At 59.8% G+C, this 57,671-nt stretch carries 52 protein-coding genes (2 of these 52 only partly in view); 21 read left to right on the plus strand and 31 right to left on the minus strand.

The genetic code is table 11. The features are described from left to right. The 4 genes from JNB91_RS13840 to JNB91_RS13855 all read right to left on the minus strand — a co-directional run. Positions 1–1,160, minus strand: the 5' portion of a protein-coding gene (locus tag JNB91_RS13840) for an ABC transporter ATP-binding protein (protein WP_220326103.1). It extends 553 nt beyond the left edge of the window; 1,160 of the gene's 1,713 nt are visible here — the first part of the coding sequence; the start codon lies at positions 1,158–1,160; its stop codon lies off the left edge, out of view. Continuing rightward, positions 1,157–2,032 carry an ABC transporter permease gene (locus JNB91_RS13845; protein ID WP_220326104.1) on the minus strand — a complete coding sequence of 292 codons (876 nt, stop codon included), beginning with the start codon at positions 2,030–2,032 and terminating at the stop codon, positions 1,157–1,159. The genes JNB91_RS13840 and JNB91_RS13845 overlap by 4 nt, the downstream gene beginning before the upstream one ends. Beyond that, entirely contained in the window at positions 2,032–3,003 is a 972-nt protein-coding gene (locus JNB91_RS13850) for an ABC transporter permease (protein WP_220326105.1), read from the minus strand. The genes JNB91_RS13845 and JNB91_RS13850 overlap by 1 nt, the downstream gene beginning before the upstream one ends. 70 nt (positions 3,004–3,073) lie before the next feature. Continuing rightward, entirely contained in the window at positions 3,074–3,775 is a 702-nt protein-coding gene (locus tag JNB91_RS13855; RefSeq protein WP_220326106.1) for a creatininase family protein, read from the minus strand. Positions 3,776–3,820: 45 nt separating this feature from the next. Here JNB91_RS13855 and JNB91_RS13860 point away from each other — a divergent pair, with 45 nt between their 5' ends. From JNB91_RS13860 to JNB91_RS13870, 3 genes are all read left to right on the plus strand, one after another. Beyond that, complete coding sequence (locus tag JNB91_RS13860) at positions 3,821–4,543, plus strand: MarR family winged helix-turn-helix transcriptional regulator (RefSeq protein WP_223218173.1); 723 nt, start codon at positions 3,821–3,823, stop codon at positions 4,541–4,543. Next, positions 4,540–6,132 (plus strand): ABC transporter substrate-binding protein, encoded by a 1,593-nt coding sequence (locus tag JNB91_RS13865; protein ID WP_220326107.1) that lies wholly within the window; start codon positions 4,540–4,542, stop codon positions 6,130–6,132. The genes JNB91_RS13860 and JNB91_RS13865 overlap by 4 nt, the downstream gene beginning before the upstream one ends. A 155-nt stretch (positions 6,133–6,287) precedes the next feature. After that, positions 6,288–6,533 (plus strand): DUF982 domain-containing protein, encoded by a 246-nt coding sequence (locus tag JNB91_RS13870; RefSeq protein WP_220326108.1) that lies wholly within the window; start codon positions 6,288–6,290, stop codon positions 6,531–6,533. Positions 6,534–6,569: 36 nt separating this feature from the next. On the opposite strand, the gene JNB91_RS13875 is transcribed toward JNB91_RS13870, so the two are convergent. From JNB91_RS13875 to JNB91_RS13895, 5 genes are all read right to left on the minus strand, one after another. Next, positions 6,570–7,853, minus strand: coding sequence for a cystathionine gamma-synthase family protein (locus JNB91_RS13875; protein WP_220326109.1), 1,284 nt, complete (start codon positions 7,851–7,853; stop codon positions 6,570–6,572). Between the two features lie 218 nt (positions 7,854–8,071). Further along, positions 8,072–9,235, minus strand: a complete 1,164-nt coding sequence (locus JNB91_RS13880; RefSeq protein ID WP_220326110.1) for a sugar ABC transporter permease — start codon at positions 9,233–9,235, stop codon at positions 8,072–8,074. Positions 9,236–9,270: 35 nt separating this feature from the next. Continuing rightward, entirely contained in the window at positions 9,271–10,803 is a 1,533-nt protein-coding gene (locus JNB91_RS13885) for a xylose ABC transporter ATP-binding protein (protein ID WP_220326111.1), read from the minus strand. A 63-nt stretch (positions 10,804–10,866) separates the two neighbouring features. Then, positions 10,867–11,883, minus strand: a complete 1,017-nt coding sequence (xylF, locus tag JNB91_RS13890; protein ID WP_223218174.1) for a D-xylose ABC transporter substrate-binding protein — start codon at positions 11,881–11,883, stop codon at positions 10,867–10,869. 328 nt (positions 11,884–12,211) lie between these two features. Then, positions 12,212–13,396: an AraC family transcriptional regulator gene (locus JNB91_RS13895; RefSeq protein WP_220326112.1), complete on the minus strand. Its 1,185-nt coding sequence runs from the start codon at positions 13,394–13,396 to the stop codon at positions 12,212–12,214. A gap of 203 nt (positions 13,397–13,599) precedes the next feature. Here JNB91_RS13895 and JNB91_RS13900 point away from each other — a divergent pair, with 203 nt between their 5' ends. From JNB91_RS13900 to JNB91_RS13920, 5 genes are all read left to right on the plus strand, one after another. Next, a complete protein-coding gene (locus JNB91_RS13900; protein WP_220326113.1) occupies positions 13,600–14,853 on the plus strand; it encodes an ABC transporter substrate-binding protein in 1,254 nt (417 codons plus the stop codon). An 80-nt stretch (positions 14,854–14,933) separates the two neighbouring features. After that, positions 14,934–15,857: a carbohydrate ABC transporter permease gene (locus JNB91_RS13905; RefSeq protein WP_220326244.1), complete on the plus strand. Its 924-nt coding sequence runs from the start codon at positions 14,934–14,936 to the stop codon at positions 15,855–15,857. Beyond that, positions 15,854–16,684, plus strand: coding sequence for a carbohydrate ABC transporter permease (locus JNB91_RS13910; RefSeq protein WP_112456262.1), 831 nt, complete (start codon positions 15,854–15,856; stop codon positions 16,682–16,684). The genes JNB91_RS13905 and JNB91_RS13910 overlap by 4 nt, the downstream gene beginning before the upstream one ends. Before the next feature lie 4 nt (positions 16,685–16,688). After that, positions 16,689–18,323 (plus strand): glycoside hydrolase family 43 protein, encoded by a 1,635-nt coding sequence (locus JNB91_RS13915; protein ID WP_220326114.1) that lies wholly within the window; start codon positions 16,689–16,691, stop codon positions 18,321–18,323. Positions 18,324–18,327: 4 nt separating this feature from the next. Next, the gene (locus JNB91_RS13920) at positions 18,328–19,326 is read left to right on the plus strand and encodes an ABC transporter ATP-binding protein (protein WP_220326115.1); all 999 of its coding nucleotides are present in this window, start codon (positions 18,328–18,330) and stop codon (positions 19,324–19,326) included. Positions 19,327–19,348: 22 nt separating this feature from the next. Here the strand turns inward: JNB91_RS13920 and JNB91_RS13925 are convergent, their stop codons facing one another. The 8 genes from JNB91_RS13925 to JNB91_RS13960 all read right to left on the minus strand — a co-directional run bounded on the left by JNB91_RS13925 (position 19,349) and on the right by JNB91_RS13960 (position 29,345). Next, positions 19,349–20,761 carry an ABC transporter permease gene (locus JNB91_RS13925; RefSeq protein ID WP_220326116.1) on the minus strand — a complete coding sequence of 471 codons (1,413 nt, stop codon included), beginning with the start codon at positions 20,759–20,761 and terminating at the stop codon, positions 19,349–19,351. Continuing rightward, complete coding sequence (locus JNB91_RS13930) at positions 20,758–21,447, minus strand: ABC transporter ATP-binding protein (RefSeq protein ID WP_220326117.1); 690 nt, start codon at positions 21,445–21,447, stop codon at positions 20,758–20,760. The genes JNB91_RS13925 and JNB91_RS13930 overlap by 4 nt, the downstream gene beginning before the upstream one ends. Positions 21,448–21,451: 4 nt before the next feature. Beyond that, on the minus strand, positions 21,452–21,928 hold the full coding sequence (locus tag JNB91_RS13935; protein ID WP_430736278.1) for a hypothetical protein: 477 nt from the start codon (positions 21,926–21,928) through the stop codon (positions 21,452–21,454). 142 nt (positions 21,929–22,070) lie between these two features. Further along, entirely contained in the window at positions 22,071–23,825 is a 1,755-nt protein-coding gene (locus JNB91_RS13940; RefSeq protein WP_220326118.1) for an alkaline phosphatase, read from the minus strand. Positions 23,826–23,979: 154 nt separating this feature from the next. Then, positions 23,980–24,738, minus strand: coding sequence for an IclR family transcriptional regulator (locus JNB91_RS13945; RefSeq protein WP_220326119.1), 759 nt, complete (start codon positions 24,736–24,738; stop codon positions 23,980–23,982). 175 nt (positions 24,739–24,913) lie between these two features. Further along, entirely contained in the window at positions 24,914–26,263 is a 1,350-nt protein-coding gene (locus JNB91_RS13950) for a gluconate:H+ symporter (protein ID WP_220326120.1), read from the minus strand. 142 nt (positions 26,264–26,405) lie between these two features. Continuing rightward, entirely contained in the window at positions 26,406–28,388 is a 1,983-nt protein-coding gene (locus JNB91_RS13955; RefSeq protein WP_220326121.1) for a YjhG/YagF family D-xylonate dehydratase, read from the minus strand. 39 nt (positions 28,389–28,427) lie between these two features. Next, positions 28,428–29,345 carry a dihydrodipicolinate synthase family protein gene (locus JNB91_RS13960; protein WP_220326122.1) on the minus strand — a complete coding sequence of 306 codons (918 nt, stop codon included), beginning with the start codon at positions 29,343–29,345 and terminating at the stop codon, positions 28,428–28,430. Positions 29,346–29,706: 361 nt separating this feature from the next. On the opposite strand from JNB91_RS13960, the gene JNB91_RS13965 reads away from it, so the two are divergent. Further along, complete coding sequence (locus JNB91_RS13965) at positions 29,707–30,573, plus strand: alpha/beta hydrolase (RefSeq protein ID WP_220326123.1); 867 nt, start codon at positions 29,707–29,709, stop codon at positions 30,571–30,573. A 156-nt stretch (positions 30,574–30,729) separates the two neighbouring features. Here the strand turns inward: JNB91_RS13965 and JNB91_RS13970 are convergent, their stop codons facing one another. Genes JNB91_RS13970 through JNB91_RS13990 form a run of 5 tightly spaced genes read right to left on the minus strand, consistent with a single transcriptional unit; the run spans position 30,730 to position 35,496 of the window. Beyond that, a complete protein-coding gene (locus JNB91_RS13970) occupies positions 30,730–31,674 on the minus strand; it encodes a GDP-L-fucose synthase family protein (protein ID WP_220326124.1) in 945 nt (314 codons plus the stop codon). Positions 31,675–31,677: 3 nt separating this feature from the next. Next, on the minus strand, positions 31,678–32,754 hold the full coding sequence (gene gmd / locus JNB91_RS13975) for a GDP-mannose 4,6-dehydratase (protein ID WP_220326125.1): 1,077 nt from the start codon (positions 32,752–32,754) through the stop codon (positions 31,678–31,680). Positions 32,755–32,766: 12 nt separating this feature from the next. After that, positions 32,767–33,933 carry a DegT/DnrJ/EryC1/StrS family aminotransferase gene (locus JNB91_RS13980; protein ID WP_220326126.1) on the minus strand — a complete coding sequence of 389 codons (1,167 nt, stop codon included), beginning with the start codon at positions 33,931–33,933 and terminating at the stop codon, positions 32,767–32,769. After that, positions 33,933–34,712 carry a glycosyltransferase family 2 protein gene (locus JNB91_RS13985; RefSeq protein WP_220326127.1) on the minus strand — a complete coding sequence of 260 codons (780 nt, stop codon included), beginning with the start codon at positions 34,710–34,712 and terminating at the stop codon, positions 33,933–33,935. Before JNB91_RS13985 ends, JNB91_RS13980 begins: the two co-directional genes overlap by 1 nt. After that, entirely contained in the window at positions 34,705–35,496 is a 792-nt protein-coding gene (locus tag JNB91_RS13990) for an NAD-dependent epimerase/dehydratase family protein (protein WP_220326128.1), read from the minus strand. Before JNB91_RS13990 ends, JNB91_RS13985 begins: the two co-directional genes overlap by 8 nt. 291 nt (positions 35,497–35,787) lie before the next feature. Between JNB91_RS13990 and JNB91_RS13995 the strand changes: the two genes are divergently transcribed. Continuing rightward, complete coding sequence (locus tag JNB91_RS13995; protein ID WP_220326129.1) at positions 35,788–36,600, plus strand: glycosyltransferase family 2 protein; 813 nt, start codon at positions 35,788–35,790, stop codon at positions 36,598–36,600. Between the two features lie 179 nt (positions 36,601–36,779). Here the strand turns inward: JNB91_RS13995 and JNB91_RS14000 are convergent, their stop codons facing one another. The 5 genes from JNB91_RS14000 to JNB91_RS14020 form a co-directional block, all read right to left on the minus strand. Next, the gene (locus tag JNB91_RS14000; RefSeq protein WP_220326130.1) at positions 36,780–37,616 is read right to left on the minus strand and encodes a fumarylacetoacetate hydrolase family protein; all 837 of its coding nucleotides are present in this window, start codon (positions 37,614–37,616) and stop codon (positions 36,780–36,782) included. A 76-nt stretch (positions 37,617–37,692) separates the two neighbouring features. After that, positions 37,693–38,505, minus strand: a complete 813-nt coding sequence (locus tag JNB91_RS14005) for a transporter substrate-binding domain-containing protein (protein ID WP_220326131.1) — start codon at positions 38,503–38,505, stop codon at positions 37,693–37,695. 56 nt (positions 38,506–38,561) lie between these two features. Continuing rightward, positions 38,562–39,329, minus strand: coding sequence for an amino acid ABC transporter ATP-binding protein (locus tag JNB91_RS14010; RefSeq protein WP_220326246.1), 768 nt, complete (start codon positions 39,327–39,329; stop codon positions 38,562–38,564). Positions 39,330–39,340: 11 nt separating this feature from the next. Next, a complete protein-coding gene (locus JNB91_RS14015; protein ID WP_220326132.1) occupies positions 39,341–39,991 on the minus strand; it encodes an amino acid ABC transporter permease in 651 nt (216 codons plus the stop codon). 46 nt (positions 39,992–40,037) lie between these two features. Beyond that, positions 40,038–40,712, minus strand: coding sequence for an amino acid ABC transporter permease (locus tag JNB91_RS14020; RefSeq protein ID WP_346269335.1), 675 nt, complete (start codon positions 40,710–40,712; stop codon positions 40,038–40,040). Positions 40,713–40,887: 175 nt separating this feature from the next. Here JNB91_RS14020 and JNB91_RS14025 point away from each other — a divergent pair, with 175 nt between their 5' ends. Then, entirely contained in the window at positions 40,888–42,438 is a 1,551-nt protein-coding gene (locus JNB91_RS14025; protein WP_220326134.1) for a UxaA family hydrolase, read from the plus strand. Between the two features lie 26 nt (positions 42,439–42,464). Continuing rightward, a complete protein-coding gene (locus JNB91_RS14030) occupies positions 42,465–43,427 on the plus strand; it encodes a GntR family transcriptional regulator (protein WP_220326135.1) in 963 nt (320 codons plus the stop codon). Positions 43,428–43,557: 130 nt separating this feature from the next. On the opposite strand, the gene JNB91_RS14035 is transcribed toward JNB91_RS14030, so the two are convergent. The 3 genes from JNB91_RS14035 to JNB91_RS14045 are packed head-to-tail and all read right to left on the minus strand — an operon-like array spanning position 43,558 to position 46,840. Further along, positions 43,558–44,679 carry an iron-containing alcohol dehydrogenase gene (locus JNB91_RS14035; protein WP_220326136.1) on the minus strand — a complete coding sequence of 374 codons (1,122 nt, stop codon included), beginning with the start codon at positions 44,677–44,679 and terminating at the stop codon, positions 43,558–43,560. Next, a complete protein-coding gene (pdxA, locus tag JNB91_RS14040) occupies positions 44,676–45,635 on the minus strand; it encodes a 4-hydroxythreonine-4-phosphate dehydrogenase PdxA (protein WP_220326137.1) in 960 nt (319 codons plus the stop codon). Before pdxA ends, JNB91_RS14035 begins: the two co-directional genes overlap by 4 nt. A gap of 2 nt (positions 45,636–45,637) precedes the next feature. Then, complete coding sequence (locus JNB91_RS14045) at positions 45,638–46,840, minus strand: sialidase family protein (RefSeq protein ID WP_220326138.1); 1,203 nt, start codon at positions 46,838–46,840, stop codon at positions 45,638–45,640. Positions 46,841–47,189: 349 nt separating this feature from the next. On the opposite strand from JNB91_RS14045, the gene JNB91_RS14050 reads away from it, so the two are divergent. From JNB91_RS14050 to JNB91_RS14090, 9 genes are all read left to right on the plus strand, one after another. After that, on the plus strand, positions 47,190–48,707 hold the full coding sequence (locus JNB91_RS14050; RefSeq protein ID WP_220326139.1) for an ABC transporter substrate-binding protein: 1,518 nt from the start codon (positions 47,190–47,192) through the stop codon (positions 48,705–48,707). 108 nt (positions 48,708–48,815) lie between these two features. Further along, positions 48,816–49,730 carry an ABC transporter permease gene (locus JNB91_RS14055; protein WP_220326140.1) on the plus strand — a complete coding sequence of 305 codons (915 nt, stop codon included), beginning with the start codon at positions 48,816–48,818 and terminating at the stop codon, positions 49,728–49,730. Positions 49,731–49,744: 14 nt separating this feature from the next. After that, positions 49,745–50,677, plus strand: coding sequence for an ABC transporter permease (locus tag JNB91_RS14060; RefSeq protein ID WP_220326247.1), 933 nt, complete (start codon positions 49,745–49,747; stop codon positions 50,675–50,677). Further along, positions 50,670–52,289, plus strand: a complete 1,620-nt coding sequence (locus JNB91_RS14065; protein ID WP_220326141.1) for an ABC transporter ATP-binding protein — start codon at positions 50,670–50,672, stop codon at positions 52,287–52,289. Before JNB91_RS14060 ends, JNB91_RS14065 begins: the two co-directional genes overlap by 8 nt. 19 nt (positions 52,290–52,308) lie before the next feature. Continuing rightward, a complete protein-coding gene (locus JNB91_RS14070; RefSeq protein WP_220326142.1) occupies positions 52,309–53,190 on the plus strand; it encodes a dihydrodipicolinate synthase family protein in 882 nt (293 codons plus the stop codon). 11 nt (positions 53,191–53,201) lie between these two features. Then, positions 53,202–54,170, plus strand: coding sequence for a phosphoglycerate dehydrogenase (locus JNB91_RS14075; RefSeq protein WP_220326143.1), 969 nt, complete (start codon positions 53,202–53,204; stop codon positions 54,168–54,170). After that, positions 54,167–55,216: an Ldh family oxidoreductase gene (locus JNB91_RS14080; protein WP_220326144.1), complete on the plus strand. Its 1,050-nt coding sequence runs from the start codon at positions 54,167–54,169 to the stop codon at positions 55,214–55,216. The genes JNB91_RS14075 and JNB91_RS14080 overlap by 4 nt, the downstream gene beginning before the upstream one ends. 74 nt (positions 55,217–55,290) lie before the next feature. Then, positions 55,291–56,058: a fumarylacetoacetate hydrolase family protein gene (locus JNB91_RS14085; protein ID WP_220326145.1), complete on the plus strand. Its 768-nt coding sequence runs from the start codon at positions 55,291–55,293 to the stop codon at positions 56,056–56,058. A 194-nt stretch (positions 56,059–56,252) separates the two neighbouring features. Continuing rightward, a complete protein-coding gene (locus JNB91_RS14090) occupies positions 56,253–57,401 on the plus strand; it encodes an iron-containing alcohol dehydrogenase (protein WP_220326146.1) in 1,149 nt (382 codons plus the stop codon). Positions 57,402–57,497: 96 nt separating this feature from the next. Here JNB91_RS14090 and JNB91_RS14095 read toward each other — a convergent pair whose 3' ends face one another. After that, positions 57,498–57,671: the 3' portion of a helix-turn-helix domain-containing protein gene (locus JNB91_RS14095; RefSeq protein WP_220326147.1), read on the minus strand. It continues 669 nt past the right edge of the window; only the last 174 of its 843 coding nucleotides appear in the window; the start codon falls outside the window, past its right edge; it ends in the stop codon at positions 57,498–57,500.

Here is a 57,671-nt window from a genome sequence, read left to right on the forward strand (position 1 = left end):
CTCATCACCGGCTTGCCGGCGAGATGAACGGTGCCGGATGTCGGCACGGTGATGCCGGCCGCCATGCGCCCGAGCGTCGATTTACCTGAACCGGATTCTCCGACAAGGCCAAGCACCTCGCCTCGTTTCAGGGTGATCGAGACACCATCCACGGCCCGCACGACGGTCTGTGGCTGAGCAATGCCGGAGCGGATTGCAAGGTTCCTGAACAACCCTGCCGGTTTTTCGAAGCGTTTGACCGCGGCATCTATCACCAGATACGGACTGCCGAGCGGCGGAAGGTCGCTTGTGGCGTTCTTGCGGTGTGGCGGTGCCGCATCCGCGATACCGCTGCCGCGCAGCAGAAGCTCACCCGGCTTTGCCCGGGATGGCAGGGCGTCGAGCAGGGCCTTGGTGTAGTCGTGCTGCGGTCTGGTCAGTACTCCGAGAGCAGGGCCGATCTCGACGATCTTGCCGAAGCGCATGACGGCCACCCGGTCGGCAATCGATGATACGGTCGCCAGATCGTGGCTGATCCAGATCAGCGCCGTGCCGAGTTCGGCCACCAGTTCCTTCATTTCCGCGAGAATTTCCGCCTGGATCGACACGTCGAGCGCGGTCGTCGGTTCGTCGCAGATGATGAGTTTCGGGCGGTGGAGAAGCGCGATCGCGATCGCTACGCGCTGGCGCATGCCGCCTGAAAACTGATGCGGGAAGAAATCGATCTTGCGCTCAGGCTCAGTGATGCGAACTTGTGCCAGCGCCTTGATCGCCCTTTCGCGCGCTTCCGCCGCGCTGATCCTTTCATGGGCTTCGAGCGCAAGCTTAATCTGGGTTCCTATGCTGAGCACTGGGTTCAGCGTCATCATCGGATCCTGAAAAACCATGGAAATGGTTTTGCCGCGGATGGCCCGCAGTTCATGCGGGGCAAGACCGATCAGTTCGCGGCCCTCAAGCCTGATCGAACCCTCGACGATCCTTCCCGGTTCATCGATGAGGCCGATGATGGAAAAACCCGTGATCGACTTTCCCGAGCCGGATTCACCGACCAGACCCAAAACTTCGCCGGGTGCCAGCGAGAAGGAGACGCCGTCGACGGCCTTGACCTCGCCCTTGCCACTTGGGAACCAGGTGCGGAGATTGGAGACTTCGAGAAGAGGTGCTGTGGTTTCTGCGGTCATCGGCGAAGCCTCGGGTTAAGCTGGTCGCGGATCTGGTCACCGACGAGATTGAGCGAAACGATGAACAGGATCAGCGCCACGCCGGGATAGATCGAGATCCAGTAACGGCCGGAGAGGAGGTACTGGAAGCCGTTGGCAATCAGCATGCCGAGTGACGGTTCGGTGGGCGGCAGTCCGACACCGAGGAAGGAGAGCGTCGCTTCCAGAGAAATTGCGCTTGCGACCTGAACGGTAGCCACGACGATCAATGGCGGCAGGGAGTTTGGCAGGATGTGTCGCAGCACCACCCGCAATGGAGAAAGCGGTATGGAGAGCGCAGCCTCGACATAGTCCTTCTGCCGTTCGGCCGATGCCGCGCCATGGGCTGTGCGGGCGAAATAGGCGTATTGGGCGAAGATCAATGCGAGGATCAGTTGGTAGCGTCCCTGTCCGAGAACGGCGGCGATGACGAAGGCCAGCAGGATGGCCGGAAACGAAAGCTGCAGATCGACGATCCGCATGACGAGGCTTTCGAAACGCCCGCCGATATAGGCGGCAGCGCAGCCGACGACCGCGCCGATAACCAAGGCGACGCCGCCGGCTATCACGCCCATCTGCAGCGAGATGCGCAGGCCGTAGATGATGGCTGAGAGCAGGTCGCGCCCCTGCGAATCCGTGCCGAGCCAATGGGTGTATCCGCCCGTGCCGACATAACCCGGCGGCCTTCTCGCATCACGCAGCACGAGATGGGCAAGATCGTAAGGGTTCTGCGGGGTCACCAGCGGGGCGATGAGCGCGATGACGACGATCAGGCCGACAACGATGGCCGCGCCGGCGGCGACCTTGTTGCGTCTGAATTCTTCGAGGAACCGGAAAAATGGCGTGTCGCGCATCAGGCTCTTCCCTTCCGCAGGCGCGGGTCGAGCAGCGCATAGGTGAGGTCGACCACGAGATTGATGACGATGAACAGCATGGCGACCAGCATCAGATAGGCGACCATGACGGGGCGATCGAGCGAGGTGATGCTGTCGATGATGAGCTTGCCGAGGCCGGGCCAGGAGAAGATCGTTTCGGTGACAACCGCGAAGGCGAGCGTCGAGCCGAGTTCCAGGCCGAAGACGGTGACGAGCGGAATGGAAATCAATCTCAGCACATGCCGGCTAAGGATGGTGAATTCCGAAATGCCGGCCGCGCGGGCGAATTTGACCGTGTCGCTCAGCATCAGTTCGCGCGTGCCGGCGCGTGCCAGGCGGATCATCAGCGAAAACTTGAAAAGCGCGAGGTTGAGCGCCGGCAGGATCATGTGCGACAGGCCGTCTGCCGTTAGGAAGCTGAAGTCGACGCCGAACAGGCTTACCGTATCACCGCGCCCGCCGGCCGGCATGCAGCCGCATTGCACGGCAAACAGCATGATCAGCATCAAGCCGAACCAGAAGGTTGGCACGGAAAAGCCGAGAATGGAGAGCGCCATGATGGCGCGCGACACCTGGCTGTGCGGTCGATAACCTGCATACATGCCGATCGGAATGCCGACGAGGCTGGCGAACAGGACGGCTGCCAGCGTCAGTTCCAGCGTCGCCGGCAGGCGCGACAGGATCAACTCGCTGACCGGCATGTTGTAAACGAAGGACCGGCCGAAATCGCCTTCGAGCACCCGGCCGAGGAAGCCGAAATATTGCTGCCAGAGCGGCAGGTCCAAGCCGTATTGCGCGATGACGGCGGCGCGGATGTCCTGTGTCGCGTCTGGCGAAATCAGCACGTCGATCGGATTGCCGACGGCATAAACGCCGCAGAAAACCAGCGCCGACATGGCCAGTACGACGACTGCCGCCTGCCAGAGCCTTTGCAAGATGAAGCCCAACATCTGTTCCCGTTCTCCCGTCTTCTGCGGGTTCAAAATGCGGCGCGCATTCGCGCGCCGTTGATGGTGGCGTTCAGTGCCAGTCGTTTTCCAGAAGCTCGCGGGTCTCTGCGACCGCGACTTCCCAGATCGCCAGCATGTCCTCGTCCGGGCGCTGGTAGAGGCCGTGATAGTTGCCGTCGCCGAGAAGCGTGCGCTTGCGGGCGGTATCGACCCGCGAAAGCGCTGCAAAATCGATCCGCGGTTTCTGTGTCGATGGCTGGCGCGGATCGTCGGTGCGCGTCCATGGGAAATTCTCCATCCAGGATGCATGAGAGGCGGCCGGATCGGTTTCGAGGACTTTCGCCATCGTTTTGGGTGCGCGCCACCAGTCATGGAATTTCACCGATGCGTCGGGGTGATCGTTCAGCCATTCGGAGATCACCGTCATTGCCGGCGTATTGCCGCCATGGCCGTTGACGACGAGGATGCGGCGAAAACCGGAGCGATACATGCTGTCGAGAAGATCGCGAATGACGCCGATATAGGTTGCGAGCGACAGGGTAAGCGTGCCGGGAAAGCTCGCGAAGGACGAAGCGAGGCCGTAGGGCAGGGCCGGAAAGACAGGAACGCCCAGAGGTTCGGCCGCGTCGACGGACACTTTCTCCGCGAGGATCATGTCAGTTGCGAGGCTGAGATAGGCGTGCTGCTCGACGCTGCCGATCGGCAAAATGCAACGATCGTCATCGGCGGTTCGCGTCTCCACCTGCATCCAGTTCATATCCGCGATCTTCACTTAATCCATCTCCATTCTCCGTTTCGGCCCGCATGAGCAAAGAAATTGCAAGGTGAGGCCGAAACGCACAAAAAATATGCTTTCGCGCGCATTGTTGCGCCAAATGCAAAGTTCCATACGGGACTAAAAAAAGAAATTGACAGCCAATTAATGCAGCGTCAAGTTCCATACGGGACTAAATTGGAAATGGATGGAAATCGACGCGTGCGTGAAACGGATGAAAAGGCGCTGGATAATCTGTTGCGGGAAGGCGGCCTCGCTGCAGCCGGCCATCGCCATGTGGAAGATCTCGTTGCCGTCAAACTCTGGCAAAATCCATGCTGGCTGTCGTTCCGTATCAACTTCCTGGCGTTGCAGTTCAACGAGCCGATCTATCGGCGGATCGAGAAGGAGCACGGGCTCCCGCGTCCTGAATTTGTCGTGCTCTATTCGCTCGGCCTATCGGACGGGTTGACGGCAAGTGCCATCTGCAGCTCCTCGGGTTTTCCCAAGAATACGATCAGCCGCGCGATCCAGAAGCTGATCGACAAGACGATCATTCGCCGCGAAGTCGATCAGGCGGATTTGAGAAGCTTCGTTCTTTACATCACGGACGAAGGCAGACGCATCGTCGATCAGGCCATGCAGCCAATGGTGGAGCGGGAAAAGGCCATGGCCTCCGCACTGACGCCAGCCGAACAGCTGATGCTGTCGGAACTGCTCGCCAAGATCGTCGTGGATTCACCGAACTGGCCATTAATCACAAATATTGAGGAGAACGAAGAATGACGATTTCCAAGACATTTCGGACAGTTGCACTTGCAACGATGCTGCTCGGCGGCGTTTCGGGTGCGGCTCTGGCGGCCGATCTCACGATTGGCGTGCGTGCCGGCCCACTGTCCATCGATCCGGATTTCACCGCTGCCGGCACCCATGCCGAAGCGATGAAGCATATCTACGATTCACTCATCAAGTCGGGCAATAATCTCGAATTGGAACCGGGCCTCGCCACCTCCTGGACGGCGATCGACGATACGACCTGGGAGTTCAAGCTGCGCCAGGGCGTGAAATTCCATGATGGCTCCGATTTCACGGCGGAAGACGTGAAATTCTCCATCGAGCGTATTCCGAAGGTCGCTGGCCCCAACCCGACCACCATCTATGTCCGCCGCGTTGCCGGCATCGAGATCGTTGATCCCTACACGATCCGGGTGAAGACCGATGGCCCGGCGCCGAACCTGCCGAACGATTTCATCCGCCTCTTCGTCGTGTCGCATGTCGCGGCCAAGGATTATTCCGATAGCGCGGAAAAGGCGGCGGAAGGTTTCAATTCCGGCAAGGCCGCGATCGGTACCGGCCCTTACAAGTTCGTTTCCTGGACGCCGAAGGAGCAGCTTGTTCTTGAGAGCTTCGATGGTTACTGGGGCGGCAAGGAGCCGTGGGACAAGGTCATCCGCAAGGAAATCCCGAATGACGCGGCCCGTGTCGCACAGCTGAAGGCCGGTCAGGTCGATCTGATTGCCCGCATCCCGGCATCGGATGTGCCGACGCTTGAAACCGACAGCAAGCTCAGCATCGTGCGCCAGGACAGCGTTTATCTGTTCAACATCGCCTTCGATTTCCGCGAAAAGCCCCCGCAGGTCACGGCCAATGACGGTTCGCCGTTGCCGAAGAACCCCTTCCTTGATCCGAAGGTCCGCGAAGCTTTCGATCTTGCCATCGATCGCGAAACGATCACCGAAGTCGCCATGGAAGGCATGGGCACGGTGCAGTCGCAGCTCGTGACGCCGAATATTTTCGGTTACAATCCGGATGTGAAGGCACCGGCATCGGATGTCGAAAAGGCGAAGGCGCTGCTGGCCGAAGCCGGCTATCCGGATGGTTTCAAGGTCGTCTTCACCTTCACCAACGACCGCCTGCCGGGGGACAAGGATACCGGTACGACGATCGCCCAGATGCTGACGGCGATCGGCATTGACGTCGAGGCAAACGCGCAACCGGGGGCCGTCTATTTCCCGGCCAATACGCGCGGCGATTATTCGCTGACCATGTCGGGCTGGGGTACGCTGACGGGTGAAGCGAACTACACGCTGTCATCGCTCGTTCACACCAACGATCCGGCGAAGAAGCTCGGCGCTTTCAACATTCGCGGCTATTCCAACCCCGCGATGGACAAGCTGATTGAAGATGCTGCCGTGGAGATGGATGCCAAGAAGCGCGAGCAGCTGCTGAAAGATGCCAATGCGCTCGTGTCGACGGATCGCCCCAATCTTTCGATCGCCTCGATCATCTCCGCCTGGGGCATGAAAAAGACGATCACGATCACGCCGCGCTCGGACGAAGACACGCTTGCGATGAACATTCGCCCGGCGCAGTAAAAGTCTGGATGCAAGAACACGAGGCCGGGCAAAAAATGCCCGGCCTTTTTCGTAGGGCAAACTGCGGAAAGATGATGAGCAGGGTTGCGCTGCGCCTCGCCAGCGGCATTGAATCGGGCTAAGAGGCCTGCGGCTGCAGCAATGGAACGAGGTTCATGAACACGCCCTGGAAAAAACCGGTTGTCGTATCCGTTGGAGAACCACCGGAAGAGACCGTGATCGAGACGACGCAGGCCGCCGCCTGGGCGATGATCGAGGACTGGCCGACCGAGGATGGCACGTTTCTGGACAAGGCGCTGGAAGTCTGCGCCGCGGTCGATGCCGGCAAGAAGAAACCTGAAGACGCTCGGCAGGCTTTCGTCGATGCGGCCCGCGAGGCAGGCGCCCTCATCCGGGCGTAATTCGAGCGGTTTGCTGTGATGAATGGGCGCCTAGCGTCAGGCCTGGTCGAGCGCCTGTGTGAGATCCGCAATCAGGTCGTCGGGATGTTCGATGCCGATTGACAGTCGGATTGTCGATTCCAGTACCCCGATACGCTGCCGCACATCTGCGGGGACACCCGAATGGGTCATCGTGGCTGGGTGGGAGCCGAGAGATTCCGTACCACCAAGGCTGACCGCGAGCTTGATGATCTGCAGGGCGTTCAGGAAACGGAATGCGGCAGGCTGGCCACCTTTGATGTCGAACGAAAACGTGGAGCCGGCACCGCTGCATTGCGAGGCGAATACGCGTCCGACGGCCGATGCCGGGTCGGCAAAGCCGAGATAATGAAGCTTCGCCACCTTGGGGTGTTCCTTCAGGAAATCGGCGACCGCCTTGGCGTTGCTGTTTGCGCGTTCCATTCGGATCTGCAGCGTCTCCAGCGAGCGGCCGAGCATCCAGCATGAATGCGGATCGAGTTGTGTTCCTATCGATCCTCTCAGGGACCGTATCTGCGTGATGAGTGCCTTGCTGCCCAGCGCTGCCCCCGCGATCAGGTCCGAATGACCGCCCACATATTTCGTCAGGGAATAGAGCGAGATATCGGCGCCATACTGCAATGGACGCTGGAAGACTGGTCCGAGCAAGGTGTTGTCGCAGGCAACGATCGGCTGGTGTCCCTGTCGCTCGCCAATCCTGTCGGCGATTCGCCTGACCAGAACGACATCAACAAGGCCGTTGGTCGGATTGGCCGGCGTCTCGATCAGGATCACCGAAACACGCCCTTTCTTCATCGCCTCCTCGGCCGCGGCCGCAATCGAGCCTTCATCGACCCCATCGGCAAACCCGACAGCCGTAACGCCGAGACTGGAGAATGTCCTGGAGAGCAAGGTTTCTGTCCCGCCGTAAAGCGGTTGGGAATGGAGGATCACATCGCCCGGGCGGACAAAGGCAAGAAGGGTCGTCGAGATCGCGGCCATGCCCGAGGAAAAGACCGCGCCGCTTTCCGCACGTTCATAGACAGCAAGACGATCCTCGACGATCTCGCTATTGGGATGGTTGAAGCGCGAGTAGACCAATCCCGCGCCGCGGCCTTCCGGCGGCACCTTGCGGCCGGATACGTAGTCGAAGAAATCGCGGCCGTCTTCCGCCGACTTGAAGACGAAGGTGGAGGTCAGGAATACCGGCGGTTTCACCGCGCCTTCGGAAAGTTCCGGATCATAGCCGTAATTCAGCATCTGCGTTTCCGGATGCAGTTCGTGGTTGCCGATAGTCGTCTTCGATGGATGCGGCGAGGTCATGCTGGTCTCCTGACGCGACTTGATTGCGGCCAATGTGGCTCGACTGTCCCACTACATCTGGTGCAATTCGAAGCGGTTGGAAGATGATGCCGTTTGGATCTTTTTCCAGAGGCTACGACACCGAGGCTGCGTCCCAAACAGAAACCCCTGCCGAACCAATTCGGTTTCGGCAGGGGCTGCGCCGCATCCTGTTTCTTCGTTTGCGGGATGAAGCACCTTCAAAGACGCTTCACACCGGAAGAAATGATGTCGAGATAGACGGCGATGACAAGGATGATGCCCTTGATGATCTGCTGCCAGAACGTATCGACGCCGAGCATGGACATGCCGTTGTCGAGGCTTGCCATGATCAGTGCGCCGACCAGCGCACCGATGACGGAGCCGACGCCGCCGCGCATCGACGTGCCGCCGATGAAGCATGAGGCGATTGCATCCAGTTCACCGCCGAAACCGGCGGATGGTGTGCCGGCGGCCAATCTGGCGGTTGTGGTCAGTCCGGCCAATGCCGCCATCAGGCCCATCAGGCCGAACACGACCATCTTCACCAGATTGGTGTTGACGCCGGAGAGACGGGTGGCTTCCGCATTCGAGCCGACGGCATAGATGTAGCGCCCGAAGACCGTTCCCTTGGCGATGATGGTGAAGATGCCGAGCACGAAGAGAAGGACCAGAACGGGGACCGGAATGCCTTGATAGGAATTCAGGACCAGAACGAAGCCCAGGATCAGGACACCGATACCGACGAGCTTCATCACTTCCATGACCGGTGTCGGCACGCGGAGACTGTGCTGCAGACGTTTGCGGCGTGTTCTGAACGCCATGAATGCCAAGAGAAGAAAAAGCGCGATGGCACATCCATTGCCGAACCAGCCGGGGAGATAACCCTGTCCGATGTAACGCAAGCTGGGCGAGACGGGCGCGATGGTGATACCGCCGGTCAGCCCCAGCACCGCTCCTCGAAACGCCAGCTGTCCACCGAGTGTGACGATGAATGAAGGAATGCCGAGATAGGCGGTGAGCCAGCCGTTCATAAGCCCGAGGGCCGCCCCGGCCAGCAGGACAAAGGATATCGTACCTGCCAATGGCCAGCCATAGACCACGTCCAGAATGGCGGCGATGCCGCCCAGTAGCCCAAGCAGTGAGCCGACCGAAAGATCGATTTCCCCCGCCACGATGACGAAAACCATTGCGGCCGCCAGTATCCCCGTGATTGCCATCTGGCGAAGCAGGTTGGAGAAGTTGCGGGCCGTCAGGAAGCCGGAGACACCGGTATCGGCATTATAGGTGAGATATCCGAACAGTGCCCAGATCAGGCCGACGACGATCAGCAGGGCGACAATCTTGTTTTCGGAAAGAAATTTTCGAAGATTCATATTCGTCATGTTTAAAGCGCCTTCTACAGCGGTGACCGCAAAGTTCAGGCCATCTGTGTGGTCTGGCCCAAAGCCGCGGCCAACACATGTTCCTGGGTCAGGTTGTCATTGACGAAATCGCCGCGCAGCCGGCCTTCCCCGATCACGAGGACCCGGTCGGATATCCCGAGAACTTCGGTCAGTTCCGATGACACCATCAGAACCGCCACACCGGCCTTGGCGAGCGCGAAAATCAGTTTGTAGATCTCATATTTCGCACCGACATCGACACCGCGCGTCGGCTCGTCGAGGATGAGGATGCGTGGGTCCGGCAGCATCATCTTGGAAAGCACCGCCTTCTGCTGGTTCCCGCCGGAAAGCGAGGCAATGGGCAGCATCGGATCGGCCGTCTTGATCTTCAGACGCAGGATTTCCGCCTGTATCTGCGCAAGCTCCTCATGTTCGTCGATCAGGCCGAAAGCGGCAAAACGGTTGAGCACCGAGATCGTCATGTTATGTCCGACGCCGATGATCGGCAAAATGCCGCTTCGCTTCCGATCTTCCGGCACCATGCAGATCCCTGCCTTGACGGCATCGCGCGGCGAGCGGATCGTGATCTCGCGACCGTCGAGATGAACGCTTCCCCTGTGACTGCCGGGATAAGCGCCGAAAAGCGTCGAGACCAGTTCGGTTCGACCGGCGCCGACCAGGCCCGCGATCCCCAGAATCTCGCCCTTGCGGATCTGGAAGGAAACGTCATCGACCACTTTTCGCTCGGGATTGGTGACATCCCAGCAGGAGACATTGCGGGCCTCAAGAACGACCCCGCCGATCGCATGATCCTCCTTGGGATAGAGGTTCTTCATCTCGCGGCCGACCATCATCGTCACGATGCCGGCAGTCGTCAGCTCGCCGATCGGGCGTGTGCCGATATGAGTTCCGTCACGGATAACTGTCACGGTATCCGAGATTTCAGCCACTTCTTCGAGCTTGTGGGAGATGTAGACGCAGGCAAGACCTTCCGCCTTCAAGTTCTTGATGAGGTCGAGAAGGGTTCGGATTTCGGTGGCGGTCAATGCCGATGTCGGCTCATCCAGGATCAGCAGCTTGGCGTCCTTGTTGAGCGCCTTGGCGATCTCGATAAGCTGCTGCTTGCCACCGGAATAATTGAGAGCCGGCAGTGCCGGATTGATGTCATGGACATTCAGCTTAGCAAGCAGATCCTGTGCCCGCGCGTTCATGGCATCATAGTCGAGGAAACCGCGATTGCTGATCTCTGAACCGAGGAAGATGTTTTCCGCCACGGACAGATGCGGAACCATCATCAGTTCCTGGTGGATGATAGCGATGCCGGCCTTTTCCGTTTCGCGGATGGAAGAGGCCTTCAGTTCCCGCCCCTCCCACAGGATCTCGCCCTCCCAGCTGCCATAGGGATAGACTGCCGACAGGACCTTCATCAGGGTCGATTTGCCGGCTCCGTTTTCACCGCAGAGGCCAACACATTCCCCACGGCGAACCTTAAGATGAATTCCATCCAGAGCCTTTACACCGGAAAAGCTCTTGGAGATGTTCTTCATTTCGAGAAGAAATTCACTCATTATGCCCTCGTAATGATTGAAGGCCCCGGAACCGCTGTCGGGTCCCAGGGCCGTTCGCCTCGTTTACTTCAGGCCGATCTGTTCCTTGGTATAGAACTCATCCTTCACATAGACGTCGATATTTTCCTTGGTGACGGCGGTCGGCGTCAGCAACAGGGTATCCACGTCCTTGGTCCCGTTGTTGATCTTGGAATTGAACGCCGGCTTTTCGCCTTTCACCATCTGGACCGTCAGCTTTGCTGCTTCGGATGCGATCAGTTTCAGCGGTTTATAGACCGTAACGGTCTGCGTTCCGTCGAGCAGGCGCTTGACGGCGGCGAGGTCGGAATCCTGTCCGGAAACCGCGGTCTTGCCGGCAAGGCCCTGGGCGGCAAGCGCCTGGATCGCACCACCGGCGGTGCCGTCATTGGAGGCGACCACGGCGTCGATCTTGTTATCGGCAGCCGTCAGCGCATTTTCCATGATCGAGAGCGCTTCGGTCGGGCTCCATTCCTTGACCCATTGGGAGCCGACGATCTTGACCTTGCCTGCATCCACGGCGGCTTTCAGAGCCTTTTCCTGGCCGGCGCGCAGATACTTGGCGTTGTTGTCGGTCGGTGAGCCGCCGAGAAGGTAATAATTGCCCTCGGGCTTAACCTTCAGGACATTCTCGGCTTGCATGTAGCCGACCCGTTCATTGTCGAAGGAGATATAGGCATCGACATCCGCATTCAGGATCAGACGGTCATAGGAGAGAACCTTGATGCCGGACGCTTTTGCATCTGCAACAACCGCATCGAAAACTTTCGAATTCATCGGTACGATGACGATTGCGTCGACCCCCTGGGCGATGAGATTCTCAACCTGCTTGACCTGCTTTTCCTCATTGCCGTCAGCAGACTGGACGCTAACCTTGGCCCCGAGGCCCTCGGCTGCGGCAACGAAATAGTCGCGGTCACGAACCCAGCGCTCGACGCGCAGGTCATCGATCGAGAAGCCGATCACGGGCTTGTCGGGGGATGCGTTTGCCACGCCGGTGGTGGCATACAAACCGGCTGCGATCCCGAACGCTGCAGTCGTGAACAAAAGAAATTTCTTCATAACCTAACCTCCTCTGTGATGGCGGCCGTAACCGGCGCGCTTTCCAACACCCATGCTCGCCGAGCACGGGTCCGCAGGCCGGGGGATGCCCAGCCGCGGTCGTTGCCTCTTCTTATGGCGTGAAGCCACCTCCGTAACTTTTCCGCGAAGGCGCGGCAGTTACCTCCTCAAGATGCATTTGATACGAGGCTTTCAGCGGGTTGCAAGGCAGATATGATGCACGTACCTCAATTGCGACAATCTATCGCAATCATTAGCCGCGGCATGTTCAGGAGTTACTTGTAGAGGGGCCGAAAAACAGAACGCTGTCCGGCTTTGCATCCCCGCCTCAGTGCGCGCCCGTATTGCGCTGGTATTCGCGTGGGCTGCATCCGAGTTCGCGTTTGAATACGGTGTGCATGTATTGATTGCTGGTGAAGCCGCTCAACTCTGCCACTCTTTCCAGAGGAAGAGTGGTATCTGTCAGCAGCTTCTGAGCCATCTGAAGTCGATAAGCCAGCATGTCATCATGGACGGTATAGCCGAAGGCGCGACGGAAATGCGTTTCAAGTGTCGTGCGGGAAACTCCGACATAGGCTGCGACCTGGGCAACCTTTATGCCTTGGCCGGCGAACTGACGGATGTAGTGGCGTGCGCGCATCACGTAAGGATCGTAAACCGGCTGGTATCTGGAAGACATCTGCGCGTTCAACCCGGCCGGCGGAACGATCACGCGGTTCTCATCCAATGCAGCACCGATCAGACGGCGATGCAGCATGGCGGCAGCCGTCTGCCCCATGCTGCGCGTTCCCTGCCGCACGGAGCTGATCGGAATGCGCGTGAGCATGCGCAGCAGCGGGTCGTCGTCGATACCAACGATTGAGACCTGTTCGGGAACCGCGATATCGGCGAGGATACACGCTTGCAGGATATGGCGCGCACGGGAGTCCGTCACGGCAATCACGCCGATCGGTTTCGGCAGGCTCTTCAGCCAGGCGATAACATCGGCAAGGATGTCGTCCCAGTCCGGGCCGAATGTGCCTTGCCCCTTGAAGACTTCCGGCTTGGCACGATCCCGTGCGCAGAGTTTCAGATAGGCTTTCTCCCGTTCCTGCGACCAGCGGTATGAGCGGGTTTCCGGCAGCCCGTAAAAGGCAAAGTGTGGCAGGCCCATATCGACGAGATGGGTATAGGCTTCGGTCACCAGCTTTTCGTTATCCGTCGCCACGTAAGGGAAGTTGCGGGGATAGTCGGCATCCCGATGATAGGAGCCGCCGACGCCGATCACAGGTATCGATACTTCCGACAGCGCCTTGACGAAGTCGGGATCATCGAAATCCGCGATGATGCCATTTCCCGACCAGTCAGCGATACCCGCCACGCTGTCGCGAAAATCCTCATGTAGCAGCATATCCCAGACCGCACGTGTCGATTTCACATAATCACAGACGCCGGCAATGATTTCGCGCCCGTAATTTCCACGTGCCTTGAAGAGCAGCGCGACCTGATATTCGTTGCGTTTTTTCGCGGTCATCTCATCCTCCATCAGACCCCGCTTCATCGACGCTATCAACTTGGCGGCGTTTGCAAGAAAAACCTTCGCATTCATCAAGACTGTTAAAAATCATAACGAGGGGTGCAAAACCGCATGGTCTAGTCTCCACGCATGAGCCGGGGGTGGAGCCTCGGTTCGGAGGGATCTGGCGGCATCAGCCAGGCATATTGGAGGAAATTGTCATGAAATCATTTTGCCTCGGGGCCGCAACGGTCCTGGGATTGACTTTGGCTGGCTCGGCGCTGGCGGATGATGTCCGCATGCTGGCGATCGAGCCGAATGTTCCAGAAGGACGGCAATATTATCTCGACGTCGCCAAGGCGTATGAGGCGGCAAATCCGGGCACGAAGGTGCAGTTCGACTTCCTCGACGACACGTCGTTCAAATCCAAGCTGCCGACGCTCCTGCAGTCATCCGCGCGTCCAGACGCATTCTTCACCTGGACCGGTGGCGTGTTTGCGGAACAGGCCAAGGCTGGCGTGCTGAAAGATATCTCTGCCGAATTCACCGATGCCGACCGCAAAAATTATTCGCCTTCCGGCATCCAGGCAATGAGCCATGACGGCAAGCTCTACGGCGCACCGATGTATGCTGCGAGCGTCGTGCTCTGGTACAACAAGGCGCTTGTCGAAAAGGCCGGCGTTGACCCGAAGGCGATCAAGAACTGGGAAGACCTGCTTGCCGCCTCCAAGAAGATCCAGGGTGCCGGCATCGTCCCGATCGTCATGGGCGGCAAGGACAAGTGGCCGATCGCGCTCTTCTATGGCCAGCTCGCTGCCCGTATCGCGGGGACCGATGGCGTAGCCGCTGCAGACAAGGGCGAGAACGAAGGCTTCAACAATCCGGCTTTCATTCAGGCCGGCGAAGCGCTGAAGCAACTGGCCGATCTGAAACCGTTCCAGCCCGGCTATATGGATACGACACAGCCCAAGGCGGCCGGCCTGTTCGGCGACGGCAAGGGTGCCTTCTATCTGGCCGGTAATTTCCTGGTCGGCGCGCAGGCGCAGAATTCGGCCTCGGGCAAAGGCTTGAGCGACGATCTCGACTTCATCACCTTCCCGGCGGTCGAAGGCGGCAAGGGTGACCCGGCCGATACGTTCGGCGGCGTCAACGGCTGGCTGGTGACCAAGGATGCGAGCAAGCCGACGGTCGATTTCCTCAAATTCCTGACCAACAACAAGAACCAGACGGAAGGCGGGCGCCTGAAGATCTGGCTGCCGATCGGCACCGACGCCCAGTCCGGCATTGCCGACCCGCGCCTGCGTCGGATCGCCGAGGATCTTTCCAAGGCTCCGCATCACCAGCTCTATCTCGATCAGATGCTCGGTGCGAGCGTCGGTGCGGCCTTGAACGATGCTGCAGCACAGATCGTGACCGGCGACATCTCGCCGGAAGAAGCCGCAGCCCTCGTGGAAGAAGCGCGCGAAATGCGCTGACCCCCGCCTGATGTGGGCGTGGCGATGAGTTCGCCACGCCTCACGCAACACCGGACATATCGAGGAATGACATGACGACCATGACCGGCTCACGCCCGACGCTGAGCCCGGCGGCGCGCATTGCGCGCATGCACAAGCAGGGGAAGCTTACCGCCCTCCTTCTGTTCCTGCCGCCGGCCCTGGTGCTGTTTACCCTTTTCGTCATCTGGCCGATCTTCAACGCTGCCAACCTGAGCTTCTTCAAGTGGAGCGGTTACGGCGCGATCGACAATTTCATCGGCACCCAAAATTACCAGCGGCTTGCCAAACACTCCGTCTTTCATCAGTCGCTGTGGAACTCGCTGAAACTCATTCTTGCGTCGCTGTTCATCCAGATTCCGCTGGCGCTGACGCTCGCTCTTCTCATCTACAAGAAGACCTCGGCCAACACGGCTTTTAGGCTGATCTTCTTTGCACCTTATATCCTTGCCGAAATCGCCTCCGGTGTGATCTGGAGCTTTATTTTCGACGGCGATTTCGGGGTTTCGGGCCAGATCGCCGCCGCACTGGGCATCGACCCGTTCTACATCCTCGCCGACCGGCAATTCGCCTTCCTGGCCATCATTACCGTCGTGGTGTGGAAATATTTCGGCTATCACATGATGATCTTCATCGCGGCACTTCAGGCCGTGCCGGAAGACCTGCTTGAAGCCGCCGAGATCGACGGCGCGGGCCGCTGGCAGAAGGTCTTTTATGTCGAGCTGCCGCTGATCATGCATGCGATCAAGCTTTCCGCATTCTTCGCGATCGTCGGCGCGTTGCAGGTCTTCGATATCATCATTCCGCTCACCAATGGCGGTCCGTCGAACTCCACCCATTCGATCGTCAGCTATCTCTACACCTACGGGCTTGCGCAGCTGAATGTCGGTTATGGTGCTGCCGTCGGTGTCGTCCTGTTCATTCTCTGCATGGTGACCGCCTTCAGTTATCGGCGCCTCGCCATGGGTAAAGGAGGCGCGCTATGAACCGTCCCGGCTTCTTCCTGGCGCTTGTCCGCGCCGCTGTGTTGTCTATCGTGGCAGCGCTGGTCATCGTGCCGCTCATCGCAACCTTCCTCGGCGGCTTCAAATCCGTCGGCGAATTGCGGGCCTCACCCTTCGGCCTACCGCCCGTCTGGCGCGTCGAGACCTATACCGAAATCCTCGGTGGGTCGGTGTTCTGGGGCTATATCCAGAACTCGCTGATCATCTCGTTCTCAGCGGTGTTCCTCACCCTGATGCTGGCCTCGATGGCGGCCTATATTTTCGCGCAGATCCGCTTTTTCGGCTCGAAATATATCCAGGCCTATCTGCTGCTGGGGCTGATGTTCCCGTTCGCGACCGCGATCGTGCCGCTGTTCCTGCAGATCCGTGATTTCGGGCTTTTGGACAATCCGCTCGGCGTAATCCTGCCGCAGACGGCGTTCTCCATGGCCTTTGCGATCGTGCTTCTGCGCAGCTTCTTCCAGCAATTGCCGAAGGAGTTGTTCGAGGCCGCCTATGTGGATGGCTGCGGGTATATCGGTTTCTTCTTCCGCTTCACCCTGCCGCTATCGACGCCGATCCTTGCCACTGTCGGCACCTTCGTCTTCGTCCAGAGCTGGAACAACTATCTCCTGCCTCTGGTCGTGATCAACGACAGCGCAGGCTACACCTGGCCGCTCGGCATAATGCGCTATCGCGGCGAGTTCATGGTCGAGTGGAACCGCATTCTCGCCTTCGTGTCGCTGACCATCCTGCCGGCGCTGATCTTCTTCACCTTCACCCAGAAATACATCGTGGCCGGTCTCACCCGCGGCTCCGTGAAAGGATGATCTCATGACACCCGTAATCCGAAACCCGATCCTGCCCGGCTTCAATGCCGACCCTTCGATCTGCCGCGCCGGCGACGACTACTATATCGCCGTGTCTACCTTCGAATGGTATCCGGGCGTGCAGATTCACCACTCGCGTGATCTGGTGAACTGGCGTCTCGTCACGAGGCCGCTCAACCGAGCTTCGCAGCTCGACATGCGCGGCGATCCCGACAGTTGCGGCATCTGGGCGCCATGCCTCACCTATTCAGACGGCCTTTTCTGGCTGGTTTACACGGATGTGAAGCGCAAGAGCGGCTCGTTCAAGGATGCGCATAATTATGTGGTCACCGCGCCTTCGATCGAAGGTCCGTGGTCGGACCCGGTCTATCTAAATTCCTCCGGTTTCGATCCGTCGCTTTTTCATGATGACGATGGCCGCAAATGGCACGTGAACCTGCTCTGGGATCATCGCGGTCGTCCATCCCGCTTCGGCGGCATCGTGCTGCAGGAATATGATCCTGTCGAGAAGAAGCTGGTCGGGCCGATCTCCAACATTTTCAAGGGATCGCCGCTCGGTCTTGCGGAAGGGCCGCATCTCTACAAGCGAGACGGCTGGTATTACCTGATCGTTGCCGAGGGCGGCACGGGATATAGCCATGCCGTGACGATGGCGCGCTCACGCAATCTGACCGGCCCTTACGAACTGCATCCCGATACCCATGTCGTCACCTCTCGTTTCCACCCGGATGCAACACTGCAGCGTGGCGGGCATGGCGATTTCGTCGAGACGCCGGATGGCGGCATCTACATGGTGCATCTGTGCAGCCGCCCGCTGCCGGGCCTTTATCGGTCGGTCCTAGGCCGTGAGACATCCATCCAGAAATGTGTGTGGGGCGATGACGGCTGGCTGCGTTTGGAAGGCGAAAAATTCGTGCCGCAGGACGAAGTTCCTGCCCCGAACCTGCCTGCGCATCCGTTCCCGGCGGAACCGGAGCGGTATGAGTTCACCCCTGAAAACGGCTTACCGCTGGCTTTTCAGTGGCTGCGTTCTCCCTATCCCGAACGGCTGTTCTCACTGACCGAGCGTCCCGGCCACTTACGCCTCTTCGGTCGAGAGTCTGTCGGTTCCTGGTTCGAGCAGTCGCTCGTTGCGCGACGCCAGACGGATTTCGATTACGATGCCGAAACGGAAGTCGATTGCGATCCGACCTCGCATCTGCAGATGGCCGGACTGATCGCCTACTACAATCGCTTCGCCTACCACTATCTCTGCGTCAGCCATGACGAGAAGGCCGGGCGGTCGCTGCAGATCTTCTACTGCAACGGCCAGTGGCCGAACGGCATGACCATGCTCGGTCTGGACAATCCGATTTCCGTTCCGGACGGTCCGGTGCGTCTGCGGGTCGAGGTGCGCGGCGCAGCCCTGCGCTTCTTCTACATGAAGGATGGCGCCTGGACGCGGATCGGCCCGGTTCTCGACAATTCCGTCCTCTCCGACGAAAGCGGCGAAGGGGAGCAGAGCAAGATCACCGGCTCGTTCGTCGGCATCGGCAATTTCACCGGCGCATTTGTCGGCATGGCGGCGCACGATCTCGGCGGACTGGCGATGCCGGCCGACTTCTCACATTTCACCTACAAGAACCTTCCAAAGGAATGATCCGATGGCCGTTGTCGAATATCAAAACATCAAGAAGGTCTTCGGTGCGGTCACCGTCATTCCGGATGCCTCGCTGCATATCCCGGACGGATCCTTCACCGTTTTCGTTGGTCCATCGGGCTGCGGAAAATCGACCTTGCTGCGCCTGACGGCGGGGCTTGAGGAAGCAACCGACGGACGGATTTTCATCGACGCGCGGGATGTGACCGAGGAACGCCCGACCGAACGTGGCATTGCCATGGTCTTCCAGTCCTATGCGCTTTATCCGCATATGGATGTGGCCGAAAATATCGGTTTTGCGCTGAAGATGGCCAAGGTTCCAAAGGCGGAAATCAAGGCCAAGGTCGAGGCTGCTGCCGACGTGCTGCAGTTGACGCCGCTTCTCAAACGCAAGCCGGCGGAACTCTCCGGCGGTCAGCGGCAGCGCGTCGCCATCGGCCGTGCCATCGTGCGCCAGCCGAAGGTTTTTCTGTTCGACGAACCGCTATCGAACCTCGATGCGGCGCTGCGCACGCAGATGCGGGTCGAACTGGCGCAGCTGCACAAGCGGCTCGGCGCAACGATGATCTATGTGACCCATGACCAGGTGGAGGCGATGACGCTGGCCGACCAGATCGTCGTGCTCAACAAGGGGCTGATCGAGCAGGTCGGTGCGCCGATTGATCTTTACAACAGGCCCGAAACGCTGTTCGTTGCAGGCTTCATCGGCTCGCCTAAGATGAACTTCTTCACCGGGCCGCTGGCTGCGGCAGTCGGCGCGAATACGCTTGGTGTCCGGCCCGAGCATCTGGATGTCGATCGCAAGAGCGGAGTTCTTTCTGGCAGCGTGCAGTTCTCGGAACGGCTGGGCAGCGACACTTATCTGCATGTTGCAATCGACGGGATCGGCATCGTCATTGCTCGTGCGGTGGGCGATGCGGTCTATGGGGCAGGGGAAACCGTATGGCTTTCCTATTCGCCCGAGATGACGCACCGCTTCGACGAAGCAGGCAAGCGCCTTTAACGGATGATCTCCTGCGCGCCGATCAGGCGCGCAGAGCGGTTGCCGGGGACTGGCGATAGGCTAGCAATGCCGGCACGGCTGCCAGAACGCCGGCGAAGCCGAGGAACACCAGAGCCAGACGCAGATCCTCACGCGTAAACCCGACCGGCAGGATGACGCCACTCTTGGCCGCGAACATCTGCGCGCCGATTTGCGCGGCTGTGAGCCCGATCAGGAAGCCGATGCCGATGCCGAGTGCCACGAGCAGGAAAAGCTCCAGCCAGACGATGGTAAAGACGGAAGCGCGGGGCGCACCGAAGGCTCGCAACGCACCGATCTGCCGCCGCCTCTGGCCCACATGGATGACCGTGACCAGAACCAGCGCTGCTGCAACGAGCCCTTGAGAGCCGGCAGCGACCGCGCTCAGGATCATCTTCGCATCCCCGAGCGTCGCATAAAGCCTCGTCAGCACTTCGCCGGGAAACACGCCGAGCGTGCTGCCGGTTCGGTATTCCTGCCGCAGCCGATAGGCATCGGCAATCGTCTTCGGCTTGACGAGAATGGCAGGAAGGCCGGGTGTCGATGCACCAAAGGTTTCGACGATCGGCGCATCCGGATCGATACTGCCGTGATGATCGTCCTCGATATGCGCGGAGGACGCAGCGCCGAGTGCAAAGGCGGTTTTTGGTGGCTGCGGGGCGGGCTGTTCGGCGACTGTCTGGACGTGCTCCGCTACACCTCCGGTATGCTCCGCTTCAGTATGGGTGCCACCTTCCTCATGATGTTCGTCGCCTTCATGGGCGTGGTCGTGACCATCTCCATCGTGATGCTCTTCCTCATGGCCATGCTCTTCGCCAAGACCATGGACGTGCCACACGGCCTGGATCGGCACGAGAATGGCGCGATCCCATGGCGTGCCGGTCGGCTGCAGCTTTCCGGCGACCTTATAGGCCGGACCTGCATGGGTGTGGCCACCCGTCTCGGCCGTGCCGTGCATCGGCTTGATTTCCGCGCCGAGCGGCAGGTTGACGGCTGCACCCAGAACCGCTTCGCCTTCCAGGGCAAACATCCTGCCCTCGGCAAAACCGGGTGTTGTGCCGGCAACGAGTTTCGTGGTCGTGCCTATGATCGGATAACCGGCAAAACTGTCGCCGAAGCCGACCGGGGCTGCCCAATCGACGCGTGGATCGGCCGAAAGCTTGGTCAAGATAGAACCATCGACCAGAGGCAGGGGGGCGGCCTGCAGGAAGATGGAGGAGAGGACGAGTTGTGTCTCGCTGCCGGCGGCGCCGACAACCAGATCGAACTTGTCTGCGGCGCGGGCACTGCCGAGACGCAGCGAGCGCTCCTGCAGCGTGACGGCGACGCCGAGTGCGGTGGCGAGCGCCACCAGAAGCACCACGACGGCACCGCCGAGCCAAAGGCGACGTAGATCTGCAAGGATGAACCGGATCATGCCGCCATCTCCCCGGCCTGCGTGTCGCCGACAATCTGGCCGCCTTTCAGCGACAGGCGACGGCCAAGTCGTTCTATGAGGCGCGGGTCATGGCTTGCGACGATCAAGGTCGAGCCGGCATCCGCAGCGACCGACAGAAGAAGATCACCGACCGCCTCGCCGCTTTCGAGATCGAGGCTGGCGGTCGGCTCATCGGCGATGATGACGCCCGGCTTGCGCAGAAGCGCGCGGGCAATCGCAACACGTTGCATCTCACCGCGCGACATGGTTTCGACATGCTGTTCGGGCCGCTTGAGGCCGACCGTTTGAAACAGCATATGGGCGCGTTTGACCAGATCAGCCGTCGCCACGCGCGAAAGGCGCGCCGGCAACAGAATGTTGTCGAGCGCCGATAGGCCAGGAAACAGATGAAAATCCTGCATGACCAGGCCGATATTGGCGGCGCGCCAGCGGTCGCGCCTGCCTTCGGACAGATCCGCAAAATTCTGGTCGCCCCAGAAGACGTGGCCGGCGCGCGTGCGTTCAAGGCCGGCAATGATGTTGATGAGCGTACTCTTGCCCGAACCGGAACCACCCGTCAGGGCAACGCCGCTGCCGGCTGCGATTTCGAGATGATCGACGGCAAGAACCGGTGCCGTCAGGCCGGGAAAAGAGACGGCGAGATTTTCAATTTTCAGCGACAGCATGTTTTCAAACCGTGGCGTATTCGGCCTGGCGAATACGAAGAAGACTGACGAAACCGGTTTCCGGATCCGTCCAGGAGCCCATCTCCAGCGTGCCGCGCACTTCGATCGTCTGGCTGGGCTGGGTGAAGGTCTGCTTTTCGCCGAGATAGACGACGACGATATTGTCGGGCCAGTCGCTATCCGTCGAGCAGAAGGGGCAGATCGACATCGGGATTTCGGTGAGCACGAAGAACTGGGCCTCAGCCTTCAGCGGCGGCGCCATGAAACCGCGCATGGCGATGTCCTTGCCATTCAACTGCTTGACCTTGTCGGAGAATTCCAGCCCGAGAACGCTGATCTTGCCGTAAAGCTCGTCAAAAGTGATGTCGCTATTGGCACTCGCACGGCCGGCAGCAGCCAGCATGGGCAGGCCGGACACGAGGCCGAGTGTCATGGTAAGCGCCTGGCGGCGATTGAAACGCGCAGGATTAAGCTGCTTCATGACCCTTCTCCTTCCTGAAATATTCGCTCATCGTCACGCGGGACGGCGGACAATGCAAGACGGACAAAAACTGAGAATAGCCGAGCCCGGAAAAATAGGATGAGGGCACGCCGGGTCGGCGTACCCTCATTGTTTTCAGGTCTTAGTTGGTCTGCTTTGCGCCAAGCGCGAAAGCTTCGGCCAGAGCCTTGTAGACGTCGCTCTGTTCCATGTAGCCACGGAAACCTTCGGCGCCGGGGCCTTCGGCCTGGAGAACGATATCGTCAACGGCGTGAACACCGCTGTCAGCGCTCTTCGGGATGATGCCGGTTACGAGAACCGCGCCGGGAACATCCTTGTAGGCTTCGTTGGCGACATATTCCTTCTTTTCGTTCTGGATGGCCGGGACGAACGGAGCGTCAAGCTTCGGGCGGAAGGTTTCGTAGTGATCCGGGCCGTTATTGGCGTTAAGGAACAGGCGACGCGAGACGTCGACCTTGTCCGGATAGCCGTCGCCGTCCTTGTCTTCGTAGTTGGGGAAGCCGGCTTCGGCATAGGTGCCGACCTTTTCGCGCATCTCTGTGCCCGGCTTTTCGTCATCGACGGTGCCGATGATGGAAACGCCGTGCGTGTGGTCGCCGGTGACGACGATCAGCGTGTCGGGGTTCTTGGCGGCGAATTCGCGGGCAACGCCGATCGCCTTGTCGAACTCAATCGTATCGACGACAGCGCGATCCCAATCGAGCGGGTGGGACATCTTGTCGACGTTTGCGGCTTCAACCATCAGGAAGAAGCCGTCCGGGTTCTTCGACAGGTTGTCGAGAGCAACCTTGGTCATTTCGACGAGGCCCGGCTGTTCCGGGAATTTGCCGACGGTGCCCTTCTTCAGGAACTCACGGTCAAGCGTCGTGTCCATGTTACCGGTGTGGAACAGGCCGAGGATCTTGCCGGTGTTGCTGCCGGCAGCGGTTGCCAGTTCGCCCTTGCTGGTTGCCAGCGTGTAACCGGCTTCCTTGAACAGGGCGATATAGTCCCTGTCGTCCTTGCGCTTCGAGCCGGCAGTTGCCTGCGGCAGGAAGTAGGCGGAACCGCCGCCGAGAACGACTTCCGGCTTTACGTCGAACAGCATGCCGTTGATTTCGGCCTTGTCGCCACGCTTGCGGGTATGGGCAACGACGGCGGCAGGGGTCGCGTCCTGCAGTTCGGCGGTCGAGATAATGCCGATCGACTTCTTGGTCTGGCGACGCAGCGCTTCGGCGATGTTTTCGACCTTCGGGTCGTCCATCGAGGCCGGCGTACGGTCGGCGTAGACGCCGATGGCGTTCACGGCGGTCTTGTGGCCGGTCATGTAGGCCGACATGGTGTTGGCGCTGTCGGTGGCGACGGCGTCGGTGGCCGAGGTGCCGATGAAGGCTGCCGGCGGAACGTCGTCCATGTTGAGGCGGCCATTGGCCTTACCTTCGGTCATGCCCTTGGACATGATGCGGGCAGCGGTGCGGTGAGCGACCGAAAGGCCGTCGGCGATCAGGAAGATGACGTTCTTGGCCTTGGCCTGTTCCGGCGTGCCGTAAACGGTCCAGGTGATGTTCTTGGTTTCGCTGCCGGCGGCAACTTCGACCTTGTAGTCGCCGGCATTGGCAAGCGTCACGCCGCGCAGGATGACGGCCGAACCGAGAACCTTGTCTTTGTTCTTCTCTTCGGCGACGAATTCGACTTGCCCGCCGAGCGTTGCCTTGTAATCCTGGCCGTTGACGGTGATCTTGACGTCTTCCGGCTTTACGACAGCGTCGAACTCGACTTTGAAATCGAACGGCGAACCCGTCAGGATCGTCGCGCGATCAAGCGGATAAACTTCGGCGGCCTGGGCGGCGCCGGCAAGAATGGTCGTGGCGACCAAAGCTGAAAAAAGAGTGCGCATATTCCCCTCACGGACATGTGAAAAAACGACATCCCCTCCTAGTCCTGCCATGTGACAGTTGCATGACTGGCGCATTCGAATGCGGATCGGAAAAAGTCGTCGCGGAATTGGCGTGAGGCAAAGCGCTCGTCGGAAAGGCCGATGGAAACCGGCTTTACGAGCGGTGACCGATCAATGCGGAAATTTCGCTACCTATCGACTTCAGAAGGCCGACATAACGCTCGAAATCGCGATTATTGACGATTGATGTCAGCGTCGAAAGGCTGATCGCTGCGGTGATCTTGCCCTTGTGATCGAAAATCGGCACGGCGGCGCAGCGCACGCCTTTCACATGTTCCTGTTCGTCGATCGCGAAACCCTGTTCGCGGACGTTGGCGATCTCCTGCAGGAAGGTGTTTTCACCGGTGATTGTGCGTGGTGTCATCGGGTCGTAGGAATAGTCCTGCAGGATGCGCTTTCTCGCCTGCTCGTCCTGGAAGGCGACAAGGACCTTGCCCATGGCCGTACAGTGAAGCGGCAATTGCCGGCCGATCCGCGAATAAGTGATGATTGCAGCCTGGCCCTCCACCTTGTCGATATAGACGCCGTGGCCGGCATCGAGGATGCCGAGATGGGTCGTCTGGCCCGTCTTTGTCGAAAGATCGACGAGAAAGCGATTGCAGGCCGTGCGGATATCGATCGAACTGATGACGAAATTTCCGCGCTCGACCAGTTTCATTCCAAGGCGATAACGCCCGTTGTCTTCGTTCTGATCAATGTAACCGCGAGCCTGCAGGGTTTTGAGCAGCGCATGCAGCGTGCTCTTGTTCAATCCCGTCCGGGCACTGATGTCAGTGATCTTCATCTCCTTGTTCTGGTCGTCGAACAGGTCGAGGATCTGGAGTGCTCTGTCTACGGATTGGATTGTCGGCATGCTACCCGCTCGGCTGGGGGCAATCCGGTCTAGGCGGCTTGCCCGGAAATGGACTCGCAAGCTCTAACACACATTTCCCTGTCTGACAGGTATGCGACTTGTCGCGCAGCTCGTTTGGGGATTTGAGGCATGAGAAAATTGGCGGAAGGCGCCGGTAGCGCCTTCTGCCTCGTCTTCAGGTGATGATCATGCTGATAAGGAGGATAACAGCAAGGCCAACCACTGAAACCAGCGTACTGAGGACCGTCCAGGTGAGGAAAGTCTCCTTCATGCTGAGCCCGAAGAACTCCTTGAACATCCAGAAACCTGCATCGTTGACATGCGACGCTATGGCGCTGCCGGCACCCGTGGCGAGCGTTACGAGAGCAAGGTTTGCCGGGTTGTCGGCGAGGACGGGAATGACGAGACCCGCCGTCGAGATGGCTGCGACCGTGGCAGAACCGAGCGAGATGCGCAGGATGGCTGCAACACCCCAGGCAAGCACGATCGGCGAAGCGGCGCTGCCGGCGAACATGGTCGCGATGTAACCGCCGACACCACCATCGATGAGGACCTGCTTGAAGGCGCCGCCGCCGCCGATGATGAGCAGCATCATGCCGATATGCGAGACTGCCGAACCGCAGGAATTCATCAGGTCACGCATCGGAATGTTGCGGTTGAGACCCATCGTGTAGAGCGCAACGAGGATCGAGATCAGCATGGCCGTCGAGGCGTCGCCGACGAGCCGGATGAAGGCGAAGGCGCTGTTGTCGCCAAGCCCCATTTCCGTCTGGATGATCGTCACGATCGTGGCGATCGACATCAGGATGACCGGCAGCATAGCGGTGAGCACGCTGACGCCGAAACCTGGCATTTCGTCGTCGCCAAAGGTCTTCTGGCTGCCGATCGATGATAGGTCGCCGACGCGGTTATATGCGCTCGGTACGATCTTCCTGGCGACCTTGTTATAGAAGGTGCCGCCGACGATGACTGTTGGAATGGCGATGATGATGCCGTACAGCAGAACCATGCCGATATTGGCGCCGTATTCGCCGGCGATCACGGTCGGGCCGGGATGCGGCGGCAGGAAGGCGTGCGTTGCGAGAAGCGCTGCGACCATCGGCACGCCAAGGCGCAGGGCGGAAATCTTCATCTGGCTGGCCATGGTGAAGATGATCGGGATGAGCAGAACCAGACCGACTTCGAAGAACAGTGCAATCCCGATGATGAAGGAGGCGATGACCACGGCCCATTCGACGTTTTTGGCGCCGAAGCGATCGATCAGGGTCATGGCGATACGTTGTGCGCCACCAGCATCGGCAATCAACCGGCCGAGCATGGCGCCGATACCGAAGATCAGGGCGATATGGCCAAGCGTTCCCCCGATGCCGCCTTCGATCGATTTGACGATCTTCGGGAAGGGGATGCCGAGCGCAACGGCAACCCCGAAGGATACGATGATAAGCGATACGAAGGTGTTGAGTTTCAGCTTCGTAATGAGGATGAGGAGAACGATGACCCCCACGAGAATAATGAATAACGGCATATGTGTTTCCTTCCCAAAACACCACTTTTGCGGGTTGTTTGCAGACACACGATCCCTGCGCCGCCGATTGCTCGGCGGCAGATGATGGGGGTTCGGTTGTCAGGATTGGGCGGCCGACTCCTACGGCCGCCCCGGGCCGGCCTTAACGGCTGGCCTCTTCGGCCTTCAGCGCAGCCTGGCCGGCAGCCAGCACCTTGAGGATCTTGTCCGTGTCATAAACACAGCCACCCCAGGGGCCGCCGCTTGCCGCCTGAAGGGCGGCCCAGAGGCGCGTATCGTCGGGCAGGGCCGGCGCCGGTTTGAGATCCGGATGGACCTCACGTTCGGCAAGTACTTTCGCACCTTCCGCCGCTGTCAGCGGCTTGTCCTCCGTGCCGATGAAGTTGAGCGAGCCCTCGAGCTTGATCGTATCGACGATCATTTCGACGATATCGCCATCGCGAAGTCTGGCGATCGGCCCACCCGCCAGCGCTTCCGGGCCGATATGACCGACGCAGGCGCCCGTGGAGACACCGGAGAAACGTGCGTCGGTGAGCAGCGAGACGTGCTTTCCGTAGGAGAGATGCTTCAGCGAAGAGGTCAGCTGATAGGTTTCCTCCATGCCGGTGCCCGAAGGGCCGCCGCCCATCACCACCATGATGTCGCCGGCATGAATGCCGCCAGACTTGATAGTGCGGATGCCGTCACGCTCCGAGGTGAAGACCTTGACCTTGCTGGTATGGCGATAGACACCATCCGCTCCGACGACACTCGGATCGATGGCGGTCGACTTGATGACCGAGCCCTCGGGCGCAATGTTGCCGACTGGAAAGGTGATGGTGGAGGTCAGCCCCCGTTCGGCCGCCTGCGCAGGGCTCATGATCACCTCTTCGGGACGGATGCCGTCCTGTTCGAAAAGGATGGCCTTGAACCGTTCGCGGCGTTCGGATTTCTCCCATCGGTCGAGGTTTTCCTTCACTGTTTCGCCGGTCACCGTCAGGGCATCCTCGTGCAGGAGACCGAGTGCCCGCAGATGCAGCATGACTTCCGGCACGCCCCCGGCAAGGAATGCCCGGACTGTCGGATGCGGTACCGGACCGTTCGGCAACACGCTGACGAGGCGCGGGACGCGACGGTTGATCTCCGTCCAGTCCTGCACGCTCGGCATCCGACAGCCGGAGGCATGGGCAATCGCCGGAAGATGGAGAAGCAGGTTGGTCGAACCGCCAAAGGCGGCATGGACCATCATCGCATTCTCGATCGCCTTTTCGGTCAGGATATCCTTCGTCGTCACGCCGCGCTCATGCAGAGAAAGCGCTGCACGGGCCGACTGGCGGGCAATGTCCAGCCAGACCTGTTGTCCTGAAGGCGACAGCGCCGAATGGGGGAGCGCAAGGCCAAGGCCTTCGGCAACGACCTGTGACGTACCGGCAGTGCCGAGGAACTGACAGCCGCCGCCCGGCGAGGCACAGGCCTTGCAACCAAGCTGGGAAGCTTCTTCGAGGCTCAGTTCATGATTGGCGAAACGCGCGCCGATCGTCTGCACCTTGCCGGCATCGTCACCCTTCGTTGCCGGCAGGGTGGCTCCACCGGGCACCAGAACAGTGGCGATGTCGTGCATGGAAGCGAGCGCCATCATCATTGCCGGCAGGCCCTTGTCGCAGGTGGCGATGCCGACGACCGCCTTGCGGGTTGGGAGCGAACGGATCAGCCGCCGCATGACGATGGCCGAGTCGTTGCGATAGGGCAGGGAGTCGAACATGCCGGTCGTGCCCTGTGAGCGACCGTCGCAAGGGTCGCTGACATAAGCGGCATAGGGCACGCCGCCCGTTTCCGACACCGCCTGTGCGGCGGCCTTCACCTGATCGCCGATCTCGTAATGGCCGGTATGCATGCCGAGTGCGATCGGCTTGCCTTCGGCATCGCGCAGACCGCCGGTGGTGGCGAGGATGAACACCTCGCGACCGAGCAGTTTTGCCGGGTCCCAGCCCATGCCTGCATTCAGCGTCATGCCGAAAATGTCGCCGCTCGGGCGGTTGATCAGCATGTCGCCGGTCAGGGGAAGGGCGCCGGCGGGACCCGGGGACTTCGTCCTGACGTCATAGATGTCGTAGTCTGTTTCTTCGTGGATCGTACCTTCGGACATGAGTTTTCCTCCACTCGTAAATTGATGTTGTTTGTTAGGTCAGGCGGAGATCAGGCCCGCATCGGTCAGAACGTTACGGACCACGGCGACCTTCTCTTCGCTGAGCTTTGCGGCGGCCGGGGGCAGCGAGTGGCAGGAAACATCGATCCCGCAGGCCTTCATGGCTTCCTTGACGACACCGACGAACGGCACGTCGACCTTGTAGATGCGGGGCAGCTTGAGGATGGTGCGGTGAAGTTCTGCTGCCTTGGCGAGATCGCCTTCCTTGACCGCACGATAGATGCCGATGGAGATGTCTGGCGCGAAGTTGGCGCTGGCCGAAATGGCGCCGTCACCGCCCAGAAGCAGCGTGTTGAGAAGGTGATCGTCGAAACCGCAGAAGACGCTGAAATTGGGATGGGCGCTCTTCACGACATCGACCATATCGCGCAAATGGGCAACGGAATCGATCGTGTCCTTGAGGCCGACGATGTTGGCATGGGCATCGACCAGGCGCTTGACGAAGGCCGGGTAGAGATCCTGGCCTGTGAGTGCCGGGAAGTTATAGAGAAGCACCGGCAGATCGACCGACTTGGCGATGGTGGAGAAATAGCCGAACAGGTTTTCTTCCGTCACCTTCCAGTAATAGGGATTGATCGCCACGACACCACTCGCACCGATCGACTGGGCGTGCTGGCTGAGCGCAACGGCCTCACGGGTATTGGTGCTGCCGGTGCCGATCAGGACCGGGACGCGGCCATCGGTATAACGGACAACGAATTCGGCAACGGCGACACGCTCGTCATAGGACATCTGCGAAAATTCGCCGCCAGTTCCCAGGAAGAACATGCCGTCGACGCCGGCGCCGACGAGATGATCGATGACCAGAGCCATGCCTTCGGTGTCGAGCTTGCCCTGATCGGTGAAGATCGTCGGAACGGGTGGGATGATGCCGGAAAACTTCATCTGTCTGGTCATGAATATACCTCCTTGCAGGCAATGAGATAGCGGCACACGCGGGACGGCCGCCTGTTAGAAAAACCTCATTTGTTCAGCATTATAAAACTCTGTTCTGAACAATTTGACTGTAGCTTAGATGCAGTCGTTCGGCATTGCCAAACAGCATTCCGAGGCGCTATGTCGCATTGAGACGACTGAATGCCCGGTAGAATAGGGAGCCGTGATTGGCGTTATGAGGGGGCAGAGATAAACTATCGACGGTTTTTGAGGATGGTTGAAAAGCTGTGAGATCGGCTCATGATTAGCGTGACGCCGCTTGCGGCGGTCAGTCCGATCCCTTAGCCCTTCTTTCGGAATTGAGATCGTGCGGGAGAGCAGAATGACCGTTGGTACTAGCCTCTATTCCATGCCGGGAACCTGCTTCTTCGATCTTGTTCCGGCAGCGGGTGGCGAGCCCTATCGGATATTTCTCTTCATCCCTGCCGGAGAGCCGCCGGAAGGCGGATGGCCGCTTCTGGTGACGACCGACGGCAATGCGATGTTTCCTTTCGCGGTTGCAAGCCTCGTGACACAGGCGCCTTATCCGACTGCAACGAATGTCGGCTGGGGCGTTGTCGCAGCGATCGGCTATCCGACCGACGAACCCTATGACACGATGCGGCGCGCCTGGGATCTCGGGCCGCCGCCGATCAAATCCTATCCGCCTTATGTTGAGGGTGGACCGCCGGTCATGATCGGTGGAACCGGCGCGCTGCTGGATTTTATCGAGACGGCCGTGATCCCGAAGATTGCCGGCATGGTGCGACTCGATCCGACGCGCCGGTCGCTTTTCGGCCATTCCTTTGGCGGTCTCTTCACGCTTTTTGCCCTGTTCGAGCGCCCCGGACTGTTTGCCATCTGGATCGCGGCAAGCCCGACCATCTACTGGGAAGGCAGCGAGATCCTCAACAACGAGGCAAAGCGAAACACCGTGCCGGGAGCTTCGTCGTTCCTGCATCTTTCGGCCGGTGAATATGAAGGCGATGAACTGGCGCCTTTCCAGTACAGGAACGAGGACGCGTCCACGCGTTTGGAAAGGAAGAAATCGGAGCGCACCGTTTCTCTTGCGCGGGAAATGGCGGAGCGCCTGAACGGCACCGAAGACGGCATCCACACGCAGTTCGAAATCTTTGCCGGCGAGACACACATGTCAGTCGTCGGCCCGGCCGTGAACCGCGCGATCAACATTGCTTTTGCGGTGAAATGATTCCGTGTCGCACAGGGCCGTGTTGCTGGCTGGAGCAGGGCATTTTGGTGCCTATCAGCAAGCATCCCTGTTGCTGAAAACGCTCCGGAAAGTTTGATTTCCTTCCGGAGCCTTCAATTCGCGCCGCTACTCCGTCTTGAGTTTCCTCCGGGCCCTTTATCCGCTTTGGGCAGCAAGAAAACTCTCGTAAGTCTGCTTCAGGCCAACCTTGAGCGGCCGGGCATTGTTCCAGCCGAGGCTATGCAGGCGGGTAAGGTCTGCAAGTTTGCGCGGGGTGCCATCCGGGCGCGAACGGTCGAAGGAAAGCGGACCCTCGAAACCCACCGTATCGCTGACGAGTTGAGCAAGCTCGGCGATCGAGAGCTCTTCACCCGAACCGATATTAACCGGCAAGGCACCGGAATAGTTGCGTAGTAGGAAGATGACGGCTTCGGCGAGGTCGTCGACATGCAGGAATTCCCGAAGCGGGTTGCCGCTGCCCCAGATCGTCAGGCTTTCGGCCTTGTTCGCCTTGGCTTCATGCGCCTTGCGGATCAGCGCCGGCAGAACATGGCTTGTTTCCAGGTCGTAATTGTCGCCGGGACCGTAAAGATTGGTCGGCTGGGCCGAAATGAAATCCAGGCCCTGTTCCTGGCGATAGGCCTGGCAGAGCTTGATGCCGGCAATCTTGGCGATGGCGTACCACTCGTTGGTCTTTTCCAGCGGCCCCGTCAGCAGTGATTCTTCGCGGATCGGCTGTTCCGCATCACGCGGATAGATGCAGGTCGAACCAAGAAGCAGGAGTTTTTCCACGCCGGCCCGCGCGGCCGCCTCGATGACATTGGCTTCGATCATCAGATTGTCATAGAGGAAGGCGACCGGCGAGGCGCTGTTGGCGGCAATGCCGCCAACACGGGCCGCCGCCATGATGACGGCGTCCGGCTTCGTATCTCCCATCCACCGGCGCGTGGCCGCCTGATCGCGCAGGTCGACCTCGCTGCGTGGGACGGTCAGCACCTCGCAGTTTTCCCCGGAGAGAAGACGCACGAGTGCAGAGCCGACCATGCCACGATGGCCGGCAATCCATATCCGTTTTCCCTCAAGCTCAAACACGGGGGCCATCGGTCAGTCCTTGTCCCTCTGGTGAACCGAACTCGCATGTTCGCGAATGTCGGACTGGACCATTTCCGTAATCATCTCTTCGAGCGTCGTTGTCGCCGCCCAGCCGAGCTTCTCCTTAGCCTTGGCAGGATCACCCAGCAAGAGATCGACTTCCGTCGGACGGAAGTAACGCGGATCGACCTCGACGAGGCAACGATCGGTGCCGCGTTCGAAACCCCGCTCCTCAACGCCTTCACCCTTCCATTCAATCTCGACACCGGCAACCTTGAAGGCCGTGCTGACGAAGTCACGCACGCTGACGGTGCGCCCGGTGGCAAGAACGTAGTCGTCCGGTTCATCCTGCTGGAGCATGCGCCACATGCCCTCGACGTAGTCACGCGCATGACCCCAGTCACGCTTGGCGTCGAGATTGCCGAGATAAAGCCGATCCTGATCGCCGGCAGTGATTGCCGCAACGGCGCGGGTGATCTTTCTGGTCACGAAAGTTTCGCCGCGACGCGGGCTTTCATGGTTGAAGAGAATGCCGTTGGACGCATGCATGCCGTAGGATTCGCGGTAGTTGACCGTGATCCAGAAGGCATAGAGCTTGGCGACGCCATAGGGCGAGCGCGGATAGAACGGGGTTGTTTCCTTCTGCGGCGTCTCGACGACCTTGCCGTAAAGTTCGGACGTGGATGCCTGGTAGAAGCGCGTCTTCTTTTCCATGCCCAAAATGCGGATCGCTTCGAGGATACGCAATGTACCCATGCCATCAGCATTCGCGGTGTATTCCGGCGTTTCGAAGCTCACATGCACGTGGCTCTGTGCGGCAAGGTTATAGATCTCGTCCGGCTGCACTTCCTGAATGATGCGGATCAGGTTGGTGGAATCGGTCATGTCGCCGTAGTGCAAGGTAAAACGGCGATGCGACACATGCGGATCTTCATAGAGGTGATCGATGCGCCCGGAATTAAAGCTCGACGAGCGGCGCTTGATGGCATGAACTTCATAGCCCTTTGAGAGCAGAAGCTCGGCAAGGTAGGATCCGTCCTGTCCGGTAACGCCGGTTATCAATGCGCGTTTCGAAGCAGTCTTTGTCATCTTCGTTATTCCTCAGCAGGGGCGGGCGACAGCGCCAAAGGCTTCAGCCACGCGCGCAATGTCTGCCTCGGTCAGATTATGGTGGTTGGGCAGGTAGATGCCGTAATCATGCACCTTGTCTGCATTCGTCAGCGCGAGACGCGGGTTGTCGCGAAGCCAGAAAGGATGGCGCGCAATGTTGCCGCAGATCAGCGGCCGGCACTCGATATCGAGCGCGTTGATATGCTTGTAGGTTTCGAGCCGGTTTTCGATGAAGGTGCCGTAAGCGAAGGAAGACAGGATCTCGGTGTCGCCCGACTGGCAGAAGAAATCCGGCAATGCCTTGCGGTAAAGCTCGAAATTGATGCGCCGACGTTCAACGATATGGTCGAGCTTTTTCAGCTGCGAACGGCCTAGGAAGGCCTGAAGATCGGTCGAGCGCAGGTTATAGCCTGCGTGGTAGAAGGTGTAGAGGTTCTTGAACTCGTCGATACCGTTCTCATCCGCCAGCGACTTGCGCAGGTCAGGTTTCAGGTCGCGGCTCCATCCGTGCGAACGCAGCGAAAGCATCAGCTGATGCAGGTCGCTATCATCGGTAACGACCATGCCGCCCTCGATGGTCGAGATATGGTGGCCATAGTAGAAGGAGAAGCTGCCGGCGGTGCCGATCGAGCCGAGCTTCCGGCCCTTGTAGGTAGAGCCGAGCGCCTCGCAAGAATCTTCGAGCAAGATGATGTCATAGCGCTGGCAGATGTCGCGGATCGCATCCATGTCGCCCGAGTGGCCGAGAACGTGGACGAGGATCAGCAGCGACGGCGGATCTACGCGGCAAAGATCCTCCAGATGGTTGAGATCGATCCCGAGCGAATTCGCATCGCAATCACAAAGGCGCACGTCGAAGCCCAACTGAAGAAGCGGTGAGACTGTCGTGACCCAGCTGACACCGGCGGCGATCGCCTTGTTGTTGCGCAGGCGGCCGGCTTCCTTCAGGGCTGCAATCATCAGAAGGTTGGCCGAAGAACCGGAATTCACATAGACCGCATGGCGGCTCTTCATCCAGGTTGCGAACTCTTCCTCGAAGGCAAGTGTCTGCTCGGCCTTGGTCAGCCGATTACCGGCGAGCATCCATGTGGAGAGCGCTTCGAGCTCATCCTGGGCAATGGTTTCTTCTGCAAGACGAATAGGACGAAGTCCGGACATCAGGATGTCTCCCTCATGCGCACTGCGCGCATCACTTTCATTTCCATGTAATAGCGGGTGACTTCCGCATAGGCGGCGCGCAGCTTCTTGGTCTTCTCTCCAGACGCAAAAGCATCGATGGTGATGGAGCCTTCATGGGCACGGAAGAAGGCGAGCGGTTCGCGAACGAAGCCGACTTTCGGGTAGCGCAGCATCGAAAGCAGCGTCACAAACGCATCGGGGCCAACACCACGGTATTCATTGGTCTGCAACGGCAGGCGCCCCTGGTAGAGTGCATCGAGCAGGATCTGTCGACGATAGACAGCTGCGCCGGGAGAGATCAGGGAAGCGAGGATCTGCTTCTCCACCGCCTCGACGGGGAATGTACCGGTCGAGGGCAGCCATTCGACGAACTGGCGCAGCTTGGTCGGAAGGCCCGGGCCATCCACCACATCAGCGCCGCTGAATGCAAACCCGGTGCTCTCGTCGATAACGGAAAGGCAGGCTTCGATGAAGTTCGGGGCGATCCAGTCGTCGTCATACTGTAGATGAACAAAGTCGCCCTTGGCGTGCAGCACGCCTTCCAGCCAGCAGAAATGCGGGCCGAAGTCACGCTCGCGGCGAATGTAGAGAATGCGGTCGCCATAAGCCTCGGCCACTTTCGGCGTTTCGTCCGTCGATCCGTGATCGACGACGATAACCTCGACGGGGCTCGTCTGGTTTAACGAACTCTCGATGGCTAACGGCAACATGCCGGCGCGATTGAAGGTTGGAATAACGATGGAAACAGTCTCAGACATCAAGGTCTCCTAGGATCTGTCTAAGCCGCGAAATATTGGCGATCAGAGTATCGGCAGTGCCGGTGGCGCGGATTTCGAGAGGCTGTGGGCTCAAGCCCTGAACGAAATCTCGGATTGTCGTGCCATTGCCGGAGGCAATATTGACGGGGCCAGTGGCGTCGGAAAGGGCGAGGCGAACGACGTATTCCGCCGCTTTTTCGGCGGCCAGGAAATCACGGATGCTATTGCCGCCCGGTAGCTCGAAAGGCTGCGTCAGGTCTTCACCGGCCAGCCGCCGCTCGATCGAGGGGCGCAGGAAAGAGCCGGTCTGGGCCGGATCGTGGATCGAGAACAGCCGTGTCGCGAGAAAAGCCCGGCCGGTGGCCTCGCATATGTCGGCGGCGGCGCTCTCGGCTTGCCATTTCGTGCGACCGTAAAGCGATGACGGGGCTTTCTCCGCATCCTCGGCAATCGGTTCGGCTGATGGTGCGTAGACGTGGCTCGACGAGCAGAACAGGAAAGAAGCGCGGCTTCCCTCCAATGCGGAAAGGAGGTTGATCGTGCCGCCGACATTGACCGCATAGGCGCGCGCCGGATCGGCCTTGACCGAAGCAACGGGTACCAGAGCGGCAAGATGAATGACTTTGTCGATGGGAGGAAATGCCGCAACCTGCGCCCGCACGTCATCCGGCTGGGTCAGATCGGTGCTGTTGACGATTACCTCGGCATACGGCGCCAGATCCGTGAGATGCCTGACGACATGCCGCCCCAGAATGCCGCCTGCCCCGGTTATCAGGACACGCATTGGTGATACCACTTGCGGACCGATTGCCCCATGGGAACCGATCGGCGATGCGAGAAGAGGCCGAACGTCTGCTGCATGCAATACCCTTGTTATGCGTGACGAAGGGCTTCGCAGCGCAGACAATACACCTATTTGGCAGGTGCGAACGCTCACCGTTCCGCCCCTCGGGAAACGTGGTCAATGGCAATTGACGCGAACGCCCGACGCATGCCATGCCTCGATAACCATCATTGATCGGCATCAATGACCATTGTGCCATGCGCGAACCTTACGGCGAAGGAATTCCCCAATATGCATTATACCAAGGTGAGGACGCAGAGCGATTTCGAGGGCGCTCTGGTTACCGTCTATTGCGCGGTCTGGCATCGCCAGCAGAACAAGCTCGACCTGCTGAAGTCTCATTACATCAACCTTCGCAGCCAGAGCATCGGTGTACGCATTCTCTACATTTTCGACAATGGTGACACGCCGCCGGATTGGCTCGATGCGGATTGCTACGTGTTTTCAGGGCCGCTTTCGATTTATGAGGCATGGGCGGCTGCCGTGGCGCTCAACAAATCGTTCTATGTCATGAACCTCAATCTCGACGACCGTCTGGCCACCAATGCGGTGGAAATGATGGTCGGTGCGTCCTGCGCCTCGTCTGCGGCACTCGTCGGCGGCGAATGGCTGATCTGCTTCGATCAATCGCATCTGGACCAGGCGTTCAAGGCGCCGCTCCTCATGGCATCGGAATTCGTGCCCGCCTGGCCGCCGAAACCGCATCCGCGCCTGAGACTCGGTTCCGGCACAGGTGAACGCGGCACCTTCGGTCCCGCGACGCTCTGGCATGCTGCAGCGGTCGGAAAATACTATCCGAGCTACTTCAACGACGGATCGATCATCCGGTCGATTGGCGACACGCTGTTCTGGACCGCCCTACAAAAGCGGAACCTGAAGATGGTGCGTCTACCGATACTCATCGGCAAATATTACTCCTCACCGACAGAACAGGCCGAATTCCGCGCGAACGAGGATCAGGAGCTTCTCACCCGTCACGGTGTTTCGAAGATTTCTTTTGCCGATCGTATCGTCAGCGGCGAAGTGCCTGAGTTGGCGGGCTAGAGCAATTCCAGCAAAAGTGGGAACCGGTTTTGCATCCGGAATTGCGCTGAAATAAAGAGATAGAGCAGTTTCGCGTTTCGAAGAAAGGCGGAAATGCTCTGGAATATTTCGTGAAAGCGTAGAGATGAACGATGCCCGCGACTATGGTGTGTGGGCATCGTTCGTTGAGGCGCCGAATCTTACCGCACCGTTTGACGCTGCTCGCCCAGGCCATCGATGCCGAGCGTCATCACGTCGCCGCGTTTCAGGTAGGTCGGCGGTTTCATGCCCATGCCGACGCCGGGCGGTGTGCCTGTCGTGATGATATCGCCGGGTTCCAGCCGCATGAAGCGGGACAGGTAGGAAACGATATGGGCGAGCGAGAAAATCATCGAGCTTGTCGAGCCGGTCTGTCGGCGTTCGCCGTTGACGTCGAGCCAGAGGCCGAGGTTCTGGACATCGGCGATTTCGTCGCGGGTGACGAGCCACGGGCCGACGGGGCCATAGGTCGGCAGGCTCTTGCCCTTGATCCACTGACCGCCGCGCTCGATCTGATAGGATCGTTCGGACACGTCGTTGCAGATACAGAAGCCCGCCACATGGTCGAGCGCATCCGCCTCGGAGACGTTGAAGGCAGCAGTGCCGATCACCATCGCGATCTCCACTTCCCAGTCAGATTTCTCCGATCCTTGCGGCATCACGACATCATCGGTCGGACCGGATATGGAGGAGGGGGCCTTGCTGAAGACGACCGGTTCGCTCGGGATCGGCATGTTGGATTCATGCGCGTGATCGACATAGTTCAGGCCGATCGCGATGAAATGGCCGGGTTTGGCGACGCAGGAACCGAGCCGCACGCCATCGTTCACGACAGGCAAGGTGGAAAGGTCGGCGCCGCGTATCCGCTCAAGGCTTGCCGGCGACAGCGCCGCGCCGGCAAAATCCGCAACAAGGCTGCTTACGTCGCGAATGCGGCCTTCACCATCGAGAATGCCAGGGCGCTCCGCGCCCGGCGCGCCATAACGAACCAGTTTCATAGTCTCTCCTGAAATGTAAGGGATTGGAGACAGGCCGCCCCGCTGCCTGTTTTAGATGATCGGCGGCCTGTCAGGCTCACTGGTTGAGCATTTTCTCCGGCAGCGACTGCTTGAAGTAATGTTCATAAATCTTGTTCAGCTCGCCGTTCTTCAGATTGGCAGTGATCCATTCATTGACCCAGGCTTCGAGCTCCGGTGCCTTCTGGCGCATGCCGATAGCCATGGGGTAGGCCGCAAGCTCGACCTTGATTGCAAGGTCGCGGTTCGGATTCTGGTCGGCGACGGCCTGAGCAGTGGAAAGCGCTGCCGACATGTAATCCTGCTGACCGGTGCCGACCGCGGTGTTTGTCGTGGCCTCGTCCTCGTAACGGACGATATTGGCACTCACGCCCTTTTCCTTGGCGGCCTTGGTCAGCTCGATATCGGCCGTCGTGCCGCGGGCGACCGCGACGCTCTTGCCGTCAAGGCCCGAGGCGTCCCTCAGCTCTTCAGCCTGGGGGCCGAGAATCACAACCGGGATGACGCCATAGGGTTTGGAGAAGGAGATGACCTTCTTGCGCTCCTCGGTGATCGAGAAGGAGGCAATGACGAGATCGACCTTGTTGGAAATGAGGAACGGCACGCGGTTTGCGCCCGACACCGGCACCACTTCGAGCGTGACGCCAAGATCCTTTGCCAGCAATTTGGCCGTATCGATATCGAGGCCGGTCTGCTGCGCCTTGTCGTCCAGCATGCCGTAAGGCGGATGGCCGACATCGACGGCGATCTGGATGCGACCGCGCTGCTTGATGGTTTCGAGTGCGTTGGCGAATGCTCCTCCAGCACCGCCGAACAGCATGGTCATGGCAAGGCCGCAGGACAGGGCGCGGCGAGACAGTTTGATATTCATGCTTTCTCCTCCTCCATCCGCCGTCCCATGACGGCGGCAAAATCATTGCCGATCCGTCACAGCCCGCTACCGACGAACTGCCTGAGCTCTACCGTCTGCGGGTCATCGAGCATCGTGCCCTTGCCGGCCTCCCAGACGCGGCCCTGATGCATGTAGACGACGAGATCGGCGACCTGCCGGGCAAACGCCATTTCGTGGGTGACGAGCACCATGGTCATGCCGCCGGCGGCAAGCTTGCCGATGACTCTCAGCACTTCTCCGGTGAGTTCCGGATCGAGCGCCGAGGTCACTTCGTCGAACAGCATCAGTTTCGGCCGCATGGCGAGCGAACGGGCGATCGCGACACGTTGCTGCTGCCCGCCGGAGAGTTGTTCGGGATAGCTTGATGCCTTGTCCGACAACCCGACCTGCTCTAGCACTTCGGCAGCCAAAGCGTGGCTTTCGGCAGCGTCGAGACCGTTCACCTTTCTCGGTGCGAGCGTGACGTTCTGTTCGACCGTCAGGTGCGGGAAAAGGTTGTAGCTCTGGAAGACGATACCGACTTCCTTGCGCAGTTCCCGCAATTCGAAATCGCGGGCGCGCAGATTGCGGCCGCAGACGGTCAGCTCTCCGCCATTGATCTTTTCCAGCCCGTTGATGCAACGCAGCGCCGTGCTCTTGCCCGATCCGCTTCGGCCGATCAATGCCGCGACCTGGCCGGGCATGACATCGAGGTCGATGCCTTTCAGCACTTCCAGCGCGCCAAAACTCTTGCGAACATCGCGAAACGAGACCATCGGCTGGGTGCCGTCTTGCGGAGCGACCGGGGTGTGGACGGAATTCATCGAAATGACGGTCATGCATTTCTCCTGTGAAGGCGCAGTTCGAACCGGCGGGCGTAGCGCGACAGCGGGAAGCAGATGGCGAAATAGATCAGCGCCGCGGCGGTGAAGATGACAAAGGGCTTGAACGTGGCGTTGTTCAAAATCTTGGCGGAGTAGGTGAGATCGAAGAAGCCGATCACCACCGAATAGGAGGTGTTCTTGACGATCTGCACGAGGAAGCCGACCGTCGGTGGCACGGCTATGCGCAGCGCCTGTGGCAGGATGACGTAGATGAAACGCTGCAAATTGGTGAGCGCCAGGCATTCGCCGGCTTCCCACTGGGTTTTCGGCACGGCCTGGATGCAGCCTTTCCAGATTTCGCCGAGATAGGCGCTGGAATAGAGCGTCATGGCGATGGCGGCTGCCACCAGTGCGTTGACGTCGAACCCGTAGATGCTGACGCCGAAATAGACGACGAACATGATGACCGGCAACGGAATGCCCTGCACGAACTGCACATAGACACTCGATAAACGACAGAGAAACCAGCCGCGCGAGATGCGGGCAAGCGCCACCGGCAGGCCGACGATCGTGCCGCCGACAAACCCCATCAGCGACAGGACAACCGTCCAGAAGGCACCCTGAACCAGAAAGCCGTATTGATCGAGGCTCACGCCAAGCATGGGCGGTCTCCTTTCAGATGCGCGGAAATCGAGGTGGGACAGCGTCTCATAGCGGTGTCCTCAGTTTGCGCAGGCGGGTGAAGGCGAGCTGTGCCGCGCCGTGAAGACAGAGCCGCAGCATGGTGGCGAGTGCGAGGTAGAGCACCGCGATCACCAGATAGACATCGAAGCCGCGGAAGGTGATGGACTGGACCTGATAACCGACTCCGGTCAGTTCTTCGACGGAGATTTGTGACATGATCGAGGTTGCCAGCATCATCAGGATGAACTGGCTGACCAGCGCCGGATAAACCAGTTCGGCAGCCTGCGGCAGCTGGATGTTCCAAAAGATCTGGCGACGGGTCATGGCAAGACAGTTCGCCGCTTCCAATTGTCCCTTGGGTATGGCCTGAAAGCCGGCGCGCATGATTTCCGCCGAATAGGCGCCGGTATTGATGACCAGTGCGATGACCGCCGCATTGAACGGGCCGATACGGGCGCCAAGCACGGTCAGGCCGAAGAATAGCCAGAAGACCTGGATGATCAGCGGCGTGTTGCGGATCGCCTCGACATAGATCGTCACCGCCGTCTGCAGCCAGCGCGGGCCATATAACCGGCCGACGGCACAGGCCGTGCCGAGCGCAAAGCCCGGCAGAATCGAAACCACCGTCAGCATGACGGTCAGGCGGACGCCATTGATGATTTCGGATCGAAAGCTTTCGAGAAAGCTGAAATCGAACACATAGTCCAAGCTATTCCTCCTCCTCACCATCAGGTCGGCTGCAGCGTGTTTCGTGTCGCCCTCCTCGACGGCACGAAACCGGAAATCCTGCTCCGATTATTTTCCTTGACAGTTCGATAGCGTCAGTGAAATGACTTTTGTCGACAAAGTCAATTTCTTTCTTTAGGAGGATGAGATGAAAATTGATGTCCAGGCCGGCGCGAATATTCCTGCCGCTATTCTGTTGAATTCACTGGATAATGTCGCCGTCGCACGGCGTGAGATCGCCGTTGGCGAGGCGTCCGGCGTCAACGGGATTGTTGCAACGGCGGTCATCCCGCGAGGTCACAAGATCGCGATCCGCGCGATCGCCAAGGGTGAGGCGGCGACGAAATACGGCCAGACGATCGGCATCGCCAGCTGCGATATCGCACTCGGAGATCACGTCCATCTGCAGAATATCGCCATGCAGGACAGCGACGTGACGCATCATTTTTCATCGCATGTGCCGGTGATCGATTTTGTGGCCGAAGCGGAGCGTCGGACCTTCGAGGGCTATTTGCGGCCGGACGGTCAGGTCGGCACTCGCAATTACATCGGCATCATTTCGTCGGTGAACTGTTCCGCCACCGTGTCCCATGCGATCGCTGATCATTTCAACCGCGGCGGCGGGCTGAAAGGGTATGACAATATCGACGGCGTGGTCGCTCTGACGCACGGGCAGGGCTGTGCGATCGGCACCGGAACGGAGGGCTACGAGTATCTGATCCGGACATTGAGCGGTTATGCGCGCAATCCGAACTTTGCTGGCATCCTGATGATCGGGCTTGGCTGCGAGGTGAACCAGATCTCGCTGATCCAGGAGAAATACGGGTTGGAGGAAAGCCAGTTTCTCAGAACCATGACGATCCAGCAGCTCGGCGGCACCCGAAAGACAGTGGAGATTGCGTCGGCGATCATCGTCGAAATGCTCGATGCGCTGAAAGGACTGGAGCGAACGACCCAGCCGCTTTCTAAGCTGAAGCTTGCGCTGCAATGCGGCGGTTCGGACGGTTATTCCGGCATTTCCGCCAATCCCGCTCTCGGTCATGCATCCGATCTTCTGGTCAAGCACGGCGGTACGGCTGTTCTGAGCGAGACGCCGGAAATCTACGGCGCCGAACATCTTCTCACCATGCGTGCGGTAAAGCCGGAAGTTGCGCAGAAGCTTATGGATCGGATCGAATGGTGGGGTGATTATACGTCGCGCCACGGTGCCGAACTCAACAACAATCCGTCGCATGGCAACAAGGCCGGTGGCCTGACCACGATCCTCGAAAAATCGCTTGGCGCGGTCGCCAAGGGCGGGTCGATGCCGATGCAGGCGGTCTATGAATATGCGGAAATCATTGACGAAACCGGCTTCGTGTTCATGGACACGCCCGGTTATGATCCGGTTGCGGTAACCGGACAGATTGCCGGCGGCTGCAACATGCTGATCTTCACTACCGGCCGCGGCTCCGTCTCCGGTTTCAAGCCGGTGCCGACGATCAAGGTTGCAACCAATACGGAAATGTTCGAACACATGAGCGAGGACATGGACGTCAATTGCGGCGATATCGTCAATGGGCGCGAAAGCATCGAGGAGGCCGGCGAGCGGATTTTCGAGACGCTGATCGCTGTCGCATCGGGGCAGCGAACGCTCAGCGAAATCTATGACTACGGCAATAATGAATTCGTGCCCTGGCAGCTTGGTGCGATCACCTGATGTAAGACTTGTAATCGGAGAGAGACTTGGAGCGACAGCCGGCCTATCGGCGCATAGCCGAACATCTCGATGGGGCGATCCGTGACGAGCGGATTGCCACCGGCGCGATCATCAAGATCGCCGAAGTCGCAAAGATTTTCGGATCGAGCCGCTCTCCGGTAAAGCAGGCTTTTGAAATCCTGGAGGCGCAGGGTAGCGTGCGCCCCCATGACGGGCAGGGTTTCGTCGTCGGAAACGACAGCGAGCCCTTCCGTTTTACATTGACTGCCGATCACCTGACGCTGGGTGATGGCGATGTGGATGCCAACCAGAGCGCCCATGACGCGCTTTATTTCAGGATCGAGCGCGAACTGATCCTGCATTCTATGTCTGGTCATCTGCGGGTCAACGAACTGGCGCTCGCCCGGCATTTCGGCATCGGCCGCACTGTGGCGCGCGACCTGATTTTCCGGGCCAACAAGCTCGGCATCGTCGCGCGGGGAAACGGTGGTCACTGGCATATCGTTGGGCTGGATGTGGAGCGCTGCCGCAATCTCTATGATCTGCGCCGGATACTAGAGCCTGTCGCCCTGCAAGCTGCAACCTCTCTGATACCGCGTGGTGAACTCGAAGCCATGCTGGGCCGTCTTGGCGACGCCATTGCCGTGTCGCCTGCTCTCGATATCGTCGATCTGGATGGACTGGAAAACGATCTCCATCAGCGATGCCTCGGCTATTGCCCCAACCCGGAAATCATCGAAGCGCTGTCCCGCACCGCGCCGACCTATATCTGCGGCAAATACCTTCAGGTCACGTTATCGGACAATCCGACGATCGAGACTTTCATGCATGACCACAAGGAGATCATCTCCTTCATGCTTGAGGGGAGAGGGAGTGATGCCGCGCAAAGGCTTCGCGAGCATCTCGATCTTTCCTGCGGCCAGATCGTCGAGCGTCTGACGGAGTATCTTGAGACCAAGACGACGCCGGATGTCGAATATATCTGGTGAGGTTGTTCGCGTTGTGGTGCAGCAGCCATCGAGCGGGTTCGAGGTTGAGGGATAGGGCCATCCTCTTGCGTAGAACGCGAAAAAGCGGCGCAATTGCTCGCGCCGCCTTTCCTCCTCCAGTAGCCTGTGATCAGAAGCTGGCCCTGTAGATTCCCAAAACGTCCTCGACGCTCATGTCGGCCGGATTGTGATCCATAAGCCGGCGAATGGCATGCGCGTCCGTTGCAAAGCGCGGCAGGTCCTCTTCTTTCGCACCATGTTTTGCCAGCGACATCTCGATGCCGAGATCGGCGCAGAAAGCATGGCCCGCACCGCTCAAGTCAGCCTGCGACAGACCCTTGCCGAAAGCGAGCGCTTCCGCCACTTCCGCCGTCTTGGCCGCCACGACCGGCTGGTTGAAAGCCAGAACATGCGGAAACACGATGGCGTTGGCCAAACCATGCGGCAGGTGCAAAAGCGTGCCGAGCGGATAGGCAATGGCATGGCCTGCGGCGGTATTCACCGGCCCAAGGCAGATGCCGCCGTAATAGGAGGCGAGCATCATTCCCTCGCGCGCTTCCCGGTCCGATCCATCCTTCACCGCGCGGGCCAAAAATTTGCCGACGAGGGAAAAACCCATGCGGGCAAAGCCGTCGATCATCGGATGCGCGCGTTTGCTGGTAAACGCCTCGACGCAATGCGCCATGGCATCGACGCCGGTCGCAGCCGTGACGGCCGGCGGCACCGAATAGGTGAGTTCCGGATCGAGCACGGCGAGATCGGCGATCAGATGCGGGCTTTCGACCGCGATCTTAGCCCCGGAGGCCGGATCGGTGATCAGCGAACGGATACCGGCTTCCGAACCGGTACCGGCGGTCGTTGCCACCTGTGCCAGACGTGTTTTGCGGCCCGCGACCTTGTTGGGGCCGGCAACGTCGAGAAGCGTCTGTTCGCCATCCCAAAGCGCCGCAACCAGCTTTGCGACATCCATGACCGAACCGCCGCCGAGACCGACGACAAGATCCGGCTTTGCAGCCCGCGCAGCCGCAAGCGCCGCATCGAGCGTGGCAATTTCCGGCTCGCCGGGAATGGCATCGAACAGGGCAACCTTGCCCGGCAATTTCAGCCGATCGATAAAACCGGCGGTGATCGGCGTGGCGATCACCAGCGTCGAGGAAACGTCGCCGGCCCAGGGACCGACCTCACCGATCGTGCCGGCGCCGACGATCAGCCGTTTTGGCTGATGCAGGATAATGACGGGAGCGCTGCTCATGCCTTGCCTCCTTTTCCGCCGGTCACCAGCTTGCGGGCATAGGCGATGGCTTCCAGCATGTTGCCATGGTTGGCGATACCCTTGCCGGCAATATCGAAGGCGGTGCCGTGGTCGACCGACGTACGGTCGATCGGCAGATCGACGGAAACGTTGACGGCCGTATCGAAGGCGACAAGCTTGATCGGGATATGGCCCTGATCGTGATACTGCGCGACCACCAGATCGAATGCGCCGGAATAGGCGCGATGGAACACGGTGTCGGCCGAGATCGGGCCATAGGCATCGATGCCTTCGGCACGCGCAGCGGCAACGGCCGGTGCAATCTGGTCGTCATCCTCGGTGCCGAAAAGACCATTTTCGCCGCAATGCGGGTTGATGCCGGCAACCGCGATGCGGGGTGCGGCATAACCGGTGCGCTTCAGGTGGTCGTTACCGGCCTTGATCGTTGCAAGCACGCGCTCAGTGGTGGCGCGGCGGATCGCCTCCTGCAGCGAAACGTGCGTGGAAACGTGGATGACCTTCAGCTTTTCCGAGGCCAGCAGCATATAGGCGGCCGCCGATTTCGTCAGGCTGCGCAGCATGCCGGTATGACCGTCGTAATGATGGCCGGCAAGGTTGAGCGCTTCCTTGTTGATCGGCGCGGTGACGACGCAGCCGATCACGCCGGCTTCGGCATCACGCACCGCCTTTTCGATGAAACGGAATGCCGCGTCACCGGCGACGGGCGACAGCGTGCCCCATGGCAGCGGTGCGCCTTCGATCGCCAGATCAACGACGTAAGGGGCAAGATCGATATCGACGTTGAGCGCCTTGCGGGCTGCTTCCAGCGTCGGCAGGTTGCCGTAGATACGGGTATTGGCGCGGTCCGCGTCACCCATTTCGGCCAGCGCCCGAACCGTGATTTCCGGTCCGACGCCGCAGGGGTCACCCATGGTGATGCCGATGATATTGCTCATGATTATTCTCCCACTGCGGTCCGTGAACTGGCATTGGCCCAGCCCGGTGCCAGACGAACATATTTGATGGCGCGCCTGTAATAGGTGTAGGCGATGTGAAGACTGCCGTCGGTGCCTTCCAGCAGCCACGGATAGGACATTTCCTTGTTGTGACCGTCGATGGAATTGTTCGACATGCAGGTGCCCGGACCGTCCTCGATGACGATCCGCTGCGAAAAACTTTTTGCCCCGTCATCCGAAATGCAGACGGAAACCGGCGCACGCGGCACACCCCAGATCGGCACGCAACCGCCATCCGGGTTCGCATCCGGCCGGTCGTCATCCTCGCCCAGCTCATCGTAAAGCGAGGCGCGGCGGTCGCTCGACATCTGCGCATTCACCGGATTGCAAATCATCGCGATACGCCCATCCTTGAGACGGGTCGCGGCGATGGAGGAATTGTTGTTGGGCACGTCGGTCGCCTGCGGAGCGGACCACGTGCGGCCACCATCGGCGCTTTCCGTGCGATAGACGAAATCGGCCTGACGACGGCGGAACACCGCCACCAGCCGGTTATCACCGAGCGAAACCGGCCCCATGTGCACGCAGCCGGTGGACTGATCGAGATCTTCAAGAGCCCAGGTCTTGCCGCCATCCTGCGAAATGCCGACCGCGGCGCGGTCATGGCTGCCGTTCCATTTCTGGCCCGGGCGCTGGATGCAGCGAAAGATCGGCAGAAGCCATGCGCCATCATCGCGAACCACCAGCGGCGCACGCACGAAACAGCCGCGCGGCAGGTCGAGATAGTTTCCCTCGCCTGCCGTCAGCTTGGTCGGGTCGCTGGCATCGCGAAAAACTTCGGCCATGCGGATCCGGCATTCATCCTGATTGCCGGAAGGCTGTGAGGTGTGGAACAGGATAAGCTTGCCGTCAGGCGCCGCAAATAGGACCGGGTTCTGCTCGGAATGTTTTGGGTCGAAACTCAGCCGCTGCGGCTCACCCCATTGCTGCGAGCCCTCAGCAAGAACCGAGGCGAAAACGGAAATATCCGACTTTCCTTCCAGCGTGCCGCCGAACCAGGCGCAAATGAGTGCGCCATCCTCGGCCAGATGCAGGAAGGATGCGTGGTTCTGGATTATCGGCGAGGCCAGCATGGCCTCATGTCGTCCGGGGCCAACGGCTTTCACCGTGCCGTTCATGACGGTTGCAATCTGTTCAGGCGTCATCGGGGTCTCCTCTTATCTCCATAAAAATCACCCAAATAACAAAGTTGTCAAGTTTGAAAAATTTCTCGATTTGCCATTGACGATCCAATCAACAGATACATGTTGTTGAAATTAAATCGTTTTATGAAAGGCAAATTTGTACAAATTGACAGTTCCGAATATTTAATTTGACAAACTTGCCAAGAAATCAGATGGTCAGCGCCAGCCCGATCATGGTGACGTTAAGGACGGAGGCATCCCGACCGACGCACAGGGCTTCAGGAGGAATGCCTTCAGACCGCGCGCAGCGAAGCCGCCGCAAGATGAACAGCAAAACGGTGCGAAGAGCACCCCAGAGGGAGGAAATGACATGAAAACCTCGCATCTATTCGGAGCCCTGCTTGGTTCCGTTCTCGCACTCGGCTCCGGCGTTGCGCCGGCTTATGCCGCGTCGAGCGATATCAAGATCGTCCTGCCGGAAGAGGCCGACCTGCTCGAGCCCTGCATGGCGACGCGCTCCAATATCGGCCGCGTCATCATGGAAAACGTCAGTGAAACGCTGACAGAGCTCGATGTGCGGACCAAGAAGGGCGTCATGCCCCGCCTGGCTGAAAAATGGGAACAGAATGCCGATGGCAGCTGGCGTTTCCATCTGCGTCAGGGCGTAAAATTTTCTGACGGCAAGACGTTTGGCGCCAAGGATGTCAAATACTCGTTTGACCGCATTTTCAGCGACAAGAACATCTGCGAATCCCGCCGTTATTTCGGCGGCATGAAGTTCGACGTGAATGTCGTCGATGAAAATACCATCGATTTCAAGGTCGATCCGGTTCAGCCGATCCTGCCGCTGCTCCTGTCGCTCGTCACCATCGTTCCGGAAGGCACGCCGCTGGAATTCGTGCGCGAACCGATCGGCACCGGCCCTTACAAGCTCACCAACTGGACGCCGGGCCAGCAGATCGTTCTCGATGCGCGTGACGATTATTGGGGCACGAAGCCTGCCGTCACCAAGGCAACCTACCTGTTCCGCTCCGACCCGGCCGTTCGCGCCGCCATGGTTCAGGCCGGCGAAGCCGATCTGGCACCGTCGATCTCGCAGGTCGAAGCCACCAACGACAAGACCGACTTCTCCTATCTCGACAGCGAAACCGTCTATCTGCGTATCGATGGCAATATCGCGCCGCTCAACGATGTCCGCGTCCGCAAGGCGCTGAACCTGGCCATCGACCGTCAGGCCTTCATCGGCACTCTGGTGCCGCAGGATGCCGTTCTCGCCACCGCTCTGGTGCCGCCGACCACGCTCGGTTGGAACCCGGACGTCAAGGTGCCGGCTTTCGATCCGGATCAGGCCAAGAAGCTTCTTGAAGAAGCCAAGGCTGCCGGCGTGCCGGTCGATACCCCGATCACGGTTGTTGCCCGTACGGCCAATTTCCCGAACGTGACGGAAATCATGGAAGCCATTCAGGCGCAGTTGCAGGATGTCGGCTTCAAGATCGACCTGAAATTCGTCGAGGTCGCCGAACACGAGGTCTATTACTCGAAGCCGTTCAAGGAAGGTCGTGGCCCGACCATCGTCGCTGCCATGCACGACAATTCCAAGGGTGACCCGTCCTTCACCATGTTCTTCAAGTACCACACCAACGGCACCCAGTCGGGCTATTCCGATCCGAAGGTCGATGATCTCATCGCCCGCGCTTCGGCCGCCACCGGTGACGAACGTGCAAAACTGTGGTCGGAACTGATCGCCTATGTCCACGACGATCTCGTCGCCGACGTCGCGCTCTTCCACATGGTCGGTTATTCGCGCGTCTCTGAACGTCTCGACTTCAAGCCCAGCATCGCCACCAACTCCATGCTGCAGCTCTCCGAGATCGGCATCAAGAACTAACCACCCCAACCTCAGAAGCGATCCCGCACCACAAGCGCCGGAATCGCTCCAATCGAAGCGAAATGGGCGGCGGCTTCGTCGCCGTCCATTCCAGCAATCGAGGTCACCATGCTCAGTTTCATCCGCAAGCGCGCCTTTGCCAGCCTCATCTCCCTTATCGGGCTGCTGGTCATGGTGTTCTTCCTGTCGCGCCTGACGGGCGATCCGGCATCGCTCTTTCTTCCCGTCGAAGCCTCCGCCGAAATGAAGGCCGAATTCCGCGCCCTTCACGGTCTCGACCAGCCGCTGCTTGTGCAGTTCGGCCAATATGTCGGCAATGTCCTGACCGGCGATCTGGGCGAGAGCCTGCGCAAGGCCCGCCCCGCCCTCGACGTCGTGCTCGAAGCCTTCGTCTGGACGCTCTGGCTTGCCGTCATCACCATGACGCTGGTCACGGTCTGCGCCATCGTCGTCGGCTCGCTCGCCGCCTTCCGCACTGGCGGTTTCTTCGACCGTTTTTCCTCGATGGTTTCGCTGATCGGCGCTTCCGTGCCGGATTTCTGGCTCGCCATCGTCGCCATCGTCGTGTTCGCCATCCAGCTGTCCTGGCTGCCGACGTCCGGCACCGGCTCGCTCGCCCACTGGATATTGCCGATCTGCGTTCTGTTCGTGCGCCCCTTCGGCATCATCGTTCAGGTCGTGCGCGGCTCGATGATCTCGGCGCTATCGTCGGCCTATGTGAAGACGGCCCGCGCCAAGGGCGTCAAATCCGGCCCGATCATCTTCGTTCATGCGCTCCGCAACGCCATGCTGCCGGTCATTACCGTCATCGGCGACCAGGCCGCCAGCCTCCTGAACGGCGCCGTTGTCATCGAAACCATCTTTGGTTTCCCCGGTGTCGGCAAGCTGATGATCGACAGCATCCTGCAGCGTGACTTCAACGTCGTCTTGGCGGCGATCCTCGTCACCGCTTTCGCCATCTTCCTCATGAACCTCGTGATCGACCTGGCCTATGCCCTGCTCGACCCGCGCATCCGCTACTGAGGATCGATATGACCATGGCCATTCAATCCACCCACACGCCTAAAGAAAAAGTCGCGGAAGAACCGAGCGCCATCGTGCGCATGGCGCGCATGCTGTGGGCCGACAAGTTCGCGCTCTGTGCCGCCATATTCCTCATCTTCGTCATCGTCATGGCCATCGTCGGCCCCGCATGGCTGAACGAACTCGCCACCAAGCAGAACCTGCGCGGCCGCAACCTTGCGCCGTTCGATTTCTCGCGCGAATGGTTCATGTGGCTCGGCGCAGATGCGCTCGGCCGCCCCTTGTGGCCGCGCATCATCGTCGCCACCCAGAACACCATGATGGTCGCCGCCGGCGCCGTCGTCATCTCGGCCATTGTCGGTACGCTGCTCGGCCTCATTGCCGGTTTCGCGTCGGAACGCACCAGCCAGGTCATCATGCGTCTTGCCGACGTCATCATGTCCTTCCCGTCGCTTCTGGTCGCCGTGATCGTGCTCTACATCCTCGGTTCCTCCATCCTCAACCTGATGCTGGTGCTTTCGATCACCCGTATCCCGGTCTATCTGCGCACCACCCGCGCCGAGGTCATGGAAATCAAGAGCCGCATGTTCGTGCAGGCCGCCCGCGTCATGGGCGCATCCTCCAAGCGCATCCTGTTCCGCCACATCCTGCCGGTCGTTCTGCCCACGCTAACGACGCTGATGACGCTCGATTTCGCCTATGTCATGCTGGCGGAAAGCGCGCTGTCCTTCCTCGGCATCGGCATCCAGCCGCCGGAAATCACCTGGGGCCTGATGATCTCTCAGGGCCGCCAGTACCTCACCAATGCATGGTGGCTGTCCTTCTGGCCGGGCCTCGCCATCATCCTCACCACGCTCTCGCTCAACCTTCTGTCCAACTGGCTGCGTATCGCGCTCGACCCCGTACAGCGCTGGCGTCTGGAAATGAAAGGACCGAAACATGGCTGATCATCTGCTCGAGGTCCGCAACCTCTCCGTAGACTTCCACACCGCATCGGGCGTCGTGCATGCCGTGCGCAACATCTCCTACCATCTGGAGCGTGGCGAAACGCTCGCCATCCTCGGTGAGAGCGGTTCCGGCAAGTCGGTCTCGTCCTCGGCGATCATGAACCTGATCGACATGCCGCCGGGAAAGATCGCCTCCGGTGAAATCCTGCTCGACGGCAAGGATCTCCTGAAGATGAATGCCGAGCAGCGCCGCGAAGTGAACGGCCGCCGTATCGCCATGATCTTTCAGGACCCGCTCAGCCACCTGAACCCGGTCTATACGGTCGGCTGGCAGATGCGCGAGGCGCTGAAAACCCACGGCATCGGCAATACACAGGCCCAGGCCGAAGCCCTGCGCCTGTTCAAGCGCGTTGCCTTGCCCGATCCCGAACGGGCGCTGGACAAATACCCGCACGAATTTTCCGGCGGCCAGCGCCAGCGTGTGATGATCGCCATGGCGCTGGCGCTCAAACCCGATCTTCTGATCGCCGACGAACCGACCACCGCGCTCGACGTGACGGTGCAGGCGGAAGTGCTGGCGCTCTTGAAGGAACTCCAGCGCGAAACCGGGATGGGCGTGCTGATCATCACCCACGATCTCGGCGTGGTGTCCGAAGTCGCCGACCGTGTCGTCGTCATGGAAAAGGGCCAGCTGGTCGAAAGCGGCACGGTGCGCGATGTCTACCGTAATCCGCAGCACGCCTATACGAAAAAACTGATCGCCGCCGCCCCCGGCAAGGGCGAGATGCACGAGCCGGAGACCGGCGGCGACGCCATCCTCAGCGTCAGGAACGCGAAAAAGTTCTATGGCGGTTTCGAGGCCCTGAAGGGCGTATCCTTCGATATGAAGGCCGGCGAGACCGTTGCCGTCGTCGGCGAAAGCGGTTCCGGCAAGTCCACCCTCGCCCGTATTCTCCTGCGTCTGGAAGAGCCTGATGGCGGCACCGCCCACTGGAAGGGAAAGGACCTTTTCGCCATGTCGCCGGGCGAACTGTTTAAGCTGCGGCGCGACCTGCAAATGGTGTTTCAGGATCCCACCCAGTCGCTCAACCCGCGCATGACTGTGTTCCAGCTGATTTCCGAGGCCTGGGTCATCCACCCGGAAATCCTGCCCAAGGCAAAATGGCGCGAGCGCGTCGCCGAACTTCTGGGCCAGGTGGGCCTGTCTTCCGAACATATGGGCCGTTACCCGCACCAGTTTTCCGGCGGCCAGCGCCAGCGTATCGCCATTGCCCGTGCACTGGCGCTCGAGCCCCAACTGATCGTCTGCGACGAGGCCGTCTCGGCGCTCGACGTTTCGGTTCAGGCGCAGGTGATCGCGCTTCTCGACAAGCTGCGCCGCGAAATGGGCATCGCCTTCATCTTCATCGCCCACGACCTGCCGCTGGTGCGTGATTTCGCCGATTACGTGATGGTCATGCAGAAGGGCGAAGTGGTCGAATTCGGCACCGTTGCGCAGGTCTTCGACAACCCGCAAAAGCCCTACACGCAGGCGCTTCTCGCCGCCAGCCTCGATCCCGACCCGGACGTGCAGGCGGCAAACCGCAATGCGCGCCTCGCAAATGTTTCCTGATTGATACCGGAGTGGAATGATGACCAAGAAAGCTTTTGTCGCGATCGTGACATGCTTCAACGACGACGAAACCATCAATTACGAAGCCACCCGCGCACAGGTGCGCCGTCAGGTGGCCGCCGGCAACAACATCATGTGCGCCGGCACCAACGGCGATTTCACCGCCCTCACCTATGGTGAAAAGGTAAAACTGCTGGAAGAAGTGGTCGATGAAGTCGGCGGCAAGGTCGATGTCATCGTTAATGCCGGCATGCCCGCCACCTTCGAGACCCTGCAACTGGCGAAAGAATTCGACCGCATCGGCGTCACCGGCATCGCCGTCATCACGCCCTTCTTCATCGCCTGCACGCAGGACGGCCTGATCCGCCATTTCTCGACCGTCGCCGATGCCGTCAACACGCCGGTCTATCTCTACGACATCCCCGCCCGCACCCAGAACCACATCGAGCCGGAAACCGCCCGCAAACTTGCCGCCCACGGCAACATTGCCGGCATCAAGGATTCCGGCGGCGCGCAGGAAACGCTGGCGGCCTATCTGCAGGTCTCCAAGGAAGTCGAAGGGTTCGAAGTCTATTCCGGCCCGGACCATCTCGTCCTGTGGTCGCTGCAGAATGGCGCCGCCGGCTGCATTTCCGGCCTCGGCAATGCCATGCCGGACGTGCTTGCCGGCATCGTCGGCGGCTTCAACACCGGCAATATCGAGGAAGCCCAGCGCCAGCAGGATATCTATACCGCTTTCCGCACCGACCTTTACGCCCACGGTTTCCCGCCGGCGATGGTCAAGCGCGCGCTTTACCTGCAGGACGCCTCCGTCGGCGCCAGCCGCCAGCCAGCCCTGCTGCCGAATGCCGAACAGGATGCCCGTATCGGCGAGACGCTGAAAAAATTCGGCCTGCTGTAAGGGAGGCATCCATGTCGATTGTCGTTGCCACGACGTCGCCCGGTTTCGGGCGGCATGGCCGTTTGCCGCAATTGCTTGACGAAACCGGCTGGGAAATCATCCGTTGCACCGACGCAGCGCTGCCGGATGGCGGCCTGTCGCAGCATATCGGTCGGGCAGACTTCTTGGTTTCAGGTCTGCTACCGGTTAACGCGGCGACAATCGAGGACGCTCCGCAGCTCAAGGCGGTGCTCAAACACGGTGTCGGCGTCGATAACGTCGATGTCCCGGCCTGCACAGCAAAAGGTTATCCGGTGACCAATACGCCCGGTGCCAATTCCAATGCGGTGGCGGAACTGGCCGTGGGCATGATGTTCTCTATGGCGAGAAATATCCCATATGGCCATATGAACGTAATATCCGGCGGCTGGGATCGCAAGCCGGGACACGAGATCGCCGGCAAGGTGCTTGGCATCGTCGGCTTGGGGAACATTGGCAAGCTTCTCGCCTTGAAGGCGGTCGCGCTCGGCATGACCGTGATTGCCTCTGATCTCTATCCCGACCAGGCATTCATAACCAAGCAAGGCATCGAGATCGTCGAGCTGGATATGCTGCTGGCCCGTTCCGACTACGTGTCGCTACACATCTTCGGCGGTACGGGGAATACGGCTCTGATCGGAGCGGAAAAGCTCTCGTTGATGAAGCCGGGCGCATGCTTGCTCAACCTCGCGCGCGGCGAGGTCGTCGATAACGACGCGTTGGCGGAAGCTCTCTCTCACGGCAGGCTGCGCGGAGCTGCGATCGATGCCTTCGTCATTGAACCGCCGGATGTATCGCATCCGCTGTTCAAGCTGCCGAATGTCGTTTTCACACCCCATAGCGGGGCCGATAGCCTGGAAGCGCTGGAGAATGTCGGTCTCATGGTGATTAGCGACATCAAGGACTTTATCGCCGGACGCAGGCCGTCCCGCGTTCTCAATCCGGAGGTTTACGACAGATGACCGATCCTCGTTTCTCAAGGGATTCCCTGCTTTCATTCGCCCACTCGCTTTTTCTGAGTGCCGGTCTCGAAAAAGACAAGGCGTCGGCTGTGGCCACCTATTTGGTCGAAGCGGATCTGATGGGCCATTCGACACACGGCCTGGCACTGGCCGGCTGGTATCTGCAGAGCATTGCCGACGGCGTCATGACGAAGGTCGGGAGCTACGAGACGATCAGCGATCGTGGCCCTTCCGTCTGCTGGAACGGCAACCGTCTGCCGGGCGCGTGGTTGACTTCCGAAGCCGTAAAGCTTGCCGCAGATCGGGCAGGGGAGTTCGGCACCGCCACCGTCGTCATCGGCAACAGCCATCATATCGGAGCACTCGCTGCCTATCTGTCGATCGCAACCGACAAGGGCCTGCTGGTATCGATCGCCTCCTCTTCGCCGTCCGGGGCGCAGGTTGCGCCGTTCGGCGGAACCAAGGGTGTCTATACACCGGATCCGGTCGCACACGGCATTCCGACGCTGGCCGACCCGATCCTGATCGACATTTCCGCATCGATCACCACGGTCAACATGGCGCAGCGGTTGATCCGCGAAGGCCGGCAATACGAGGCCGACTGGCTGATGGATGTGGAAGGAAACCCGTCGCGCGACCCGAAAGTACTGGAAGCCGGCGGCACTCTTCTGCCGACCGGCGGTATCGACCACGGGCAGAAGGGCTACGGAATGGCGCTGATCGCCGAAGCGATCACGCAGGGGCTTGCCGGTTATGGCCGTGCCGACGCTCCCAAGGGCACCAATGCCGCCGTGACCGTGCAGGTATGGGATCCCGAAGCTTTTGGCGGCAAGGACGCCTTCCTGCGCCAGACCGGTTGGCTCGTTGATACCTGCCACGCCAATCCGCCCCGGCCGGGCGTCAAGAAAGTGCGATTGCCAGGTGAGGCGGCGATGTCTCGCAAGCGAATCGCGGTGGAAACAGGCGTCGTTCTCTATGCAAGCATCATGGATTCGCTGCTGCCGCATGCCGAACGCCTCGGCGTTGATGTTCCGAAGCCTTTGTGACGAGTGCCGGCTGATGACAGGCGGAAAGGCCTGTTACGCCACCACGGATACCTTGAACAACCCGGAGACGATGAATGAGCAATAGTGAGCCAGCAGTTTTCGACGCCCAGTCGCTCGCCGATAGTCTGCATGCGTTACGTGCCGCAGGCCGGTCGCAAGCGACAGCGGAATTCTCCACTCCTCAAGATCTGGTCACTGCGATGCAGGCACAGCAGGCGCTTGCCCTGCGGGAAGGCGCGACGCGCAATGCCTGGAAAGTGGCTATGTCTCCCGACAAACATGCTGTCGTCGCGCCGCTCCATCCTTATGTCGAGACAGCGCGAGACGCCGAGCTTCCCTACCTTGCGGGAATGAAATTCGAGGTGGAGATTGCCGTGCGCCTTGGTCGGACGCTACCCGTCAAAGCCGTTCCCTATTCCCGCGAAGAGATCCTTGATGCGGTTTCGGAGGCTTATCTCGGGGCGGAACTCCTGTCGTCTGCAATCGAAGAAAGCGGAAAGCTGTCTTTCCCGCTCTATGTCGCAGATCGTATCGGGAATTGTGGATATGCGCTTGGCCCTGTCGTCCCGAGAACCCTTATCGATACGATTGGAGAAGCCGAGCTGAAGGTCACTCAGGGCTCCGCATCTATCTATCAGGGACCGGCCAAACACCCGGTCGGCGATGTTCTTGCCTGGCTGCTGGCCTATGCCAATGACAGCACCCGTCCGGCCAATTCGCTCGAAGCCGGCATGCTTGTCACGACCGGCGCGCTTTCCGGCGCGATGCCTTTGTCGGGACCGGGCAAGGTCGAGGTCCTGCTGGCCGAAACATATGTGCTGAACGTCACGCTCGTTGCATGAAACGCAGGCGCTTAAGGCGCCCCTTTCCATCTCGCGATCTCTAAATTCCGGCCACCTCGGCTCAAACAATGTCCAAGGCACAAAGGCTCTCAAGTCCGCCCTTCGCTAAACTCTCCATCAACCAGGAGATTTATCAGTGGGAGTACTGCCATCCATCATGACAGCAGCCTCCCGATCAGGAGGACGAAAACGAGATGGCATTTCGACTGTGTTTCCCAAAAATCAACATCAGCGGCGCAGGCAGTCTGGCAGAAGTTCCCGGTGAGCTTGCCGCACGCGGACTGAAGCGGCCGGTCATTATCACTGACGAGACGCTGGTCAAGTTCGGCCTCGTTGCACCGCTTCTTGAAGGCCTCAAAGCCAAGGGTATCGAAGCCTTTGTTTATGATAGTGTCGTTCCAAATCCGACCGTTCCGGTCGTCGAAGCCGCCTATAAGGTCTTTGTCGACAACAAGTGCGACGCGATCATCGGCGTCGGCGGCGGCAGCCCGATCGATACGGCCAAGGCCGTACGCATCCTCTCTGCCAATCCGGGCCCGATCACGCTTTATGAAGGTGTCGGCAAGGTTGCCAAGGCAGGTGCCTTCCTTCTCGCCGTCAACACGACAGCTGGAACCGCCGCCGAAGTGACCTCCAATGCGGTCATTACCGATCCGGTGGCACAGGTGAAGATGGTCATCATCGACGCCAACATCATCCCGGATATCTCGGTCAACGATTCCGCCATGATGACCGGCATCCCGGCCGCGACCACGGCTGCAACCGGCATGGATGCTCTTACCCATGCCATCGAGGCCTACGTTGCCAAGGGCGCACATGTCCTCACCGACTATGCGGCTCTTGAAGCAATCCGCCTGATTTCCGCCTATCTGCCGCGCGCCGTCAAAGACGGCAAGGATCTCGAAGCCCGTGAGATGATGGCCTATGGCCAGTTCATCGCCGGTCTCGCCTTCAACAGCGCCGGTCTCGGTCTCGTCCATGCGATGGCCCACCAGCCGGGCGCCGTGAAAGATCTGCCGCACGGTGTTTGCAACGCAATCCTGATGCCGCTGGTCGAAGAGTTCAACCGTCCTTACGCGGTCGAGCGCTTTGCCCGTATCGCCGAAGCCATGGGGGTCGATATCCAGGGCCTGAGCACCGAGGACGCTTCCAAGGCTGCAATCAAGGCGATCCGCGATCTGTCCGCAACTGTCGGCATTCCGAGCGGCTTTGCGGAGCTTGGCGTGACGGAAGAGGATTTTCCGCTCTGGGTCCAGAAAGCCCAGAAGGATCCTTGCGCACCGGGCAACCCGGTCGCCGCCACGGATGCGGACATTCTTGATCTATACAAGAAAGCGCTCTGATCTCAGGCGCAAGCCTGATCTTCCAGAACTACGGAGGCCCGCCTTTTCGGCGGGCCTTTTCAATTTCGCGGAGATATTGCCTGCATCCTGTTCGGATCAGGCGTGGTTCGAGCGCGGCATGCGGCGATACTCGCTCGGCGCCATCCCGGTCATCTTGCTGAAGCTGTAGGAAAAGTAGTTGCTGTCGTTGAAACCGCAGGAAAAGGCGATGTCGGTGACGCTGTCGCTGGTCCCGCGCAGGGCACGCATGGCCTTGCCCAGTCGCAGCTT

It is taken from the genome of Aliirhizobium wenxiniae (assembly GCF_019511445.1).
GTDB lineage: Bacteria > Pseudomonadota > Alphaproteobacteria > Rhizobiales > Rhizobiaceae > Neorhizobium > Neorhizobium wenxiniae_A.

What these genes read in the sequence shown, in the direction of transcription:
- JNB91_RS13845 (WP_220326104.1), bottom strand. Translation starts at nt 2,032, where the DNA reads ATGCGCGACACGCCATTTTTCCGGTTCCTCGAAGAATTCAGACGCAAC.
- JNB91_RS13850 (WP_220326105.1), bottom strand. Translation starts at nt 3,003, where the DNA reads ATGTTGGGCTTCATCTTGCAAAGGCTCTGGCAGGCGGCAGTCGTCGTA.
- JNB91_RS13865 (WP_220326107.1), top strand. Translation starts at nt 4,540, where the DNA reads ATGACGATTTCCAAGACATTTCGGACAGTTGCACTTGCAACGATGCTG.
- JNB91_RS13870 (WP_220326108.1), top strand. Translation starts at nt 6,288, where the DNA reads ATGAACACGCCCTGGAAAAAACCGGTTGTCGTATCCGTTGGAGAACCA.
- JNB91_RS13875 (WP_220326109.1), bottom strand. Translation starts at nt 7,853, where the DNA reads ATGACCTCGCCGCATCCATCGAAGACGACTATCGGCAACCACGAACTG.
- JNB91_RS13880 (WP_220326110.1), bottom strand. Translation starts at nt 9,235, where the DNA reads ATGACGAATATGAATCTTCGAAAATTTCTTTCCGAAAACAAGATTGTC.
- JNB91_RS13885 (WP_220326111.1), bottom strand. Translation starts at nt 10,803, where the DNA reads ATGAGTGAATTTCTTCTCGAAATGAAGAACATCTCCAAGAGCTTTTCC.
- xylF (WP_223218174.1), bottom strand. Translation starts at nt 11,883, where the DNA reads ATGAAGAAATTTCTTTTGTTCACGACTGCAGCGTTCGGGATCGCAGCC.
- JNB91_RS13895 (WP_220326112.1), bottom strand. Translation starts at nt 13,396, where the DNA reads ATGACCGCGAAAAAACGCAACGAATATCAGGTCGCGCTGCTCTTCAAG.
- JNB91_RS13900 (WP_220326113.1), top strand. Translation starts at nt 13,600, where the DNA reads ATGAAATCATTTTGCCTCGGGGCCGCAACGGTCCTGGGATTGACTTTG.
- JNB91_RS13905 (WP_220326244.1), top strand. Translation starts at nt 14,934, where the DNA reads ATGACCGGCTCACGCCCGACGCTGAGCCCGGCGGCGCGCATTGCGCGC.
- JNB91_RS13910 (WP_112456262.1), top strand. Translation starts at nt 15,854, where the DNA reads ATGAACCGTCCCGGCTTCTTCCTGGCGCTTGTCCGCGCCGCTGTGTTG.
- JNB91_RS13915 (WP_220326114.1), top strand. Translation starts at nt 16,689, where the DNA reads ATGACACCCGTAATCCGAAACCCGATCCTGCCCGGCTTCAATGCCGAC.
- JNB91_RS13920 (WP_220326115.1), top strand. Translation starts at nt 18,328, where the DNA reads ATGGCCGTTGTCGAATATCAAAACATCAAGAAGGTCTTCGGTGCGGTC.
- JNB91_RS13925 (WP_220326116.1), bottom strand. Translation starts at nt 20,761, where the DNA reads ATGATCCGGTTCATCCTTGCAGATCTACGTCGCCTTTGGCTCGGCGGT.
- JNB91_RS13930 (WP_220326117.1), bottom strand. Translation starts at nt 21,447, where the DNA reads ATGCTGTCGCTGAAAATTGAAAATCTCGCCGTCTCTTTTCCCGGCCTG.
- JNB91_RS13935 (WP_430736278.1), bottom strand. Translation starts at nt 21,928, where the DNA reads ATGAAGCAGCTTAATCCTGCGCGTTTCAATCGCCGCCAGGCGCTTACC.
- JNB91_RS13940 (WP_220326118.1), bottom strand. Translation starts at nt 23,825, where the DNA reads ATGCGCACTCTTTTTTCAGCTTTGGTCGCCACGACCATTCTTGCCGGC.
- JNB91_RS13945 (WP_220326119.1), bottom strand. Translation starts at nt 24,738, where the DNA reads ATGCCGACAATCCAATCCGTAGACAGAGCACTCCAGATCCTCGACCTG.
- JNB91_RS13950 (WP_220326120.1), bottom strand. Translation starts at nt 26,263, where the DNA reads ATGCCGTTATTCATTATTCTCGTGGGGGTCATCGTTCTCCTCATCCTC.
- JNB91_RS13955 (WP_220326121.1), bottom strand. Translation starts at nt 28,388, where the DNA reads ATGTCCGAAGGTACGATCCACGAAGAAACAGACTACGACATCTATGAC.
- JNB91_RS13960 (WP_220326122.1), bottom strand. Translation starts at nt 29,345, where the DNA reads ATGACCAGACAGATGAAGTTTTCCGGCATCATCCCACCCGTTCCGACG.
- JNB91_RS13965 (WP_220326123.1), top strand. Translation starts at nt 29,707, where the DNA reads ATGACCGTTGGTACTAGCCTCTATTCCATGCCGGGAACCTGCTTCTTC.
- JNB91_RS13970 (WP_220326124.1), bottom strand. Translation starts at nt 31,674, where the DNA reads ATGGCCCCCGTGTTTGAGCTTGAGGGAAAACGGATATGGATTGCCGGC.
- gmd (WP_220326125.1), bottom strand. Translation starts at nt 32,754, where the DNA reads ATGACAAAGACTGCTTCGAAACGCGCATTGATAACCGGCGTTACCGGA.
- JNB91_RS13980 (WP_220326126.1), bottom strand. Translation starts at nt 33,933, where the DNA reads ATGTCCGGACTTCGTCCTATTCGTCTTGCAGAAGAAACCATTGCCCAG.
- JNB91_RS13985 (WP_220326127.1), bottom strand. Translation starts at nt 34,712, where the DNA reads ATGTCTGAGACTGTTTCCATCGTTATTCCAACCTTCAATCGCGCCGGC.
- JNB91_RS13990 (WP_220326128.1), bottom strand. Translation starts at nt 35,496, where the DNA reads ATGCGTGTCCTGATAACCGGGGCAGGCGGCATTCTGGGGCGGCATGTC.
- JNB91_RS13995 (WP_220326129.1), top strand. Translation starts at nt 35,788, where the DNA reads ATGCATTATACCAAGGTGAGGACGCAGAGCGATTTCGAGGGCGCTCTG.
- JNB91_RS14000 (WP_220326130.1), bottom strand. Translation starts at nt 37,616, where the DNA reads ATGAAACTGGTTCGTTATGGCGCGCCGGGCGCGGAGCGCCCTGGCATT.
- JNB91_RS14005 (WP_220326131.1), bottom strand. Translation starts at nt 38,505, where the DNA reads ATGAATATCAAACTGTCTCGCCGCGCCCTGTCCTGCGGCCTTGCCATG.
- JNB91_RS14010 (WP_220326246.1), bottom strand. Translation starts at nt 39,329, where the DNA reads ATGAATTCCGTCCACACCCCGGTCGCTCCGCAAGACGGCACCCAGCCG.
- JNB91_RS14015 (WP_220326132.1), bottom strand. Translation starts at nt 39,991, where the DNA reads ATGCTTGGCGTGAGCCTCGATCAATACGGCTTTCTGGTTCAGGGTGCC.
- JNB91_RS14025 (WP_220326134.1), top strand. Translation starts at nt 40,888, where the DNA reads ATGAAAATTGATGTCCAGGCCGGCGCGAATATTCCTGCCGCTATTCTG.
- JNB91_RS14035 (WP_220326136.1), bottom strand. Translation starts at nt 44,679, where the DNA reads ATGAGCAGCGCTCCCGTCATTATCCTGCATCAGCCAAAACGGCTGATC.
- pdxA (WP_220326137.1), bottom strand. Translation starts at nt 45,635, where the DNA reads ATGAGCAATATCATCGGCATCACCATGGGTGACCCCTGCGGCGTCGGA.
- JNB91_RS14045 (WP_220326138.1), bottom strand. Translation starts at nt 46,840, where the DNA reads ATGACGCCTGAACAGATTGCAACCGTCATGAACGGCACGGTGAAAGCC.
- JNB91_RS14050 (WP_220326139.1), top strand. Translation starts at nt 47,190, where the DNA reads ATGAAAACCTCGCATCTATTCGGAGCCCTGCTTGGTTCCGTTCTCGCA.
- JNB91_RS14055 (WP_220326140.1), top strand. Translation starts at nt 48,816, where the DNA reads ATGCTCAGTTTCATCCGCAAGCGCGCCTTTGCCAGCCTCATCTCCCTT.
- JNB91_RS14060 (WP_220326247.1), top strand. Translation starts at nt 49,745, where the DNA reads ATGGCCATTCAATCCACCCACACGCCTAAAGAAAAAGTCGCGGAAGAA.
- JNB91_RS14065 (WP_220326141.1), top strand. Translation starts at nt 50,670, where the DNA reads ATGGCTGATCATCTGCTCGAGGTCCGCAACCTCTCCGTAGACTTCCAC.
- JNB91_RS14070 (WP_220326142.1), top strand. Translation starts at nt 52,309, where the DNA reads ATGACCAAGAAAGCTTTTGTCGCGATCGTGACATGCTTCAACGACGAC.
- JNB91_RS14075 (WP_220326143.1), top strand. Translation starts at nt 53,202, where the DNA reads ATGTCGATTGTCGTTGCCACGACGTCGCCCGGTTTCGGGCGGCATGGC.
- JNB91_RS14080 (WP_220326144.1), top strand. Translation starts at nt 54,167, where the DNA reads ATGACCGATCCTCGTTTCTCAAGGGATTCCCTGCTTTCATTCGCCCAC.
- JNB91_RS14085 (WP_220326145.1), top strand. Translation starts at nt 55,291, where the DNA reads ATGAGCAATAGTGAGCCAGCAGTTTTCGACGCCCAGTCGCTCGCCGAT.
- JNB91_RS14090 (WP_220326146.1), top strand. Translation starts at nt 56,253, where the DNA reads ATGGCATTTCGACTGTGTTTCCCAAAAATCAACATCAGCGGCGCAGGC.